The organism is Pseudomonas sp. B6001 (genome assembly GCF_013386015.1).
Classification (GTDB): Bacteria; Pseudomonadota; Gammaproteobacteria; order Pseudomonadales; family Pseudomonadaceae; genus Aquipseudomonas.
Genome location: NZ_JACAOX010000023.1, coordinates 57,672 through 100,982 on the forward strand (window position 1 = coordinate 57,672; position 43,311 = coordinate 100,982).

At 61.9% G+C, this 43,311-nt stretch carries 40 protein-coding genes (1 of these 40 cut by a window edge); 14 read left to right on the forward strand and 26 right to left on the reverse strand.

Going from position 1 to position 43,311, the window contains the following annotated elements:
• A protein-coding gene (locus HX821_RS24775; protein WP_177036649.1) for a UvrD-helicase domain-containing protein crosses the window boundary here: on the reverse strand, positions 1-45 show its beginning. Its footprint begins 2,424 nt before the window's first position; only the first 45 of its 2,469 coding nucleotides appear in the window; its start codon is at positions 43-45; its stop codon lies beyond the left edge, outside the window.
• Between the two features lie 218 nt (positions 46-263).
• Between HX821_RS24775 and HX821_RS24780 the strand changes: the two genes are divergently transcribed.
• Positions 264-959 (forward strand): pirin family protein, encoded by a 696-nt coding sequence (locus tag HX821_RS24780; RefSeq protein WP_003217133.1) that lies wholly within the window; start codon positions 264-266, stop codon positions 957-959.
• Between the two features lie 127 nt (positions 960-1,086).
• On the opposite strand, the gene pgm is transcribed toward HX821_RS24780, so the two are convergent.
• The 4 genes from pgm to HX821_RS24800 all read right to left on the reverse strand — a co-directional run bounded on the left by pgm (position 1,087) and on the right by HX821_RS24800 (position 7,365).
• Entirely contained in the window at positions 1,087-2,733 is a 1,647-nt protein-coding gene (gene pgm / locus HX821_RS24785) for a phosphoglucomutase (alpha-D-glucose-1,6-bisphosphate-dependent) (RefSeq protein ID WP_087694418.1), read from the reverse strand.
• Positions 2,734-2,832: 99 nt separating this feature from the next.
• Positions 2,833-4,245: a PLP-dependent aminotransferase family protein gene (locus HX821_RS24790; protein WP_102369125.1), complete on the reverse strand. Its 1,413-nt coding sequence runs from the start codon at positions 4,243-4,245 to the stop codon at positions 2,833-2,835.
• Positions 4,246-4,269: 24 nt separating this feature from the next.
• Positions 4,270-5,691 carry a hypothetical protein gene (locus HX821_RS24795; protein ID WP_177036651.1) on the reverse strand — a complete coding sequence of 474 codons (1,422 nt, stop codon included), beginning with the start codon at positions 5,689-5,691 and terminating at the stop codon, positions 4,270-4,272.
• Positions 5,692-6,342: 651 nt separating this feature from the next.
• Positions 6,343-7,365, reverse strand: coding sequence for a zinc-dependent alcohol dehydrogenase family protein (locus HX821_RS24800; RefSeq protein ID WP_003217140.1), 1,023 nt, complete (start codon positions 7,363-7,365; stop codon positions 6,343-6,345).
• Between the two features lie 248 nt (positions 7,366-7,613).
• Between HX821_RS24800 and HX821_RS24805 the strand changes: the two genes are divergently transcribed.
• Complete coding sequence (locus HX821_RS24805; RefSeq protein ID WP_003217142.1) at positions 7,614-8,528, forward strand: LysR family transcriptional regulator; 915 nt, start codon at positions 7,614-7,616, stop codon at positions 8,526-8,528.
• A 75-nt stretch (positions 8,529-8,603) separates the two neighbouring features.
• Here the strand turns inward: HX821_RS24805 and HX821_RS24810 are convergent, their stop codons facing one another.
• Genes HX821_RS24810 through HX821_RS32080 form a run of 4 tightly spaced genes read right to left on the reverse strand, consistent with a single transcriptional unit; the run spans position 8,604 to position 11,785 of the window.
• Positions 8,604-8,789 (reverse strand): hypothetical protein, encoded by a 186-nt coding sequence (locus HX821_RS24810; RefSeq protein ID WP_177036653.1) that lies wholly within the window; start codon positions 8,787-8,789, stop codon positions 8,604-8,606.
• A gap of 20 nt (positions 8,790-8,809) precedes the next feature.
• Positions 8,810-10,678, reverse strand: coding sequence for an FUSC family protein (locus HX821_RS24815; RefSeq protein WP_177036655.1), 1,869 nt, complete (start codon positions 10,676-10,678; stop codon positions 8,810-8,812).
• The gene (locus tag HX821_RS24820) at positions 10,678-11,586 is read right to left on the reverse strand and encodes an HlyD family secretion protein (RefSeq protein ID WP_177009963.1); all 909 of its coding nucleotides are present in this window, start codon (positions 11,584-11,586) and stop codon (positions 10,678-10,680) included. Before HX821_RS24820 ends, HX821_RS24815 begins: the two co-directional genes overlap by 1 nt.
• 10 nt (positions 11,587-11,596) lie before the next feature.
• Positions 11,597-11,785, reverse strand: a complete 189-nt coding sequence (locus tag HX821_RS32080) for a DUF1656 domain-containing protein (protein WP_371316188.1) — start codon at positions 11,783-11,785, stop codon at positions 11,597-11,599.
• A gap of 127 nt (positions 11,786-11,912) precedes the next feature.
• Here HX821_RS32080 and HX821_RS24830 point away from each other — a divergent pair, with 127 nt between their 5' ends.
• On the forward strand, positions 11,913-12,707 hold the full coding sequence (locus HX821_RS24830) for a helix-turn-helix domain-containing protein (protein WP_003217152.1): 795 nt from the start codon (positions 11,913-11,915) through the stop codon (positions 12,705-12,707).
• Positions 12,708-12,709: 2 nt separating this feature from the next.
• On the opposite strand, the gene HX821_RS24835 is transcribed toward HX821_RS24830, so the two are convergent.
• Positions 12,710-13,627, reverse strand: a complete 918-nt coding sequence (locus HX821_RS24835; protein WP_177036658.1) for a LysR family transcriptional regulator — start codon at positions 13,625-13,627, stop codon at positions 12,710-12,712.
• A 110-nt stretch (positions 13,628-13,737) separates the two neighbouring features.
• Between HX821_RS24835 and HX821_RS24840 the strand changes: the two genes are divergently transcribed.
• Entirely contained in the window at positions 13,738-13,956 is a 219-nt protein-coding gene (locus HX821_RS24840) for a DUF2790 domain-containing protein (RefSeq protein WP_102369131.1), read from the forward strand.
• Here HX821_RS24840 and HX821_RS24845 read toward each other — a convergent pair.
• The 8 genes from HX821_RS24845 to HX821_RS24880 form a co-directional block, all read right to left on the reverse strand.
• Positions 13,953-15,200 (reverse strand): OprD family porin, encoded by a 1,248-nt coding sequence (locus tag HX821_RS24845; protein ID WP_177036660.1) that lies wholly within the window; start codon positions 15,198-15,200, stop codon positions 13,953-13,955. The genes HX821_RS24840 and HX821_RS24845 overlap by 4 nt on opposite strands.
• Positions 15,201-15,230: 30 nt before the next feature.
• A complete protein-coding gene (locus HX821_RS24850) occupies positions 15,231-16,565 on the reverse strand; it encodes an MFS transporter (RefSeq protein WP_008433830.1) in 1,335 nt (444 codons plus the stop codon).
• Positions 16,566-16,620: 55 nt separating this feature from the next.
• Positions 16,621-17,382 (reverse strand): 1,6-dihydroxycyclohexa-2,4-diene-1-carboxylate dehydrogenase, encoded by a 762-nt coding sequence (locus HX821_RS24855; RefSeq protein WP_008433831.1) that lies wholly within the window; start codon positions 17,380-17,382, stop codon positions 16,621-16,623.
• Positions 17,383-17,392: 10 nt separating this feature from the next.
• On the reverse strand, positions 17,393-18,415 hold the full coding sequence (gene benC, locus HX821_RS24860) for a benzoate 1,2-dioxygenase electron transfer component BenC (RefSeq protein WP_177036662.1): 1,023 nt from the start codon (positions 18,413-18,415) through the stop codon (positions 17,393-17,395).
• A 10-nt stretch (positions 18,416-18,425) separates the two neighbouring features.
• Positions 18,426-18,914: a benzoate 1,2-dioxygenase small subunit gene (gene benB, locus HX821_RS24865; RefSeq protein ID WP_008433833.1), complete on the reverse strand. Its 489-nt coding sequence runs from the start codon at positions 18,912-18,914 to the stop codon at positions 18,426-18,428.
• The gene (locus HX821_RS24870; protein WP_003210841.1) at positions 18,911-20,287 is read right to left on the reverse strand and encodes a Rieske 2Fe-2S domain-containing protein; all 1,377 of its coding nucleotides are present in this window, start codon (positions 20,285-20,287) and stop codon (positions 18,911-18,913) included. The genes benB and HX821_RS24870 overlap by 4 nt, the downstream gene beginning before the upstream one ends.
• Positions 20,288-20,372: 85 nt before the next feature.
• Entirely contained in the window at positions 20,373-21,332 is a 960-nt protein-coding gene (locus tag HX821_RS24875) for an AraC family transcriptional regulator (RefSeq protein ID WP_008433834.1), read from the reverse strand.
• Between the two features lie 118 nt (positions 21,333-21,450).
• Entirely contained in the window at positions 21,451-22,851 is a 1,401-nt protein-coding gene (locus HX821_RS24880) for a DHA2 family efflux MFS transporter permease subunit (protein WP_177036664.1), read from the reverse strand.
• Between the two features lie 263 nt (positions 22,852-23,114).
• Here HX821_RS24880 and HX821_RS24885 point away from each other — a divergent pair, with 263 nt between their 5' ends.
• The 4 genes from HX821_RS24885 to HX821_RS24900 are packed head-to-tail and all read left to right on the forward strand — an operon-like array spanning position 23,115 to position 27,034.
• The gene (locus tag HX821_RS24885) at positions 23,115-23,960 is read left to right on the forward strand and encodes an ABC transporter substrate-binding protein (protein WP_177036666.1); all 846 of its coding nucleotides are present in this window, start codon (positions 23,115-23,117) and stop codon (positions 23,958-23,960) included.
• Positions 23,961-23,976: 16 nt separating this feature from the next.
• Positions 23,977-25,485, forward strand: coding sequence for an amino acid ABC transporter permease/ATP-binding protein (locus HX821_RS24890; protein ID WP_177036668.1), 1,509 nt, complete (start codon positions 23,977-23,979; stop codon positions 25,483-25,485).
• A gap of 17 nt (positions 25,486-25,502) precedes the next feature.
• Positions 25,503-26,168: a GntR family transcriptional regulator gene (locus tag HX821_RS24895; protein WP_003210850.1), complete on the forward strand. Its 666-nt coding sequence runs from the start codon at positions 25,503-25,505 to the stop codon at positions 26,166-26,168.
• A 14-nt stretch (positions 26,169-26,182) separates the two neighbouring features.
• A complete protein-coding gene (locus HX821_RS24900) occupies positions 26,183-27,034 on the forward strand; it encodes a DUF1989 domain-containing protein (RefSeq protein ID WP_177036670.1) in 852 nt (283 codons plus the stop codon).
• Positions 27,035-27,064: 30 nt separating this feature from the next.
• On the opposite strand, the gene HX821_RS24905 is transcribed toward HX821_RS24900, so the two are convergent.
• The 8 genes from HX821_RS24905 to HX821_RS24940 form a co-directional block, all read right to left on the reverse strand.
• On the reverse strand, positions 27,065-28,039 hold the full coding sequence (locus HX821_RS24905; RefSeq protein WP_177036672.1) for an ABC transporter permease: 975 nt from the start codon (positions 28,037-28,039) through the stop codon (positions 27,065-27,067).
• Entirely contained in the window at positions 28,036-29,028 is a 993-nt protein-coding gene (locus HX821_RS24910) for an ABC transporter permease (RefSeq protein ID WP_177036674.1), read from the reverse strand. The genes HX821_RS24905 and HX821_RS24910 overlap by 4 nt, the downstream gene beginning before the upstream one ends.
• On the reverse strand, positions 29,015-30,550 hold the full coding sequence (locus tag HX821_RS24915; protein WP_177036676.1) for a sugar ABC transporter ATP-binding protein: 1,536 nt from the start codon (positions 30,548-30,550) through the stop codon (positions 29,015-29,017). The genes HX821_RS24910 and HX821_RS24915 overlap by 14 nt, the downstream gene beginning before the upstream one ends.
• Positions 30,550-31,536 carry a sugar ABC transporter substrate-binding protein gene (locus tag HX821_RS24920; protein WP_003210861.1) on the reverse strand — a complete coding sequence of 329 codons (987 nt, stop codon included), beginning with the start codon at positions 31,534-31,536 and terminating at the stop codon, positions 30,550-30,552. Before HX821_RS24920 ends, HX821_RS24915 begins: the two co-directional genes overlap by 1 nt.
• A 188-nt stretch (positions 31,537-31,724) precedes the next feature.
• Entirely contained in the window at positions 31,725-32,135 is a 411-nt protein-coding gene (locus HX821_RS24925) for a VOC family protein (RefSeq protein WP_177036678.1), read from the reverse strand.
• Between the two features lie 16 nt (positions 32,136-32,151).
• Positions 32,152-32,682 (reverse strand): ester cyclase, encoded by a 531-nt coding sequence (locus HX821_RS24930; protein WP_177036680.1) that lies wholly within the window; start codon positions 32,680-32,682, stop codon positions 32,152-32,154.
• 34 nt (positions 32,683-32,716) lie between these two features.
• On the reverse strand, positions 32,717-33,721 hold the full coding sequence (locus HX821_RS24935; protein ID WP_177036681.1) for a polysaccharide deacetylase family protein: 1,005 nt from the start codon (positions 33,719-33,721) through the stop codon (positions 32,717-32,719).
• A gap of 30 nt (positions 33,722-33,751) precedes the next feature.
• Positions 33,752-34,936 (reverse strand): MFS transporter, encoded by a 1,185-nt coding sequence (locus tag HX821_RS24940; protein WP_177036683.1) that lies wholly within the window; start codon positions 34,934-34,936, stop codon positions 33,752-33,754.
• A gap of 101 nt (positions 34,937-35,037) precedes the next feature.
• On the opposite strand from HX821_RS24940, the gene HX821_RS24945 reads away from it, so the two are divergent.
• The 6 genes from HX821_RS24945 to HX821_RS24970 all read left to right on the forward strand — a co-directional run bounded on the left by HX821_RS24945 (position 35,038) and on the right by HX821_RS24970 (position 42,933).
• On the forward strand, positions 35,038-35,961 hold the full coding sequence (locus HX821_RS24945) for a LysR family transcriptional regulator (protein ID WP_177036685.1): 924 nt from the start codon (positions 35,038-35,040) through the stop codon (positions 35,959-35,961).
• 32 nt (positions 35,962-35,993) lie between these two features.
• Positions 35,994-36,380 (forward strand): cupin domain-containing protein, encoded by a 387-nt coding sequence (locus tag HX821_RS24950; protein ID WP_134326679.1) that lies wholly within the window; start codon positions 35,994-35,996, stop codon positions 36,378-36,380.
• Positions 36,381-36,448: 68 nt separating this feature from the next.
• Positions 36,449-36,859, forward strand: coding sequence for a DUF3757 domain-containing protein (locus HX821_RS24955; RefSeq protein ID WP_177036687.1), 411 nt, complete (start codon positions 36,449-36,451; stop codon positions 36,857-36,859).
• Between the two features lie 225 nt (positions 36,860-37,084).
• Positions 37,085-38,326 carry a multidrug efflux RND transporter periplasmic adaptor subunit MexE gene (gene mexE / locus HX821_RS24960; protein ID WP_177036689.1) on the forward strand — a complete coding sequence of 414 codons (1,242 nt, stop codon included), beginning with the start codon at positions 37,085-37,087 and terminating at the stop codon, positions 38,324-38,326.
• Positions 38,327-38,341: 15 nt separating this feature from the next.
• On the forward strand, positions 38,342-41,521 hold the full coding sequence (locus tag HX821_RS24965) for an efflux RND transporter permease subunit (RefSeq protein ID WP_003210869.1): 3,180 nt from the start codon (positions 38,342-38,344) through the stop codon (positions 41,519-41,521).
• Positions 41,518-42,933: an efflux transporter outer membrane subunit gene (locus tag HX821_RS24970; protein ID WP_102604616.1), complete on the forward strand. Its 1,416-nt coding sequence runs from the start codon at positions 41,518-41,520 to the stop codon at positions 42,931-42,933. The genes HX821_RS24965 and HX821_RS24970 overlap by 4 nt, the downstream gene beginning before the upstream one ends.
• Positions 42,934-43,311: the final 378 nt, after the last annotated feature.

The following is a 43,311-nucleotide window of genomic DNA, read 5'->3' on the forward strand; positions in this document are numbered from 1 at the left end:
CAGTGGCCGCAGTTCGGGAGGCAGATCGGGGGTGTGTTGCGGCACGCGGACTCCTGCGATGCTTTAACTCGGACAAGAGCCCTATGGTCGCCGCAAATGCCCCACAGTTCCAGCCAATTGCTTTGCGCTCATGCAGTTAGGCGATGAAGTGAAGACAAGTCCTGAGCATCGGCATCGAAGCATTCGATAGGAATCCAGCATTTTTTACGCTTTTTATCGATCTGGCGCTGCTGGATGATGGCTCCCATCCACAGGAGACGATCATGCTTGAACTTCGACCTTTCAACACCCTGGGCGGCGCCAATCACGGTTGGCTGGACGCTCACCACCACTTCTCGTTTGCCGAATACCATGACCCCAAGCGCATGCACTGGGGCAACCTGCGGGTGTGGAACGATGACCTCATCGCACCGGGCACCGGCTTCCCGCAGCACCCCCACCGGGACATGGAAATCATCACCTATGTGCGTGAAGGCGCCATCAGCCATGCCGACAACCTGGGCAACCAGGGCCGCACCGAGGCCGGCGACGTCCAGGTAATGAGCGCCGGCACCGGGATCGCCCACAGCGAGTACAACCTGGAAGCTACGCCGACCAAGATTTTCCAGATCTGGATCATTCCCAATGAGGCCGGTTTGCCGCCGTCATGGGGCGCGAAGCCGTTTCCGAAGGGTGACCGCGAAGGGTTTGTGACCCTGGCCAGTGGCAAGGCCGGAGACAGCGAAAGCCTGCGGATTCGGGCCGATGCACGCTTGGTAGCGGCGAATCTGAAAGCCGGTGAAAGTGCCGAGTATCGGCTGGACAACGGACGCCGGGCGTACCTGGTACCGGCCACCGGGGTGATTGAAGTCAATGGCTTGCGTGCACAAGCTCGAGACGGTGTGGCGGTTGAGGATGAGCAGGTACTGCGGGTGACAGCGGTTGAGGACAGCGAGATCGTGTTGGTCGACCTCGCCTGACCGAGCTTGAATGTGGCGAGGGAGCTTGCTCCCGCTGGGGTGCGAAGCGCCCCCAAAAATGGGACTGCTGCGCAGTCCGGCGGGAGCAAGCTCCCTCGCCACAGGTTAATCAGTCATAGGTTGGGTATCAGTTAGCCGAGATCGCCCCGTCTACCAACACCTGGGCCTCTTCCACCAGTTGCTTGAGGTGATCTTCGCCGATAAAGCTCTCGGCGTAGATCTTGTAGATGTCCTCGGTGCCCGATGGCCGTGCGGCGAACCAGCCGTTTTCAGTCATGACTTTCAGCCCGCCGATCGCCTGGTCATTGCCCGGCGCGTGGCTGAGGATCTGCTGGATGCTTTCCCCGGCCAACTGCGTGGACGTCACCTGGTCTGGCGACAGCTTGCCCAGCAAGGCCTTCTGCGCCGGAGTCGCCTTGGCATCCACCCGAATGGCGAACGGCTCACCCAGTGCATCGGTCAGCCCGCGATAAATCTGGCTTGGGTCCTGGCCTTTGCGCGAGGTCATTTCCGCCGCCAGCAGCGCCGGGATCAAACCGTCCTTGTCAGTGCTCCACACGCTGCCGTCCTTGCGCAGGAACGAGGCGCCGGCACTTTCTTCGCCACCAAAACCCAGCGAACCGTCGAACAGGCCATCGGCAAACCACTTGAAGCCCACCGGCACTTCGTACAGGCGACGGCCAATGCGCTTGGCCACGCGATCAATCAAGCCACTGCTGACCACGGTCTTGCCCACCGCAGCATCAGCGCGCCACTCGGGGCGGTTCTGGAACAGGTAGTCGATGGACACGGCCAGGTAGTTGTTCGGCGCCAGCAAGCCACCGGACGGCGTCACGATGCCATGGCGGTCGTGGTCCGGGTCGCAGGCGAAGGCCACGTCATAACGGTCCTTGAGGCCGATCAACCCCTGCATGGCGTAGCTGGAGGACGGGTCCATGCGGATCTGGCCGTCCCAGTCGACGCTCATGAAGCGGAAGGTCGAATCCACTTCGGTGTTCACCACGTCAAGGTTCAGGCGGTGATGCTCGGCGATGGCCGACCAGTAGCGCACCCCTGCTCCGCCCAGCGGATCGACGCCCAGGCGCAAGCCAGCGTTGCGGATGGCATCGAAGTCGATGACGTTGACCAGGTCGGCCACGTAGGTGTTGAGGTAGTCGTGGCGATGAGTGGTGTCGGCCTTCAGCGCCTGGGCATGGGTGATGCGCTTGACCCCGGCCAGCTTATTGGCCAGCAGTTCGTTAGCCTTGGCTTCGATCCACTTGGTGATGTGGGTGTCGGCCGGGCCGCCGTTGGGCGGGTTGTACTTGTAGCCGCCGCTTTGTGGCGGGTTGTGGGACGGCGTGATCACGATGCCGTCGGCCAACCCACTGGTGCGGCCGCGGTTGTAGCAAATGATGGCGTGGGAAATCGCCGGTGTCGGGGTGTACTCATCGCCTTCGGCGAGCATCACGTGCACGCCATTGGCGGCCAGCACTTCCAGCGCACTGGCGCCGGCCGGGGTGGACAACGCGTGGGTGTCGAGGCCGACAAACAGCGGGCCGTTGATGCCCTGGGCTTCACGGTAAAGGCAAATGGCCTGGCTGATGGCAAGCACGTGCCATTCGTTGAAGCTGAGGTCGAACGAGCTGCCGCGGTGCCCGGAGGTACCAAAGGCGACGCGCTGGGTGGAGATCGCTGCATCAGGCTGGCCGGTGTAATAGGCCGTTACCAGTCGCGGGATGTCTACCAGCAATTGAGCTGGTGCCGGCTTGCCCGCAAAAGGACTGAGAGTCATGCATAAACCTCTGAAAGAGAAGGATTCGGAAAAAAGTGCAGTTTACTGGGACTTGGACTGCTCCGCGACGTTATAAATCCTACAGCAATCAGCGAAATTTCATTCAGTGCCGGTCTGTGCCTGCCTGAGCGCCAGAGCCAGCTCATCCAGGGCATTCTCCAGGTTATGGGCGCCGTCAACGGCATGGCTCAGCCGCAGATGCTGGCAGTGCAGGCCACTGAGGCTGAACAACTCCCCCGGCGCAATCACCACCTGCCGGGTGAGCAGGCGCTGGAACACCTGGCGCATATCCACCGGGGCCTCTGAGCGCAACCAGAAGGTCGCGCCAGCGACGGGCATTCGGTAGCTCACCTGGTTGCCCAGATGCGTGTCCAGCCGCAGGCCCATGAGCCGGGCCTGCTCTTTGAGTTGCGGTCGCAACTCCCGCAGATGCTGGTCGATGCGCCCGCTTTGATAGAGCCGCGCAATCGCGCGCTGGCGGATAGAGGACAACCGGAATGCGCGCAACAGGAACTGGCGCTGCAGCTCGCCGCTGAGGTGGCGCGATAGCAAATAGCCAAACGGCGCTTCCGGCCCGAGCATCTTCTCGAACGTGGAAAACACCATCAGCCGCTCGGGATTGGCCAGGTCCCGTAACGCGGTGATTGGCTGCCCGAAGCCGAGGTCACCATGGCTGTCATTTTCTAACAACCAACAGCCATGCTGGTCCAGCAATCGCACTAGCTGCAGGCGGTCATGGGTGGACAGGACTACGCCGGACGGCAGGCTGACACCGGATGACAGCAACGCCAGCTGCACCGGCTCGGTGCTGAGCAAGTGCTCGAACAACGCCAGGTCCAGGCCGTCGTCCGCCGTGAATGGCAATTCGAGAACCCTCACGCCTGCCCCCTGCAACAACCGCAGGATCAGCCAGTCACACGGGGATTCGACGATGATCGCAGCGCCCTTGAGACCCAGCACCTCGATCAGGATTTCCAGCACCCCGCGCAAGTCGGCGCCGATGTATACCTCGTCCGCCTGCCAGCAACGGGTCGGCGACGAGGTATAGCGCGCCGCGAGCGTCGCCCGCAGTTCCCACACGCCACAGGGCTGCGACCATGGCTGCAGATGATGCGGGTAATGCCGCAACAGTTCGCGCTCGAGCAGCAACAGCGCTGCGTCCAGTGACGCCGCAAGTGCCGGCTCATCGGCGCTGAGCACGCGCATTCCCGGGCGTCGCGCACTGGCATAGAGGCGCTCCAGCAGGTCGCCACCGCTGCTGCCTGGCGGTTTATTCAATACCGGCCAGGCGTAGTAGCCCGACTTGGGCACCGAGTACACCCGGCCCTCCTTCTCGAGCAACGAGTAAGCGTATTGAATGGTCGAGATCGACACATTCAGGCGCTCCGCCAATTGGCGCAATGATGGCAGTTTTACCCGGGCATCCGTGCCCACCTCGCCGATGAGGTTGATCATGTAGCGATACACCGCCTGGTAGGCGAAGTCGGTTTGCCGGTCGTCCCTGAGGTTCATCGCTGGTCACCCGCCGCCACCCGCTTAACGCCCCGCCAGTTGGTAGGCTGCCAGGGCGGGCGCACCTTGCTGTGGCGTCTCGGCCATGCCCGGCACGCCGGTGGCTGGCCGCTTGCGATAGAGATGTTGCAGCAGGTCGATCGGCAACCCGCTGGTGTCGATGGCCCATTGCACCAGCATCTCGGCCACCGGCTTGCCTTGCAGCGCCTTGTGCAGCTCGGGTAGCGCCACCAGCATGCCGGGGTGGCATTGGCGCAAAAAGCTTTCGAGACGCTCGCCGTGACGGATAAACGGCGAAAACATCAGGCAGTTCAGTTGGCTTTCATCCAATCGGAACATCGCCTGGGCGTAGTCGGCCGCCAGCGCTCGGCCATCCTGGGTCGCTGCCTGGGCAATCAGGTGTTCGGGAATCTGCTTGCGCCGCATGAACAGCGCGGCCTGCTGCATGAAGCCATGTGCGCCCTCCTCGTAATCCAGTTCCCGCAGGCACTCGGCCTGCAAGCCCCGCAGATGGGCCATCAGCAACGGGTTCGCATAGCTCGCGTGGCTGAAATGAAAGCCAAACTCGTCCGGTTCATAGCCCATGAACTGACGCAACAGCGGCCCGGAGGAGTATTCGGCCGCGTCCTTAAGGTCGGCAGCGCCGATATAGGCCAAGTGGCGATGGTTGTCCGTGTCGGACTTATCGGCGACGGCGTAACGCTCGCCGTAAAGGTCGCAGTAATAGGCGTTGCTCCACTCATCCATGCGCGCGAACAGTCCGCTGAGCACCAGAGGCTGGCGCGGCGGGACCTCTGCACCGCTCGCCAGCGCAGCCTTCTTCAGCCACGCCAGGTACTCCCGCTGCTTGCGCGCGGAGTCACCGCTGACCAGCGCGTGCACGCCCCCATTGCAGGTGGTGACGCGCTGGTAAAAGTCACCGAGGGCCAGGTAGGCGTCGTTGCACAGGGTTTGGCGAAGATCTCCCGAGGTCAGGTGCCCCACCATCAGCATATTGCGCCGGCTGGTATCGCGCGCCGCACTGGAGGCCGGCCGCAGGTGGTTGAACGGCAAGACTTCCTGATTCTCGACCATCAGCAATTCGACACGCGCATCGTCATGCAGGAACAGCGCGCTGTAGCCGCGATGCAGCGTGTCCAGGGCATTTTGCGACATGCCGGCATGGCGCAAGGTCGCGACCCGCAGTTGAAACGTCCGCGGCGCCCGGCCTGCAAGCGTCAGCTGGGCTGCCCGCAACAACGCCAGGACATAGCTGCTGCCGGCGCCTGCGCCGTGAGCGACCAGCACCTTGTATTCACCGATCCGCTCCATGCCGCCTGCCGCTACCACGATTCGTTGAATCAATAACTGGAGCGAGGTACGTTCTGTTCGAGAGAAATGCCCTATCAAGCGTTGCAATACTTGTTGATAGACATAGTTCATGGCTTGTTCGTGAATAGCGCTCATAGTTCTACTACCTGAGTTGAAATATCAGTTTCGGGCAATCGTTGACGGCATTTGCCTGACCTGTTGTTTCTGTAGGGGCGTTACAACATGTGACATTCAATGGAGATTAGCACCGGGCCCTACCTGCCAAGCCTGCCTTTGGGGGCTTCCAGTCCCGAAAAGGCGCCAAGCCAAGGGGCACGCAGCCCAAACCGAAAGTCTTAGGAACGCTCTGACAACTTCCTACGCTGCTTTAACTTACAAACTAGAGAAGCATCCGACATAGCCCACTTCAATATTGATGTTCCGGCAAAACAGCCATGGGAAACATTATTGGGCTTGACGGATGTACGGGGTGATTTCATATATTCAATCATTGCTCAATCCTTGAGATAAAAGTGACGGGGCAATTATCGGCACTTGAATAATGATTAACAGATACAGAACGCCGGCTAAAACCGGTTCAGATGGGGGCTTGCATGGGGTATCGAGTGTGCAGACACGACAACGCCGCGCTGGGATTCAGGGCGGCGTCAGGGGCATACATCTGGTTTATCGGGCTGAAGTGCTGAAATCCCGATTCAAGCGGTGGGCAGGTTAAGTCCTGTCAAATGGCGCATTTGCCCCATGCGCCCGGGGGCAGGAATACTCGCTTGAGAATATTCCCACAGATCAAACAGTTTCTACCTGCAAGGCAACCCGTTCACGGCACGGACATTCGTCCATATAGCGGTGCGCTTCAACGAACTGGCTGAACGGAAATACCGTGGTTTTCAGCGGTACCAGCACCTTGTCGGCGGTCAGTTGGTTGATGTCACGCAGGGCTCGCTGCAAGGCCACCTGGTCCTGGATGATGCCCAGTTCCGGTTTGCCGGTGAAGTTGCCGATGCAGTGCACAAAGAACTGAATGTTCTTCTGGAACGCCGCACAGGCCGGGAATGGCGTCTGGTTGCCACCTTGCAGGCCGTACAGCACCAGGCTGCCACGCGGCGCCAGCACATCACCCAGCAACGACATCTGCGGGCCACCCAAGCCATCGAACACCACGTCTACGCCACGGTTGTCGGTGAACTTGTTGACTTGCATCAGCAGGTCCTGCTCTTCGGTGACGATCACCTTTTCCGCCCCGAGGGACAGCAGGTATTCGCGCTCATCACTGGTCTTGGTGGCGGCAATCACCCGCACACCCAGGGCTTTGCCCAGCTGCACAAACGATGGGCCGGCACAGTGGCTGGCGTCCGTTACCAGGGCGAATTGCCCGGGTTTGACCCGCGCCAGGTCCATGTACGCAAAGTAGGCAATCAGCAACGGCGTGTAGTGCACGCTGGCTTCGATCGGGCTCAGGACATCCGGGTAGCGGGTCAGCGCCGAGCGCGGCAGGACGATCTGTTCGCCGTACACCGGGTAGTCATTCGGGCTCTCGGCCGGGAAGCTGGCGACCTTGTCACCCACCGCCAGGTCGTCGACACCCTCGCCAACGGCCACAACCACGCCGGCCATTTCATGGCCAAGGCCGGAAGGCAAGCGGGCATGGGACGACGCCAGGTTCTGGCGCCACAGAATGTCGTACCAGCTGATGCCAATCGCCTCGACGCGCACCTGCACTTCGCCCGGTGCGGGCTTAGCGGCTGCATGCTCTTCGCATTTGAGCACCTCGGCCGGACCAAACTTGTGAAAACGGATCGTGCGGGACATCGCAAACCTCGTCAAAGTAACCTCTATTGCCATGAACTCTATCTGGGCTTTCGGGGCAAGACCACCGGTCGCCGTTAATAGTCGACATGCCTGTCATTGATTCCGCACATACGGAAAAGGTGCCAAGCCATGTAGGAAAACTGAATTAGCCGGTGCAGAGTACCAGCCTTTCCCCGTAAGATTCATGCCGGTCATTGTTCTTATATGACCGCTCCCGTCAAGTTTACTGACGCCGCCTGGGACACAAGATGAACCGTAACGACCTGCGTCGTGTCGACCTCAACCTGTTGATCGTATTCGAAACCTTGATGCATGAGCGCAGTGTGACCCGCGCTGCCGAGAAACTGTTCCTTGGCCAGCCGGCCATCAGCGCAGCCCTGTCACGCCTGCGCGGCCTGTTCGACGACCCGTTGTTCGTGCGTACCGGACGCAGCATGGAGCCCTCGGCCCGTGCGGTAGAAATCTTCGCCCTGCTCTCACCGGCCCTGGACTCGATTTCCACGGCCGTCAGCCGCGCCTCCGAATTCGACCCGGCCACCAGCACCGCGGTATTCCGCATCGGCCTGTCGGACGACGTCGAATTCGCCCTGCTGCCGCTGCTGCTCAAGCGCCTGCGGGCCGAAGCCCCCGGCATCGTGCTGGTAGTGCGCCGCGTCAACTACATCCTGATGCCCGGCCTGCTGGCCTCCGGCGAAATCTCCATCGGCGTGAGCTACACCACCGATTTGCCGGCCAACGCCAAGCGCAAGGTATTGCGCCGCAGCAAGCCGATGCTGCTGCGAGCCGACAGCATGCCGGGTTCCATGAGCCTGGATGACTTCTGCGCCCGGCCCCATGCTCTGGTGTCGTTTGCCGGGGATTTGAGCGGGTTTCTGGATGAAGAACTGGAAAAACTGGGCCGCAAGCGCCACGTAGTCCTGGCTGTGCCGCAGTTCAATGGGCTCGGGACGTTGCTGGCGGGCACCGATATTGTCGCGACCGTGCCGGACTATGCCGCTGAAGCGTTGACTTCAGCGGGTGGCTTGCGGGCTGAGGAGCCGCCACTGCCGGTGCGCACATTTGAATTGCACATGGCGTGGCGTGGGTCACAGGACAATGATCCGGGGGAACGGTGGTTAAGGTCGCGGATTCAGATGTTCTTCGGCGACCCGGACAGCCTATAAAGCAACAGCACCGCCGGGCATCACACCGAACTCGTCACTTCGCTCCGAATAGATTGCAATTCCCCGGGAACCGGCTCATCGCTGGCGATCGGCCTTGGGCCTTGAATCGCGGCCAGCCGCCCGGTGCTCAGCGAGCTTTTTTTGCTCTTGTTTGAATTGCTGTTGCCAGCGTGCCAGCGCCTCAGCCCCGTCCGATGCCTGTACCGCCATTGGCCCAGACACGATCATCCCGAAAAGCGTCCAGATAAGGAGTTGCTTCATTTCATCTCACCTTCGTTGTTTTAGCTGAAACTGGTTCGGATATCGGCACGCTGGTATTGGTCGAGCAACCCCGCCAAATCCCGGTAACAAGCAGCCAGGTCGCGGGCACCAAGGCGGATCAGTGATCTCGACGTACGCCGGGCCTGGGCCGCGCTGATCGCTGAATCGAAGGCATATCTGGCAATACGCCGATCGCCCGCTTGCACACACCTGGCGATTGACGAATGAGGCTCCAGGTCGCGTGTCTTGCGGTGCAGCAACCTTAACTGTCGACCCAGTTGAAGCGAGACGGCACCGGCCTCATCGGCGCCCGACAGCGCTTGCAGGGCAACCATCCGGTGCTGTTGCGTGGCCTGCCACTTCAGAAGATCCATGCGGTGCCCGTGACGCAGTAACCGGCGTGTGTCCTTGTGCAGCGCGGTCCTCAGGACGTCGGCGTGGCTGGCGGGTTTCCCCGGCAGCAACTGGAAGGCCAGCAGGCAGATAGCAAGCGTCACCATCCAGGCCAGGGCTTGATTCGCGAAGTCAGCGAAGTCGTATTGGGCGGTCCCGGCGGTGCCGACCAGGGTATTGAACGTAATCAGGTAGGCGACGCCTTGCAGGGCATGGCGCGGCCGGGTCGTGGCATGAATCCCGACCGCCCAGAACGCAACCAGCACCACCGTGAGCAACCCGAACCCGCTGATGTGCGGCAACAGCAGGAACTTGCACCCCGCCGCTGCCAGGATTGCGTAGAAGGTTCCCCTGGCAAGGCTCGCAATGCCTTGCTCGGGCGCCGCGCTGGTGGCCAGCAAGGTGCAGAACGGACCCAGTACGGCCAGCAAGGTTGGCCCCTGGTCCCAGCCGGTGAGGTACCAGACAGCACCGGTCGCCAGCGTGGCCAGCAACGCTCGCACACCGTTACGCAGTGCAGCGCCGTAGTGTCGGTGAAACCCCACGGCGCGGGCCGGCGGCAGGGGCGCGCGCTCAAGGCAGGCAAAACTCGACAAGGCGCTGGCCAGTTCGGCCAATGGTTCATTCAGACGCCGCTGGCTCGCGCCTGGTTCAAGGCTGGCTTGCAGCTCCCGGACACGATCGGCCGCCACGCAAAACCCGGGCATGGCTTCAGCCAGCTGGCGCAACTGTGCGCCGATTCCAGCGTGCGAAGGTATCGCACATTCGTCGAGCACCACGGCATGCAGATACGCAAGTCCTGCCTGCAGGGTCGCCAGCCTGGCGCGGATCAGCACCGACTCGCCCCGACCAATCCCGAGAAGGTCGTCCACTTTGCTGATATCGACGGCCAGCGGGTCCTGCGCACGCGCCGGCCCGCCGTCAAACCGCACGGCCAATAACCGCAGGGTGCGCGACGAGACGTCGCGAAGTGCCATGGTCAGTGTGCGCTCGACGGTCTTGCGGCTGAATAACGTGGCCACCAGGCTCAGGCTCAACACCCCCAGAACAACGGCCGTGCCCCGTCCGACGATATGTTCGAAACCTTGCTGCGGCGCGACGATGGCGGGCCCCAGGGCCAGGCAAACGGTGTAGCCGGCGACCACCGCCGCCGTGGCCTGGTAGTGCCGAAGCACGGTCATGGCGCCGACACAAAGGCCCAGCCATACCCCGATCCCGAGGATAAACAGCAGCATTTGCTGGGCGAACAGGCTGGTCAGGACCAATGCCACAGCCAACCCCACGAGGGTGCCCAGTGCCCGGTGGAAGCCCTTGCCAACCACTGCCCCCTGCAGCGGATGGATCAGCAACAACACGGTTGAGGCGGCCGAGAACGGCGAATCCAGGTGTAATTGGAACCCCAGCCACAGGGCCAATGAGGCCGCCAAAAGACTACGCAGCACATAGCCCGAGGTAGCAGCTTCCCATGCCCCCAGCATGCGCAGTGCACGGAGCATCACATGAACGCCTGAAGCCATTGCACCAGCCTCCAGCGCGGCGCCGTGCCCTCCTCGGCAACCTCGATGCTGGCGGTCATCCCCGCCGCCAGCTCCACACCGGGCGGCACCTTGTCCAGTTCAATCCGCACGGGCACGCGCTGGGCCAGGCGTATCCAGCTGAACGTAGGCGCCACCTGGGGCAAACCACTGTTACTGCGCAGCTCGTTGCCGTCGGCAATGCCCCGACCAATGCTCGCCACATGCCCTTCGAGCAGCGGTGAAAAACCCATCAGCTTGATGGACGTCGCAGCCCCCACCCGAACACCAGCCAGCTTGGTCTCCTCGAAGTAACCGGTGACCCAGAAGCTATGGCTATCGACTACAAAGATATTGGTCTCGCCCGCTGCCGCGTAGTCACCCGGCTGCAGCCGCAACTGGGTCACATAGCCGTCGACCGGCGAACGAATCGTCGTGCGGTCCAGATCCAGCCGCGCATGGGCCAGTTGGCTGCGGGCCGCATCCAGGCGCGCCCTGGCCACCGCCAGGTCCCGGGCTGCGTTGTCGGCTTCCTCCCGCGCAATCGCATCGCCGAGCTGGTTGCGGCGTTTGAGCTGTGCACTGCGCTGCTCGAAGACACTGCGCGCCTCGGCAAGCTCGGCCGTGCGCTGTTGCTGGGCAAGCAAGTAGCTGCTGCGATCGATCTGGTAGAGCAACGCGCCCTTGGCGACCCATTGGTTGTCGCCCACCAGCAGGTGTTCGACCTGGCCGGACACCTCGGGGGCAATACGGATGACTTGCGCGCTGACACGCCCGTCCCGCGTCCAGGGGGCCAACTCATAGGCGCGCCACAGTTGCGTGCAGAACAGCAATGCGGCCAGCCCGAGCACCAGGGTGACGAGGGTCTTGAGGATGTGTTTGATGATCATCGCGCTGCCCTCAAAAGCTCAGAACCAAGGTCGAGAGCACGATCAGCGACACAAAGAAACGCGCCAGGCTGGGGTGCCAGGCCCAATCCAGCCAGCGCCGCAGGGCCCGCTCCATTAGCCCGTACACCAGGGCTGCAACGCCGACGTAGAGCAAGAACGGAGGAATGTAGAGGTGGGCAATCGTGATTTCGCTGAGCATCGGTTGAATCTCGCAGTCGGCAATCACCTTGATCGCCTTGATGAAGATGGTAGGGACTGCAAGGTCGTGCCGATATTGAGTATGCTGCCAGGATATAATCAATTTCAGACAATCGAGGCGGTGCAACATGGGCGAGATGAAGCTCCAGGGCGTTGATCAATTCGAACTGGACAGTTTTGATCAGCCCGCCGTCGCGTTGATGCTCGGCAGTCAGCGCAACGACACCGAATTCCCCGTGCACAGCCACCGCAAAGGCCAACTGGTGGTGGCGTATCACGGCGGTATCGTGTGTACCGTAGAGGATGGCGTGTGGATGGTGCCGTCGGGCTTCGGCGTGTGGATTCCGGGCGGTATCGCCCACAGCAACCGGGTGACCGCCAACGGCAGGATCGGCTATCTGTTTGTCGAGCCCGGCGCCGCCGCGCTACCGGAGAAATGCTGCACGCTGGTGCTTTCGCCGCTGGTCCTGGCGTTGATCCTGCACCTGAGCGCCCAGCCCCAGGATTATCCGCCTGCCTCTGCCAATTCGCGCGTGGCGAGCGTGCTCCTTGAACAACTGGAACTGGCTCCTTCGGAGCAGTTGTACCTGCCGCTCCCCGCTGCTACGCAGTTGCGCTTCATCGCCCGCGGCCTGGCCCAGGACCCGTCAAACCGTTGCACCATGGCCCAGTGGGCACGCCAGGTCGCCATGAGCGAGCGGTCCCTGGCGCGGCTGGTCAAGAGTGAGACCGGCCTGACATTTGGCCAATGGCGCAAGCAATGGCAAATCATCGTGGCCTTGCAGAGCCTGGCCGAGGGCGAATCGGTGCAACGGACCGCCGAGGCGCTGGGGTATGAGTCGGTCAGTTCGTTCATCAGCATGTTTCGCAAGACACTGGGCTCGTCGCCGGCGCGCTACATTCGCCGTACGGCAACGCGCTAGCCTCAAGGTGCCTCAATCACTGCCAACTGCTCCGCCAGCAACACCGGCAATTGCACCTGCAAAAACGCGACCCACGTGCGCACCTTGGCATCCAAAAAACGCCTCGACGGATACACCGCGAAAATGCTGCGCTCCCTTAGCCGATAGTCGGGCAACAGCCGTACCAGCGAACCTTCCCGCAGTGCCGCGCTTGCACTGAAAAACGGCAACAGACTGATGCCCATGCCTTCCTGCGTCGCCTTGACCATCGCATCCGCGACATTGGTCCTGAAGGTGTCACCCGGCGAAATCGCAATCTCGCCCTCTTGCCCCTTGAACAACCACGCATCCTCCTGGAAATCCTGCAGATGCAACCGTCGATGCTGCATCAACTGCTGCGGATGCTCGGGCACGCCGTACCGGGCCAGATACCCCGGTGCCGCACAGGGCACACTGAACAACTGCCCGATCGTCTGGCTGACCAGCGCCGAATCCGGCAACGAATGGGCGATGGAGATCACCACGTCGTGACCCTCTTCAAGCGGGTCCGGGTTGTGCTGGGACAGGGTCAACTCGATGGACACGTCCGGGTATTGCTCGCTGTAGCGGGCAATCAGCGGCGTGATCAGCACCCCCAACCCGCTCATGCAATGCACCCGCAATCGCCCGCGCGGGTTGAGGTGCGCGCCGCTGGCTTCTGCCGTGGCTTCCCTGACGTCTTCAAGAATGTCGCGACAGCGCAACAGAAAGCGCTCGCCCGAATCGGTAAGGCCCAGGCGTCGGGTGGTGCGTTGCAACAGGCGGGTCTGCAGGTGTTTTTCCAGCTCGCAGATCAACCGTGATACGTGTGCCCCGGACAGGTCCAGCGCCTCGGCCGCTGCGGCAAAGCTGCCAGTGTCGACAACCCGGGCAAACACCTGCATGCCATTGAGCAAATCCATCAACATTGCCCCTCGATTGCTACGTGATACGTACGAGTCATTCACCTGTTCCTGTCTTTATCCCGCTGCGGCAATCACTAAAATGAACCCTACTCACAGAGGAACTCATCATGAATATCAAATGGCTCAGCCTGCTCCTGTTTTTCACCGCCGCCGGCGCCATGGCGGCCGGCAGCAATGAAGCGCTGGATATCCAACACGTTGTTTCAATCACGCCCGTGCCGGGCAGTTGCCAGGTAGAACCGGCGACCATGGTGTATCTCGACAGCCAGGGCGCCAGCCACACTGTCAACTACCAGGTCATGGGCACGTGCCAGGGCGGGGTTTAAAGCAGCTTCCAGGTGTAACTGAGGATCAGCCGGTTCTCGTCGATGTCGCTGCGGTAGTTTGAACGGGCCATGACATTGCGCACCCGAATGCCCAGGCCGCTCAATGTGCCGCTTTGCACCACATAGCCGATATCCAGGTCGCGCTCGCGATCCTTGCCTTCATAACCCGCGCCGGTGGTCACGTTGTTACCGGTGATATAACGCACGGTGGTGGTCAGCCCCGGAATGCCCAGCGCCACGAAGTCATAGTCGTACCGCACTTGCCAGGAGCGCTCGTCGGTGTAGGCAAACTCGTAGGTGGGTACTTCGTTGCCCAGCGGCGTGATGTTGGCGAAGACCCGCGGGAAGGCACTGTCGCCATACATGGCTTGATAACCGACGTAGAAGATATGGCCGCCATGCTTGGCCGACAGCAGCGAGAAAAACGCCTGGTTGTCGATCTTGCCAAGCAGTTTGTCGCCGTCTTCCCGGGCATCGTAGTAGCCGAGGTTGGCGCCGAGCGTCCACTCGCCCATTGGCTGGCTGTGCTTGAGGCCGACAAAGTCCTGGCGGTAGATGTCCTTGAGTTGGCCATGCCAGTAGCTGACGCTGGTGCGGTTGGTGTTGAAGGCGTAGTCGCCGCCGACGTAGTTGAACCCATCACCTTCAGCGCCGCGTTGCGGCACATGGCCGAGCATGGCGATCATTTTCTCGTCGCCGGCTTCGTTGCGCAGGCTGGTGGTGGTCAAGTGCCCGGCCTGCAGCGCAAGGCCGGCGATTTCGCCGGAGCTGACACTCACGCCCTGATAGCTCGGCGGCAGCAAGCGGATATCGCTGAAGGCCAGCACCGGCAGGTTCGGTTGCAGTTCGCCGACCTTCAATTCGGTCCTGGAAAACCTGGCCTTGAAGGTCAGGCCCAAACGGCTGTAATCATTCGGGGCGCTGCCGTCGCCCTTGACCGGGAGCAGGCCGGTATTGGTGCGGTCCGGGCTGCTGTCGAGCTTGAGGCCGAGGGTGCCCAGGGCATCCAGGCCAAAGCCCACGGGCCCCGGGGTGTAGCCGGATTTATAGGTCAGGATAAAACCCTGGCCCCACTCCTCTGCCTTTGATTGCTTGTTGGCGCCGACGATGTCCGAGAAATCGCGGCTGAAGTAATAGTTGCGCGCCTGCAAGGTGGCGGTGGAGTCCTCGAAAAACCCGCCCTCGGCCGCCGTCGCCGCAAGGGGCACGCCCAACAGGGATAGCCAGATACGTTGTGTGTTCATGTCGTTGCTCTTAGTTATTGTTATCGACAGTTACTGCGCCGGGGCGGCGATCACCTCCTGCCGGCCCCGACGTTCATTCAGCGCATACGCCGTCATTGCCAGCACGGCGATGGCCCCGGGGATGGCAAAGGCCATGAAGTTCAGGTGCAGCGGCAGTTCAATCCCCATCAGCGCGCCGCCCAGCAGCGGGCCGACGATGGCGCCGGTACGACCGATACCGGAAGCCCAGCCCAGGCCGGTGGCTCGAATGTTCAAGCCATAGAGTTGTGCGGCGCCGGCGTACAGCAGGATTTGCGTGCCGATGGTGGTGGCGCCGGCAAAAAAGATCAGCAGGTACAGGACCGGCATCGGGCTCTTGATACCCAGCAGGCTGATGGAGAGCAGCGCGGCGATAAAGAAACCGATCACCACCTTCACCAGGTTAAGCCGGTCACACAGCCAGCCACCGACAAGCGCCCCGGCGATGCCGCCAAAATTCAGCGCCAGCAGGAACGACAGGCTCGATCCCAGGCTGTAACCGGCACCCGCCATCAGTTTGGGCAGCCAGGAACTCAGGGCGTAGACCATCAACAGGCAGCAGAAAAACGCGACCCAGATCGCCGCCGTCCTCAAGGCCAGGCCGTGTCGGAACAACTCCAGCACCGAAGCGCCCTTGCCTTTACCGGCGCTGACGAGCAGTTGGTCTTGCGGGTCGATCCGGGTCTGCGGCGACAGGCGCTTGAGCAGCTCACGCGCCTGTTCCTTGCGGCCCTGGCGAATCAGGAACCCGATGGACTCAGGCAGCCAGTACACAATCAACGGCATCAGCAGCAGCGGGATCGCCGCGGCGAAGAACATGGACGACCAGCCAAAACGCGGCAGCATGAAAATCCCCACGCCGGCCGACAGCATGCCGCCCAGCGAGTACCCGCCAAACATCACCGCCATCAGGATGCTGCGCATTTTCTTCGGTGCGTATTCGGTAATCAGTGCGGCCGCATTGGGCATCAGGCCGCCACAGCCGAGCCCGGCAATAAACCGGCAGATTCCGAACTCAGTCGGGTTGCTGGCAAAACCGTTAATCACCGTGGCGACGCTGAACAAGGCAAAGCAGATGGCGATGCCTTTGCGGCGACCGAACTTGTCGGCCAGGCTGCCGAAGACCAGCGCGCCGAACATCATCCCGAACAGCGCATAACTGCCCAGAGCGCCGGCCTGCAGGGGCGATAGTCCCCATTCCTTCATGATCGACGGCAAGACCACGCCGTAGATGAACAAGTCATAACCGTCAAAGATCAACAGCACAGCACACAGGCTGACCACCAGCCAGTGGAAACGATTGAAATGGGCATTATCGATAATCGAATTGACGTCATGGGTACGCATGGCAGTGCTCTCATTATTGTTGTTGTGAGTCAGTGTCTGCAGGTACGGCGCTGGGTCAGCCGAGGTCGCCGCCTCCTACCGGCAAGGTGACGCCCGTGATGTAGGAGGCCTCATCAGAGGCCAGAAACAGAATCGCGCCGGCTTGTTCGTCGATGCTGCCGTAGCGCTTCATCGGGCTGCTGTCGAGGGTCTGGTCGACGATCTGCTGGTACCAGACGCGCTCCTGGTCGCTCTGGGGCTGGCTGTTGCGCGGGATCCGCCGCGGTGGCGCCTCGGTGCCACCGGGTGCGGTGGCGTTGACCCGAATGCCGCTGCCGGCGGTCTCCAGGGCCAGGCACGCGGTCAAGGCGTTGACGCCGCCCTTGGCCGCGCCATACGGCACACGGTTCACTCCGCGCGTGGCCACGGACGAGACATTGACGATGGCACCGCTGCCCTGCTCCAGCATGTAGGGCAACACGCAATGGCAGCACCACAGGGTCGGGAACAGCGAGCGGCGCACCTCGGCTTCGATTTCGTTCTCGGCGTAGTGCTCGAAGGGCTTGGCCCAGATGGTCCCGCCGACGTTGTTGACCAGGATGTCGATACGCCCGAACCGTGCCTTGGCAGCGGCCATCACACGGGCACATTCGGCATGCTGCTCCAGGTCGGCGGTGAGGATCAGCGCCCGCTCATGCTGCAATTCATGCACGAGTTCCGAGCGATCGACGGCCACCAGCCAGGCGCCCTCTTCCAGCAAACGCTCGGCAACCCGCCGACCGATGCCCTGGGCGGCGCCGGTCACCAGCGCAACCTGGGTGTTGAAACGTGGAGTCATGGGGGATTCCTCAGGCGGCGTCGCCGGTGACGATGGCGTTGGGGGTGAACTTCTCGTAGTGGAAGCTGGCGGGGGTGACGCCCTGGTTCTTGAAGTGCTGGCGTACCGCGTCGACCATCGGTGGCGGCCCGCACAGGTACACATCCACGTCGCCATCGTTCAGCACGTCAGCGGCCATGTGCTGGGTGACATACCCCTGCCGGGGGTGAGCGGTCTGGGGGTCGGCCACGCAGGTGACAAAACCGAAGTTGGGCAGGCGTTGGGCGAACGCCTCCAGCGCCTCGACCATCACCAGGTCCTGGTCCCGCGTCACGCCGTAGATCAGCGTGACCGGCCGGGTTTCCTCGCGCTCGGCCAACACTTCAAGCATCGACAGGAACGGCGCCAGCCCCGTACCACCTGCCAGCAACAGCAGTGGCCGCGCCACTTCGCGCAGGTAGAAACTGCCCAGCGGCCCGGTCATCGGCACCGCGTCGCCCGGCTGGGCACGCTCCAGCCAGCCACTCATCAACCCGCCGGGCACATGCTTGATCAAAAAGCTCGCGCGTTTGTCGCCAGGGCGACTGCTGAAGGAATACGCGCGGGTCTGCCCACTGTCGGGCACGCCGATATTCACGTATTGCCCCGGCAGGAACACCGGCGCCTGATCCAGTTCGAAGCTGACTTCCAACGCTGCATCGGCATGCCGGGTAATACTCGCCACCGTCGCGGCAAATTGCGCGGTGCCGGTCTTGCAGGCACCGGAAGGCACCGGCACGGCAATCACGCAGTCCGACTGCGGCACCATCTGGCAGGTGAGCACCTGGCGTTCGCCGGCTTCATCCTCGCTCAGGGCGTCTTCGATGTAGTCGTCGCCCAAGTCATAAACGCCGGTTTCACAGCGACATTTGCAGGTGCCGCACACACCGTCGGAGCAGTCCATGGGCAGGTTGATACGTTGGCGAAAGGCCGCGTCGAGGACCTTTTCACCCACCTTGCAGTCGATGAAACGGGTTACCCCGTCCTCGAAGTTCAGGGCAATGGAGTACGTCATGGGCGTATCCTCAGATGTGGTAGATATCGATGACCTGATGGATGTAGTCGTTTTTCAGCACCACCTTCTTGCGCGTGATCAGCGGCTGTTCGGCGCGGATATCGAGGCGATAGAACGAGGTACCGAAGTACGTATCCGTGGTCTTGTAGCGATGGCTGAGGGTTTGCCAGTTGAAACGCAACTCCACGTGCTGCCCGTCGTCGGCCAGCACTTCGAGGTTGGTGATCAGGTGCGCGGTGCGCGGCTCCGGGGTGCTGGCGCTGGAGCGCTCGGTCTTGATCCGGAACACCCGGTCTTCCAGGCCGTCGCGGCTGGGGTAATAGATCAGCGAGATTTCGCTCTGGGGGTCTTCGGTCAGCGTGTCGTGGTCGTCCCAGGCCGGCATCCAGTACTCGACCTTGGGTGAATAGCATTCGAGCCACTCATCCCACTGGCGGTCATCCAGCAGGCGGGCTTCGCGGTACAGAAAGTCCAACAGGCGGTCACGGGAAGCACTCATGCCAGCACCTCCTTGTCCGTCGCGATCAAGCCTTGCTGCTCCCGTTCGATAGCGCGTTGCAGGCTCTGGGCCCAGTGGGCGTGCTGGCGCACGAACAGGCCTTCGTCCTCGGTCTTGACGCCACTGAGCTGCGGATTCATGCCCATGGCCCGGGCGTTTTCGTCAGGGCCTTCGACCCACTGTTTGGCGCCGCGGCTGAGGTCATTCCACAAGGTGGTCGCACCCTGGTAGCCGGTCTGGCAGGCGCGGAACTCTTCCAGATCGTCCGGTGTACCCATGCCGCTGACGTTGAAGAAATCTTCGTACTGGCGGATGCGCGTGGTGCGTTCCTCGGCACTTTCGCCCTTGGGCGCCATGCAATAGATCGTGACTTCGGTCTTGTCGACCGCGATTGGCCGTACCACGCGGATCTGCGTGGAGAACTGGTCCATCAGGTACACATTCGGGTAGAGGCACAGGTTGCGGGTTTGGTCGACGATAAAATCGGCGCGTTCCTGGCCCAGGCGCTCGGCCAGCGCCTCGCGATGGGCATGCACCGGACGCACTTCGGGGTTGAGCAGGCGCGTCCACAGCAGGATATGGCCATGCTCGTAGGCGTACACGCCGCCCAGGCTTTTCGACCAGCCATTGGCATCCACGGTGCGCGTGCCTTCGGCTTCGTAATTGCGCCGGCCCATGGTCGCCGAGTAGTTCCAGTGCACGGAGCTGACGTGATAACCGTCGGCGCCGTTTTCGATCTGCAGCTTCCAGTTGCCGTCATACACATATGACGAACTGCCCCGCAGCACCTCCAGCCCCAGCGGGGCCTGGTCGACCATCTGGTCGATGATCACCCGGGTCTCACCCAGGTAGTCGCTCAGCTCCGGCACCGTCTCGCTGAGGCTGCCGAACAGGAAGCCGCGATAGTTTTCGAAGCGACCAAGGCGTTTCAAGTCGTGGGAGCCGTCACAGTCGAAGCTGTCGGGGTAGGCGCCGGTCTTGGCGTCCTTCACTTTGAGCAGCTTGCCGGCGTTGCTGAAGGTCCAGCCGTGGAACGGGCAGGTAAACGAGCCTTTGTTGCCTTGTTTACGGCGGCAGAGCATCGCGCCACGGTGGGCGCAGGCGTTGACCAGGCCGTGCAGCGTGCCGTGTTTGTCACGGGTGATGACCACGGGCTGGCGGCCGATCCAGGTGGTGAAGTAGTCGTTGATCTCCGGCACCTGGCTTTCGTGTGCCAGGTAGACCCAACCGCCTTCGAAAATGTGCTTCATTTCCAGGGCAAACAGGTCGGGGTCGGTAAAGATGTCGCGGCGGCAGCGGAACACCCCAGTGGCGGGATCTTCCTGGACGGAGTCGCGCAATTGTCGGGCGAGTCGGTCGAATGTGCTGATCATGGGGTAGGCCCTCGGTTGTTCTTGTATCAGGCCCCCCCACCTTATGTGCTTGCCCTACCCCTCAATATCCGCTGACTGCAATTCGTTATCCGCCTGGCGCGAGCCGGCGCTTCCACGTTTGCGAAGGCAGCTCGCCAAAGCGTTTGCGATAGGCCTCGGAGAACCGCCCCAAATGCACAAACCCATGATCCAGCGCCACCTCCGTCACGCTGCGCGCCGTGGCCAGTTGCAGCATGGCGTGCACCCGCTCCAGCTTGCGCTGGCGCATGTAGTCACGGGGTGACAGGCCGACCTGGCGTTCAAACAAGGTATACAACGAACGCTCGCTGACCCTGGCGATGGCCATCAGTTGTTCGACGCTGATGTCGTCGGCCAGGTGCTCCTCGATGAACTGACGCACGGCTTCAAAGCCCCCACCCTGATCCGGTCGCGGAATCACCCGCAGGACGTTGCTGGCCAGCAGCGCCAACAGCTTGTTCGCCACAATGCGCTCGTACAGGCCCTGCACTTCGGGTTCGGCGGCGTTTTCGGCCTCATGGCAGATCAGCCCCAGCAATTGCAGGAACCCACCCATTTCGGCAAGTGCGTGGCGCGGCGCCGCAAAACGGATGCCCGGCTGCGGCAACGTCCAGTGCTGCTCAAGGCAGGCGTTTTCCAGCAGGCGCACGGGCACCTTGACGATGAATTTTTCGCAGTCGGCGGAATAGGTCAGGTCTACCGGGTCATCCGGGTTGATCAGCAGCACTTCGCCGGGGCCCAACACCTGTTCTTCGCCACGGGAGCTCGAGCGGCAGTGGCCGTGCAGCAGGATCTGCAGGTGGTAGATGGTTTCCAGCGCCACCGAGGTCACCCGCACCGGCGCGCCGTAGCTGATGCGGCACAGGTCCAGGCTGGAAAAGGTCCGGTGGCTGATGCTTGCCTGCGGGCGGCCCTTGGGCGGCAGGCGGATGCAGTGGCTGCCGACATGCTGGTTGACGTAGTCGGACACGGCATAGGCATCTGCACGGTCGAAAATCTGGCTGCGCTCACTCAATAGCACGGTCATGGTTGCGCCTTTTATTGTTATGGGCCCTGCATATGTACTTCACCGCAGAGTGATGCGGGGGACGCAAGCCGTCCAATATTCAATAGGTGTTGCGTCATACCCCGAAGGTATCGTGGGTTCACTTTCGCTGCAAAACCGACTCACCGGCCTGGGGCGGCAGCCGCAGGTTATCCAGCAGCGCCACGCCGGCGATCACCGCCACTAGAAGAAACGTCAGCTGGAAATCGGCGGTGGCGGCCTGCCCGGTATTGCCGTGAAAATTCATGGCAAAACGTAACAACAGCGCGCCAATCGCCACGCCCATGGCCATGCTCAACTGGAAGAACATGCTGAACAAGGTTGAGGCGTCGCTCATCTGCGCCTTGGGTATATCAGCGAACCCCAGGGTGTTGAACAAGGTGAACTGCATGGAGCGTGACAGGCCACCCGCGAACAGAATGAACAGGATCAGCGCCCAGCTCATGCGCTCGTCCAGCAGCGCACAGGCCGCAATCGCGAGCACGCCAAGGATGCCGTTGATCATCAGCACCGAGCGAAAGCCCCAGCGCTGCATCACCGCCGTGGTGAACGGCTTCATCGCCAGGTTGCCGGCAAATACCGCGAGCACCAGCAACCCCGCATCGAATGCAGAAAGGCCGAACGCCAGTTGAAACATCAGCGGCAGCAGGAACGGCAAGGTGCTGATGGCCACCCGGAAAATCGACCCGCCGCACAGGCACACACTGAACGTGCGCACACTCACCACACCCAGCGCCAGCAATGGTTGGGCATGCCGGCGCATATGGCGCCAGGCAAAGGCGCCGAGCATTACGCCTGCAGCGCTGAGTAACAGGCCCTGCAACAAGCTGCCACGGCTTTGCCCGAGCAGTTCCACGCCGTACAACAGCGCCGCGCTGGCGACACCCACCAGCAGGAAGCCGCTGAAATCGAATGAGCGGGACGTGACCTCGTCGTGTTTGGGGATCAGTACCAGCGTGGCAATCAGCGCCAGCAGGCCCAGCGGCAGGTTGAGGTAGAAAATCCACGGCCAGGACGCGTGGGTAACGATAAACCCGCCCACAGGCGGCCCGAGTATCGGCGCCACCAGGCCGGGCCAGGTGATGAATGAAATCGCCCGCACCAGGTCTTTTTTCTCGGTAGCCCGCAGCACCGCCAGGCGCCCCACCGGCACCATCATCGCGCCGCTGATGCCCTGCAACACGCGCGCGGCGACGAAGGTCTGCAGGCTGTCGCTCCACCCGCACAGCAGTGACGACAGGCTGAACAGCACGATTGCCCAACCGAATACCCGCCGCGAGCCAAAGCGGTCGGCCAGCCAGCCGCTGATGGGAATGAACACCGCGACGGCGAGCATGTAGGCGCTCATACCGATGTTCACGTCCACCGCGCCCACGCCGAAGGTTTTGGCGATGTCCGGCAACGCGGTCGCGATCACGGTGGCATCGAGGTTCTCCATGAAGAAGGTGACGGCGACCAACAAGGCAATCAGGGTTGAGCGGCGTTGGGAGGTCGACGTCATTGCTGTTCACTCATGGTTTCGAACCGGCACTTTATCAATAAGTGCGTCCTTTATGGTCCGCGAAATGCCTGCCTCACAACGTGGCGCCCGGTAACGAATTGCCCCGAATTGGGGTGCGCGCTTGCAAAAAACGGCTGTCTCACGCGTCAAAATCCATCAAAAACCTGGAAAAGTCATTAGTTGGCACGATAACCGCTTATTAGCTAATACAGGATTGTTGAACAATCTAAATCTCCCTGCATCCAGCAACCGAGGCGACGAACATGCAAAAAGGTCTGACGGGCAAGAACACCCTGCGCACATTGGCGCTAGCGATCACCCTGGCGTGCGTGACGCCGCTGCTGTCGGCTGCCGAAATCAAGGGCACCCTGAAACCGGGAGAGCTGTCCATCGGCTCCGACCTCACCTACCCGCCTTACACCTACCTTGAGCAAAAGACCCCGGCCGGTTTCGACCCGGAGTTCATGCAACTGATGGGCAAGCAACTGGGGCTCAAACCACTTTTTCTCGACACCCGCTTCGCCAACCTGATCCTCGGCGTCAACGCCCGGCGTTTCGACGTGGTGGCCTCGGCACTGTATGTCACGCCAGAACGCGCCAAGCAGGTGGATTTCCTCAGCTACCTGAAGACCGGTTCTTCGCTGATGGTGCTCAGCGCCGGCGACTTCAAGCCCCAGCGCCCGGAAGACCTGTGCGGCAAGCGTGTCGGGTCGATCAAGGGCGCGTCGTGGGTGCCAAAGCTGAACAAGGTTTCGGCGGACTACTGCCTCCCAGCGGGCAAGCCAGCGATCGAGTCGCGTGAGTTCCCGACGTCGCCGGAAGCCGCCCAGGCCCTGCTCGCCCAGGCGGTGGACGTGCAGATGGAAGACGCGGCGGTCGCCAAGATCACCGTGGAAAAACTGCAGGGCAAAACCGTGATCAGCTCCAGCGAGTTGATCTACCCGGTGGTGGTCGGCCTGGCCGTGCGCAAGGAAAACCCGGCACTGCTCCAGGCGCTGACCGGCGCCCTGAGCCAGATCAAGCAGGACGGCAGCTACGGCAAGCTGCTGGCGCGCTACAACCTGGCCGAGCCGAACGCCGCCGAGATCAGTGCGGCACTGGGTAACTGAAACGCGGAGCACCTTTATGCAATTCGATTGGCACTACACCCTGGGCTTGTTATGGAACGGCGACTTCTGGCGAGCCGTCGGCACCGTGGTCGAACTGAGCCTGGAAACCTGGCTGCTGGGCATTGTGCTGGGGTTTTTCCTGGCCCTGGCGCGGCAGTCGGAGCGCCGCTGGCTGCGGGACTCCGCTGGCGTCTACATCTGGTTCTTCCGCAGCCTGCCGTTGCTGGTACTGTTGATCTTCGTCTACAACCTGCCGCAGGTGTTTCCGTCCACCAGCGCGGTGTTGTCCAACCCCTACTCCGCGGGCCTGATCGCCCTGGTGCTGAGTGAGGCGGCCTACATCGCCGAGATCCATCGGGGCGGCCTGCTGGCGGTGGTCAAGGGGCAGCGCGAAGCCGGCAAGGCGCTGGGCGTTGGTTATCGCGGCGTGCAGCGGTTGATTGTGGTGCCGCAGGCGCTGCGGGTTGCGTTGCCGACACTGGCCAACGAATACATCACCATCGTCAAACTCACCTCGCTGGTGTCGGTGATTTCGCTTTCGGAAATCCTGCTGGTGGGCCAACAACTCTACACCCAGAACTTCCTGGTGATGGAGACCATGCTGGCCGTGGCGTTCTATTACGTGTTCATCGTGACGGTGTTCAGTTGGCTGTTGCGGGTGCTGGAGAACCACCTGGACGTGACCCGGCGCAAACCCAAGGCCATCGCCCCCGCCGTGCTCGACCAAGTGGCGACGCGTCGTGCCCCCGGCCAGGCCGAGCCCGGTGAGTTTGCCTTGCAGGCTCGCGGGGTGCGCAAGGCCTATGGCGAGCTGGAAGTGCTCAAGGGCGTCGAACTGAATGTGCGCTGGGGCGAGGTGGTGTCGATCATCGGCCCGTCAGGCTCTGGCAAGACCACGCTGATTCGTACCATGAACGGCCTCGAAAGCCTCGACCGTGGCGAAATCACCCTGCAAGGCCAGCCGTTCCTGCGTGGCAGCCAGGAGCCGCAAGGCGCGCTGGGGCACAAGGTGCATATGCGCGGCATCGTGCATGTCGGCATGGTGTTCCAGGGGTTCAACCTGTTCCCGCATAAAACCGCCCTTGAGAACGTGATGCTCGCGCCGGTCTACCATGCCCATGGTAGCGGCGAAGAATTGCGCCTGTTGAGCCTGGCCCTGTTGCGCAAGGTCGGCATGCTGGAGCACGCCGGCAAATACCCGCACCAGCTATCCGGCGGCCAACAGCAACGGGTGGCGATTGCCCGCGCCCTGGCGATGCGGCCCTCGGTGATGCTGTTCGATGAACCCACCTCGGCCCTCGACCCGGAACTGGTGGGCGACGTACTGGCGGTAATCGAGGAATTGGCTCGCGAGGGCATGACCATGGTCATCGTCACCCATGAAATGAACTTCGCGTTCAAGCTTTCCGATCGTGTGGTGTTCATGGAAGGCGGAGAGATTATCCAGGACGCCGCACCGCGTGACATGCTCGAGCAACGCAGCGAACGCATGACCAAGTTCCTCAAAGACGTCCAACTGGCGTGAGCCCAAGGAGCCCCGACGTGAGCCAAGCCAAGGAACCCAGCCTGTCGCTGGCCGACCAGGTTGCCATCGAACTGCGCGAAGACATCATCGGCGGCCGCCTGCTGCCCGGCATGCCGCTGGTGGAAAGCGAACTGGTGAACGCCTACAACGCCTCGCGCAACACGGTGCGTGAAGCCTTGCACCACCTGGGCCGCGAAGGCCTGACCAGCTACGTGCGCAACAAAGGCGTGATCGTGCGCCGCCTGGGGGTGGAGGAAGTGCGTGACATCTTCAAGGTGCGACGCACCCTGGAGCTGCAGGCCATCGCCGCCAGCAAGCCGCTGCGCGAATACCAGTCCGACCTGATGCTGGAGTCCATCGAGGCTGCGCAACTGGCCCAGGACCGCGAGAACTGGCAAGCCTTCGGCACCCACAGCCTGCGCTTTCATCAACACATTGTCGGGCTGATGCGCAGCCCGTTGCTGGACGAGTTTTTTACCCATATTGCAGCCCAGATGCGCCTGGTGTTTTCCAACGCGCCCAGCGAGGAAACCTTCCAGAAGCCCTGGCTGGAGCGCGACCGGCAGATTCACGACTTGCTGGTTGACGGCCACAAGCAAGCCGCCGGCGAAGCCCTGGCCAGCTACCTCAATGACTCCGAATCGCTGCTGCTGGACATCCTGAGCAGCATTCCAAAACCCTGAAGCGAGGACCCACCATGTACAAGGACTACCCAGCGGCCTACCAAGTCAGCAAAGGCGCTGCCTTGCAGGTCGACAAAGCTTTTTATGACCGCGTACGCGAGTCCCGGGATGGCCGCACCCTGATCGAACAATTCGAAGTGCCGATCCGCACCGGCCGCGCCTGGAAAGTACCGGCCGGCCATGTGTTCCGTGTGACCACGCCGGTGGGCCCGCAGGTCGGCGACTTCAACGTGTGGAATGCCAATGACCCCCGCGAACGCATGTGGGCATCGCGTACTCGCCAGTTGCAAGGCGCTCACGTCACTACATACGACCGCCTGTGGTCGAACCTGCCGTTTTTGCGGCCGATGGTCACCATCACCGACGACAGCCTGGCCGACTATGGCATCGACGAACACGGCGGGCGCCTGCACGATTTGCTCGGCACGCGCTGCGATCCCTACGTGAACAAGATGCTCACCGGCGAAGACTTCCACCACCACTGCCACTCCAACCTGACCCGCGCCGTGCTGCCCCATGGCCTGACCGAGTTCGACGTGCATGACGTGCTGAACATTTTCCAGTGCACCGGCCTCAATCACGACGACATGTACTTCATGAAAGCCTGCCCGGCCAAGGAGGGCGACTATCTGGAGTTCTTCGCCGAAATCGACCTGCTGTGTGCCCTCTCCACCTGCCCCGGTGGCGACCTGTCGCTGCCGATGTGGGGCCCGGATGCGGAAGACCCGTTGAAGGTCTGCCGTCCGCTGGGGGTGGAAATCTACCGCCTCGACGACGCGCTGCTGGAGGGCTGGAAACAACCCGAACGCGCCGCCTATAACGGCAACCATGGCCTGTTGATTCCCAAGGCTGACTGGGAAAAGTAGCGGCCGGATTGAACCCTGGGGCGCCGTGCCTCAGGTGTTCTGCGCAATCCTGCGGCTGATAAAACTGAAAGCCAGCACGACAAAAATCAGCACGCCGGTGGCCACCTGCTGCCAGTAGAAGTTCCAGCCGATCAACAGCAAGCCATTGGCGATGACGTTGATGAACAGCACCCCCAGCAACGTGCCCGGAATATTCGCCCGGCCCTGGCGGTTCAATGTGGTGCCGATAAACACCGCACCAATCGCATTCAGCAGGAACGCATTGCCCGACAGGGGCACATAGGCACTCACCGTCGAACTGAGCAGGATCCCCGCCACCGCGCACGCCAGCGCCGCCGCCAGCACCGTGGTGGTGACGATGCGCCGCACCGACAACCCCGAGTAATACGCCAGCAGCGGCTGGGTACCCTGGGCCAGCAGTTCGCGCCCCAGGCGTCCACGGGCCAGCAACAGGCCGTAGACCACGGCCAATACCAGCACGACCAAAAGCGGCAAGGGCACGCCCAACGGGCTGAAGCTCGCCAGTTCCGGCTTGAAACCCTGGGCGATATAAATTGGCTGGCCGCCGTCCGAGAGCAGTTGCTGGGCACTGGTGCCGATAAACAAGGTGCCGAGGGTGGCCAGGAACGGGCTGATCCGCAGCCCCGCGATCAAGCCGGCATTGAACAGCCCTACCAGCAGCCCGGCGGCCAACGCACCGGCAATCGCCACACCCAGCCCGTGCCCGGCGTTAAGCAACACCACGAAGCTGAAGCTGGCGAAATCCAGCGCGGTGCCTACCGACAGATCGATGCCACCGGCCGCCACCGCATAGGTCATGCCGATCGCAACAATCGCCAGCAGCACGAAGTTATTCAGCACCAGGCTTTTCAGGTTGCCGCCACTGAGAAACCCCGGGGCCTGCCAGGCAAACACCACCACGATGGCCACGAACACCAGCGGCAACGTCAGGGGCAACAGCGAACGCCAGCCGCCATGGGCTTGCAGAATGGATACCTGACTCATGAATGTTCTCCCCGGTTCAATGCGCTGGAAGCGGCGACCACCAGCAGAATCAGCACGCCCTGGACACCGTTGACCCAGAAGCTCGATACGTTGAGCAACTGAAACCCGTTGATCAAAAAGCCGATCAACAGCGTCGCGAGCAAGGTGCCGGGGATGCTTGCCACCAGTCGCCGGGAAAACACCACGCCAAGAAAGGCTATGGCGACCACCGACAACAGCATGTCACCGGAGCCGGTGGTGCTGCCGCTGAAAAATGCCGCTGAACACAACGCCGCCACCGCGGCACACAGCCCAGACAGCAAATAACTGGAGAGTACGTAAGCCGGCACTCGAATCCCGGCGGCCTCGGCGGCGTGCGGGTACTCGCCGACGGCATGCAGGCGCAGCCCATAGGCGGTGTGCTGGATCAGCAGCGTCAACACAAAGGCCGTCACCAGCAACACCCAGGCGAGTGCCGGCACGCCCAGCCATGCGCCGCCGCTGAGCAGGTCAAGCAACGGTGAGTCCGTCGACACCACAGTATTTTCAGTCAAAACGAGCTCCAACCCGGCCAGTACATTCATGCTTGCCAGCGTTGCGAGCAACGGTGGCAAGCGCAGCACCACCACGGCCAGGCCATTGAGCAGGCCCACCGCCAGGCCGCAACCCAAGGTCAGCAGCAGGCTTGCCCACAGGTCGAGGCCTGCGTTGTTGAGTCGACTGAACACGGCCGCACACAAGCCCAAATTGGCTGCCAGCGACAGATCAAGCCCGCCGGCCACCACGTTGGAGCCGCCGCCGATAATCACGCAGGTCAGGCCGAAGGCAAGTACGCCGAGGATCGCCGACTGGCTGAACACATTCGCGATATTGCCGACTGAAAAGAAGTTCGGCGCGGCGACGGCAAAGCCCAGCAAAATCGCGAGGAATACGCCCACCGAGCCGCGCCGCAACAGCAGTACCCATAACCGTTGGGACAAGCCAGGAGTAGCAGCTTCAAGCAGGGACATGCACCACCTCCTGTTTCACCTGCACAGCCACTGTGGACTGCACCGCACCCGTGGCACACGCCAACAGTTGATCACTGTCCGCCTCACCGGCATGGAACTCCCCGGCTATTTCGCCTCGATGCAACACCAGGATGCGGTCGCAGACCCCCAGCAGCTCGGGCAAATCCGAAGACAGCACCAGCACCGCTGCGCCCTCTTCCACCAGCCGCCCGATCACGCGATAAATCTCGACCTTGGCGCCGACGTCCACACCTACGCACGGTTCGTCCAACAGGTACACCGCCGAGCGCCGGCTCAGCCATTTGCCCAGGGCGACTTTCTGCTGGTTGCCGCCGCTGAGCTGGCTGACGGCAGCCTGCGGGCCCGGCGTCTTGATCGCCAACTCGTCGATCAGCCGCAGGCTTTCGGCCTGCTCCTTACGCTGGCTCAGTAACCCCCAGCGACTGAAACGCCCAAGCCCGGCGAGCGTGAGGTTTTCCAGCACCGACAGCAGCGGTGAAATCCCCTGGCTGCGGCGTTCTTCCGGCACCAGTGCAATCCCTTGGGCAATGGCTTCTCCGGGTGAACGCAGGCGCAACAAACGCCCCTCCAGATGAATGCTGCCGCTGTCGGCGCGCACCACACCGAACAGGGTCTTGAGCAGGTCCTTGGCGCCCGACCCGACCAGCCCGGTGAGGCCGACGATCTCGCCCCGACGCAATTCCAGGTCGATCTGCCGGTAGCGCCGGGCCAGGTTCAGGCCGCGCACCTGCAGCAATGGTTCGCCGAGCTCGACCTGCGCCTTGGGGTACATCTCCTGGACCTCGCGGTTGACCATCAACCGCGCAATCTGCGCGCTGGAGGTGTGCCGTGGCTCAACCACGGCCACATCTCGACCATTGCGCAACACCGTCACTTCATCGCACAGGCTGTCGATTTCCTGCAGGTAATGGGAGATGTAGAGAATCGACAAACCCTGGTCCCGCAGGCGCTTGACGATCCGCAGCAGCTGGTCGACTTCGCGCTTGACCAGCGCCACGCTGGGCTCGTCGAACACCAGGATCTTCGGCTGGCGAATCAACGCCCGGGTGATTTGCAGCACCTGGCGCTCGGCGCTGTTCAGCTCGCCCACCAGTGCCCCGGCCGGCAGTTGCAGCTCAAAATATTCCGCCAGCAAGCGCTCGGCCTCGCGCTGCTGCCGGCGCCGGTCGACAAACGGACCACGGCGTAATTCATGGCCGAAAAACAACGCCTCGCCCACGGTAAAACTCGCCGGCAACAGCCGCTCCTGATGGATGAACTGCACGCCCAGCGCGTCCACCTGGCGCGGCGACAGTGCGGCATACGGCTGGCCGTCAATGCTCACCTGCCCCGAGTCCGCCTTGTGGATCCCCGCCAGGACCTTGATCAAGGTCGACTTGCCGGCACCGTTCTCGCCCACCAGGCCGTGAATGGTGCCGCGCTCGACCTTCAGGCTCGCATCATCCAGCGCCAGGGTGGCGCCGAAGCGTTTGCGCAGGTGCTGCAAGTGCAACGCGGCCATCAATCACCCCGCAGTTGCTGGACCTGCGCCAGGTTGGCGGCGGTGGTCAGCAGCGTCGGCACATGGGTTTCCTTGGGCAGGTCACGCTGCCCGGCCAGGTAGCGGGCCACGTTCTGCACAGCAGTCTTGCCGATCAGCGCCGGTTGCTGGGCGACTACCGCGCCCACCGGCGAATTGGCCTGGCCGAGCAGCTCCAGTACCTCCGGCGTACCGTCCACGCCGTAGGTCTTGATCTCGGTGCGCTTGGCGTCGATCAACGCCTTGCTTGCCCCCAGTTGCGGAATGTCCCACGCCGCCCAGATCGCCGAGACACTGCCGGCCGGGTACTTGTTGAGCAATGCGGACACCTGGGAATAGGCATCCTGCACGGTGTTGGGGATCACATCCCGCAGCTCCGGCTCGATGATTTCCAGTTGCGGGTGATCCTTGAGCGCCAGCTTCAACTGGTCGTAGCGAATCGCGCACACCGGCACGCCGTAGAAGCCGTTGAACACCAGGATCTTGCCCTTGCCGCCGGCATCCTTGATCAACTGATCGGCCAGGGCCTTGCCGGTGGCGACGTTATCCGAGGTGGTGTTGTTGAGGCTGTACTGCGACGGCGCGTCAATGGTGAACAGCGGGATGCCGGCCTTGCTGATGCGCTTGAGCCACGGGTCGATCACGCTCAGGGTGCCGAGGGTCTGGATCACCGCATCGGGTTTCTGGGTGACCACGGTTTGCAGTTGGGTCACCAGGTTCTTGTCGTTGCGCCCTGCATCCAGGGTGATCGGCGTGCCGCCGAGGCGCTTGATCTCATCGACCTGGGCCTGGAAGGCCTTGATATCGAAGTAGTGACTGGTGCCGGTCATGCTCACGGCAATGCGCTTGCCGGCCAGGGACGGCACCGCGTCATCGCCCTCGGCGGCCTGGGACACGGCGGCGTGGCCCAGCAACAACGCTGCGCCGAGCAAGATGTAACGTGAACGCGAGAAAAAGGTGCAAGGCATACAGGGCTCCGCTGAGCAACGGGTGAAAGGGTTCACCTGTGTGCATTGCAGAGCCCATGCCATAAATTATTTCGAATAAAATCAACTAGATGTAAACATTGGATGACGTTGCGCTGTCCCGCCCAAACCACAACTGTCCGACTGCTGTTGCCCAGCCAACAGTTGGCCGGGAAATCCGGCCAGCCACCTCAGGCCGCCGGGTAAGCAAAGATCAGCTCGACCCTGATCCCGTTGGGGTCTTCGACAAACAATTGGTGCTCGAACAGCTCCGGCACCACCCGCTCGGTAAAAGGCAGCCCTAGCGTGTGCAGGCGTTGCCGGTGAGTTTCAAGGTCATTGCAGCGCAATGCAATGTGATCGAGCGCACCTGAGCCGTCGCCGGCAGCACGCACCCCAAGATACGTTTCAAGCTGCGCGGCGCTGCCCTGCAGGCTGGCGATATGCAGCAGCGGGCGACCTGCTGAATAAAGCCAACTGCCCGGAAAAGGAAACGCCGGGCGCCAGCCCTCCTCCAGGCCGAGGGCGTCACGATAGAAACTTACCGTCGCGTCGACATGCTCCGTACGGAGCGTGAAGTGATCAAGGTAGTGAACGGTCATGTGCAGAGCCCTCCCGTCAGCGCGCACCCAACTGCTTCATCAGCGTCAGGTTGTCTTCGATGTGCCAGTTGGCGACGATCTTGCCCTTGCCGATCTGGTAAATGTCGGTGGCAATAAAGTCTACGACCTGCCCAGTGCCCTTGATCTGACCAAAGGAACCGGTGAAGTGCCCGCGAAAATGCAAATGTGCCACCACGCGGTCGCCGGCAATGATCATTTGCTCTACTTCACAGCTCAGGTCCGGCACCGCGCCGCGAAACGCACGGGAGGCCAGCAGCGGTCCCTCCGGCCCTTGTTTGCGCCCGGCGGGCGGTGTTTTATCAATGAAGTTGAGCGCCAGCGCTTCACGGGCCAGGCTCTCGTCACCGGTATTCCAGAAAGTGTCGTAACGCCGGGCGACAGTTTCCATGATCTTCAGTTGCGCGGCGGTCAGGCTCTTGTCCACCACCAGGACACCGGGCGTCACCAGTTCGGTGGTGGCAAACGCCACGCCGGAGAGGGTCAGGGCCAGGAATCCGGCGGCGATAAGGGGAATGGAACGTTGCATACGGGCACATCCTTTAAAGGCGAAGAGAACGAACTCAGATGGTTTCGCTTTCCCTGAGGCTGAGGGGGCTTTTCAAGGTGTATTGAGCGATGGCGTCCTTGCGCATGAACGCCACGCCGGGATGGCTGTTGGCGTACCGCAGAAACTCGTCCCAGACCCTGACCATTTGCGGCGTACCGCTGATGCGATCGTGGGCACTGATCGCCATCATGCGGCGTCGGCTTCCGGCTTCCAGGTAGAGCTGGTCGAACTCCAGCTTGACCTGTTGAAGGAATTTCGAGGGCGAGTAATTGCGCCCCTCAATCAACACGATGTCGTTGTTGCGCAGGGTATACGGGACCACGACAAAGTCCTTGCCATTGACCTGCTCGATAAACGGCTCATCGCGACTCACATCATCAATGTGATAGACGTAGCCCAGCTCCTGCAACAACGACAAGGTATTGGGCCCGCGCCGCAGCCAGTTGCAGTTGTAGCCGGTGACCGGCTGACCGGTGACGTCCTGCAACATGCTCGCGGCCTGGCGCAGGAAAGTGCGCTCTTCATCGCGGCTCATGGCAAATTGCGAGCTCCAGTGCGGGCCATGCCCCGAGGCTTCGTGCCCACGGGCGACGATCTCCCGGGCCAGCGCTGGGTTGCGCTTTACCGCGTCGCCGATCATGTGGCAGGTGACTTTCACCCCATGCCGGTCCCAGAGATCAAGCATCCGCGGAATACCTTCACGGTAGCCATAGGCAAACCAGGTATTGGTGGCCACATCCTCTGGAACACTGTCGGGAAAATCCACGTGGGGAAACGGACTGTCAGTGCCCTTGAGCGGTTGGCCGCCTGCCTCGAATTGCATGGAAATGGACACTACCAGCCGGGTGTCCCCTGGCCAGAAACGCCCGATTGCCTTGCCGGCATTCGCTGCGGGGGCAGCGTTGCCCGCGGCTTTGGCAGCAGCCGGGCCGAGCAGCGATCCTGCGGCCAGAACAGCAGCACCTGCGCCGGCCTGGGCGAGGAAAGTACGACGATGCGGGTTATCGGTTTTGTCCATGTTGGTTCACCTCATACTGAATTCAGGGGGTCAGGCAATCGCGGCAGGCCGGGGGGCTTTACCCGCGCCTTCCTGGGAAACAATGAACAGCACACCGAGCAATGGAATCGCCGCAGCCGCAAACGGAATCGCCGCCGCGCCCCAATGGCTGTCCACCACGATGCCGCCGATGATGCCGCCCAGAGCGTTGGCCAGGTTGAAGGCGGAGATATTCGCCGTGGCAGCCAGCTCCGGGGCCTTGCCGCCGTGCTTCATCACGCGCATTTGCATGGATGGCACGTTGGCGAACGAGGCGATACCGAAGAGGAACGCGGTCACCAGGAACGGCCACTTGTAGGGCGCCACAAGGCCTGCGGCGATCAGTGTCACGATCATCGCCGCCGGCCAGAACATCAGCGAAAAGCGCAAATTGGCGTCTGCGGTACGCGCCCCGAGACTGTTGCCGACTACCAGGCCAATGCCGACCACGACCAGCACAGCGGTCAGCATCGTCGAATCAACCCCGGCTACCTGTTCGGCGATCGGCGCGATATAGCCATAAAAGGCCATGAACCCGGCCCAGCCGAGCACCGTGAACATCAGACTGGCCAGCAGGTTGCGGTTACGAAACACCGCCAACTGGTTGATCAACGACACTGACTGCTCGGTGCCCTGGCGCCTGATCGACACAATGATTGCCAGCAACGCGAGCACGCCCAACGCGGCGACTATCAGGAATGCGGTGCTCCAGCCATATTGACTGCCAATCCACGATCCGGCGGGTACGCCCAGCACGTTGGCCAACGTCAGCCCGGCAAACATCTGGCCGACGGCGCGGCCTTCCATGCCGCTGGCCACCAGGCGCGTCGCGACCACCGCGCCGATCCCGTAGAACGGCCCCTGGGTCAGCCCGGCAATCGCCCGGCTGACCAGCAATACGCTGTAGTCGCTGCTGAGGGCAGTCATTACGTTGGCGCCGACGAACACCGCCATCAACAACCACAGCACCGTGCGTTTTTCGTAGCGCGAGAGCCAGATGGTCAGCACCGGGCCTCCGACCACAATGGCCAACGCGTAGGCGGTAATCAGGCTGCCAGCCTGCCCTTCGCTGATGTTCAAGCTGTGGGAGACCTGGGTCAGTAATCCGGCAATCACGAACTCGGCGGTGCCGATGGCGAAAGCCGCCAGGGTCAGCACCCAGACCTGGATGGGCATTTTTGAAGAATTGGATGACATGTCAGTCACTCCGATGGTTAACGATGGATGCAAAACTAGTTCTTTTGGCTTAACTTGATAATTGAGTCGAAATCAAAAACCACTTTCGGAAATCCCGAACAATGCTGCTGAAGAACCTTGAGTTGTTTTTGCTGATTGTGGAAAAAGGCGGGCTGTCGGCAGCGGGTAGAGAGCTGGGACTGTCACCCGCCTCTGTCTCGGAAAGGCTCGCGCAGTTGGAGGGTTTCTATGGCGCCAGCCTGCTCAACCGCACCACCCGGGCGATCAACCTGACGGACGAAGGCCGCTTGCTGGTGGATGGCGCCCGCCGCTTGCTGGCAGAGGCCAACGAGCTGCACAGCAGCATTCGCCATGGCACCCACACCCTGTCCGGGCCGATTCGCCTCAGCGCCCCGGAAGACCTCGGGCGCCAATACATCGAACCGATCCTTGCCGCATTCATGCTGGAGTATCCCGAGATCAGCATTGACCTGAACCTGAGCGACGGCTACGCCGATCCGGTGAGCCAGGGCATCGATTTCGCGGTGCGCTACGGCGAACTGGCGGACAGCACCCTGCATGCCAGGCCGATTGGCGAAAACCGTCGCGTGCTGTGTGCGTCACCCCACTATCTGGCGCTCAATGGTACGCCCCGACACCCCGAGGAGCTGGCGCGCCACGAGTGCCTGGTGATGCGCTTCGGCATCAATATTTCGCGGGAATGGACCTTCAAGCGGCACGGGCACGCCCATCGGGTGCTGGTCCAGGGCCGGCGGGTGGCGAACGACGGTGCGCTGGTACGCCAGTGGTGCCTGGCGGGCCATGGCATTTGCCTGAAGTCGGTGTGGGACGTGCGCGCCGACCTTGAGGCCGGGCGATTGGTCGAGCTGCTGGCTGACTATGATTTGGGCAGTACCGCGCTGAACATCGTCTATCCGCCGACACGGGTTCAACCGCGCCGGGTCAGGGTGTTGATCGAGCGGATAGTGGATGAGCTGTCACTGCACGATCATTCAATATCCGGCGGGCCGTTGGGCCTACCTTAAGGCTCCAATGTCCTGCAACCCTGGAACCTACAATGCCCGCCTCCCACGCTTCGACGAATTACGCCTCGATCAACTTCGCCCAGAAATACGCCCTGTTCAGCGAGCAATGGGCGCCCAAGGTCGTCGCGCAGATGAACGACTACCAGTTCAAGGTGGTGAAGATCGAAGGTGACTTCATCTGGCACGACCATGCCGATACCGATGAAACCTTTATCGTCCTCGAAGGCACCCTGCGCATCGACTTCCGCGACGGCGCGGTGATCATCAGCCAAGGCGAAATGTACGTGGTGCCCAAGGGCGTCGAGCACAAGCCACACGCATTGGGTGAGGTGAAGTTGCTGTTGATCGAACCCTGCGGCGTGCTGAACACCGGCAGTGAAGGTGGCGAGCGTACGGCAATCAACGACGTGTGGATTTAGCACCTTCCGGCGGTGCCTGTTTGGGCTAGTCTTTACCTCACAGTTACTCCAGACCAGGAGCACGCGTGATGAACAGGCAGCTCAGGAAAACCTCAGCCCTCGTGATTACCCTGATGGCGTTGATGGGCAACGTCTACGCTGGCACTGGTGCCTGCCCGCCCACCCATGCCCTTAAAGACGCGTTCAAAAAGACGCCGACCGGGGAAGTGGTCGCCTACACCGCGTCCGGCCCGGACGGTCGGCAATGGACCGGGCAAAACCCGATGACAGAGCAGAAGGACCTGCACCAGGTCCACTTTGAAAAGGCGGTGATCCAAAGCAGCCAGGGCCAGTCGTCTGTGGCATGCCACTACCTGGATCAGAACCATGAACCGGTAAGCATGACCCTGAAAAACCAGGTCAATGCCAGGCCTCTGGGCAGCGCATGGTCAGGCAACGAATGCACGGCAACCAACCCGGCGCTCTGTACATTTGAATAGCAGACACGCCCGACAATTTATGCGGCACGCTGTTCCTTGCATCTTGCGCAACAGTCCTTTGTCATCAACAGCATTGATAGCTCCCTAACGAAAGCCCCATGCTAGAGGGCTCGCTTTACGCTTATATCATTCCGAATGATAGTTACCTTTGTTTCATTCGATTCGTGAGATAGCACCCTGCCGAGCATGATCCGCCCATCTTAAATACATTGGCGGATGCACCTCATGGAACAGTCATTCAAACATTTGCGCTATCCCTTGGCCATTTTGGCCGTGATGGTGATGAGCGCCTGCGGCAAAGCGCCCGAACAGGCAGCCGCCATGCCACCAAGCCACGTCAGCGTGGCCAAGGTGCTGGAACAACCGGTCAATGAGTGGGACGAATTCACCGGCCGGCTCGAAGCGCCGGAAACCGTGCAGATCCGTCCGCGCGTATCGGGCCAGATAGATCAGGTCGCCTTCACCGAAGGTGCCTTGGTCAAGAAAGGCGACCTGTTGTTCCAGATCGACCCACGCCCATTCCAGGCCGAAGTGCGCCGCCTCGAAGCACAACTCGCACAAACCAAGGCCGCCGCCACCCGCAGCGATAACGAAGCCCAGCGCGGCGAACGCCTGCGCCAGAGCAATGCGATCTCCGCCGAACTGGCCGACTCGCGCACCACCGCCGCCCAGGAAGCCCATGCGACTGTCGCCGGCATCCAGGCGCAGTTGGACCTGGCCAAGCTGAACCTGAGCTTCACCCGTGTCAGCTCGCCCATCAGCGGCCGCGTCAGCCGTGCCGAGATCACCGCCGGCAACCTGGTGACCGCCGATGTCACCGCGCTGACCAGCGTGGTGTCCACCGACAAGGTCTACGCCTACTTCGACGCCGATGAACGTGTGTACCTCAAGTACACCGAACTCGCGCGCCAGGGTCGCCGTGGCGCGACTACCCCGGTGTACCTGGGCCTGTCCAATGAAGACGGCAACCCGCACCTGGGCCAGATGAACTTCGTCGACAACCAGGTCAACCCGGCTACCGGCACCATTCGTGGTCGCGCCGTGTTTGATAACAGCAAGGGCGAATACACCCCAGGCCTGTATGCGCGCCTGAAACTGGTAGGCAGTGGCACCTACTCCGCCGTGCTGATCAGCGACGAAGCCGTGGGCACCGACCTGGGCAAGAAGTTCGTACTGGTGATGGACGGCGACAAGCCTGCCTACCGCGCGGTGGAACTGGGTCCGAAGATCGAAGGTTTGCGCATCGTGCGCAGCGGCCTGACCAAGGACGACACGATCATCGTCAAGGGTTTGCAGCGCGTTCGCCCGGGGTCGCCGGTTGCACCGGAAACCATCCCGATGGCCAGCAAGGAAACCCTCGCCGCCTTGGCACAACAACGACAAGCGCTTGAAGCCAGCAACCTGGAGCAAGTGGCGCCGGATAAAGCCGCGCCCAAGCTCGCAAGTACAGCGACTCCACGCGGTTAAGGGATACGACTCAAGATGAATTTTTCCAAGTTCTTCATTTCGCGGCCGATCTTCGCAGCGGTGCTGTCGCTGTTGATCCTGATCGCCGGCGCGATTTCACTGTTCCAGCTGCCGATCAGTGAATACCCGGAAGTGGTGCCGCCGACCGTCGTGGTCCGTGCCAACTTCCCGGGCGCCAACCCCAAGGTCATCGGTGAAACCGTGGCCGCGCCCCTGGAGCAAGCCATCACCGGCGTCGAGAACATGCTGTACATGTCCTCGCAATCGACCGCCGACGGCAAGCTGACCCTGACCATCACCTTCGCCCTGGGCACCGACCTGGACAACGCGCAGGTGCAGGTGCAGAACCGGGTAACCCGGACTCAGCCAAAACTGCCCGAGGAAGTGACGCGCATCGGTATTACCGTGGACAAGGCCTCTCCCGACCTGACCATGGTGGTGCACATCACCTCCCCCGACCAGCGCTACAACATGCTCTACCTGTCCAACTACGCGATCCTCAATATCAAGGATGAGCTGGCACGGCTGGGCGGCGTGGGTGATGTGCAGCTGTTCGGCATGGGCGATTACTCCCTGCGTGTGTGGCTGGACCCGAACAAGACCGCCTCACGCAACCTGACCGCCACCGATGTGGTCACGGCCATTCGCGAACAGAACCGCCAGGTGGCGGCCGGTGCCTTGGGCGCGCAACCTGCGCCGAATGACACCAGCTTCCAGCTGTCGGTCAACACCCAGGGCCGACTGGTCACTGAGGAAGAGTTCGAGAATATCGTCATCCGTGCCGGCGCCAACGGCGAAATCACGCGCTTGAAGGACATTGCACGGGTTGAGCTGGGTTCCAGCCAGTACGCCCTGCGCTCGTTGATCGACAACCAGCCGGCCGTGGCGATCCCGATCTTCCAGCGCCCGGGCTCCAACGCAATCGACATCTCCAATGAAGTGCGCGCCAAGATGGCGGAGCTGAAACAGAGCTTCCCGGAGGGCATGGATTACCGCATCGCCTATGACCCTACCGTCTTCGTACGTGGCTCCATCGAGGCCGTGGTTCACACCCTGTTCGAAGCACTGATCCTGGTGGTGCTGGTGGTGATCCTGTTCCTGCAGACCTGGCGTGCGTCGATCATTCCATTGGTGGCGGTGCCGGTATCGTTGATCGGTACCTTTGCGGTGATGCACCTGTTTGGCTTCTCGCTCAACGCGCTATCGCTGTTCGGGCTGGTGTTGGCGATCGGTATCGTGGTGGACGACGCCATCGTGGTGGTGGAGAACGTCGAACGGAACATCGAACTGGGCCTGGAACCCTTCCCGGCCACTGAAAAGGCCATGAGCGAAGTAACCGGCCCGATCATCGCGACCGCGTTGGTACTGTGTGCGGTGTTCATTCCAGCGGCATTTATCAGCGGCTTGACCGGCCAGTTCTACAAGCAGTTCGCCTTGACCATTGCGATCTCGACCGTGATCTCGGCGTTCAACTCGCTGACCCTGTCGCCCGCACTGGCAGCGGTATTGCTCAAAGGCCACAACGCTCCGAAAGACGGGTTCTCCAGGTTCCTCGACAGGATGCTGGGCGGCTGGTTGTTCAAACCGTTCAACCGCTTCTTCGACAAGGCCAGCCATGGTTACGTCGGCACGGTACGCCGGGTGATCCGCGGCAGTGGTATCGCGCTGTTCCTGTACGCCGGCCTGATGGTCCTGACCTGGATGGGCTTTGCCCACACGCCGACCGGTTTCGTACCGGCCCAGGACAAGCAATACCTGGTGGCCTTCGCGCAATTGCCGGACGCCGCGAGCCTGGACCGTACCGAAGACGTGATCAAGCGCATGTCCGACATCGCCATGAAACAGCCCGGCGTGGAAAGCGCGATCGCCTTCCCCGGCTTGTCGATCAACGGTTTTACCAACAGCCCGAACAACGGCATCGTGTTCGTGACCTTGAAGCCGTTCGATGAGCGTAAAGACCCGAGCCTGTCTGCCGGTGCGATTGCCGGTGCACTGAATGGCAAGTACAGCAGCATCCAGGAAGCCTACATGGCGATCTTCCCACCGCCGCCGGTACAGGGCCTGGGTACGATCGGCGGGTTCCGCCTGCAGGTCGAAGACCGTGGCAACCTGGGTTACGACGAGCTGTACAAAGAAGTGCAGAACATCATTACCAAGAGCCGTGGCGTGCCTGAGTTGTTCGGCCTGTTCACCAGCTACACGGTCAACGTGCCCCAGGTCGATGCTGCCATCGACCGCGAAAAGGCCAAGACCCATGGCGTGGCGATCAGCGACATCTTCGACACCCTGCAGATCTACCTGGGCTCGTTGTATGCCAACGACTTCAACCGCTTCGGGCGCACCTATCAGGTCAACGTGCAGGCTGAGCAACAGTTCCGCCAGGATGAAGACCAGATCGGCCAGCTGAAAGTGCGCAACAACAAAGGCGAGATGATTCCCCTGGCGACCTTCATCAAGGTCAGCGACACCTCGGGCCCGGACCGCGTGATGCACTACAACGGCTTCATCACCGCCGAGATCAACGGCAACGCCGCACCGGGCTACAGCTCCGGCCAGGCCCAGGCGGCGATCGAGAAACTGTTGAAAGACGAACTGCCCAACGGCATGACCTACGAGTGGACCGACCTGACCTATCAGCAAATCCTCTCGGGCAACACTGCGCTGTTCGTGTTCCCGCTCTGCGTACTGCTGGCGTTCCTGGTACTGGCCGCCCAATACGAAAGCTGGAGCCTGCCACTGGCGGTGATCCTGATCGTACCGATGACCCTGTTGTCGGCCATCACCGGGGTGATTATCTCTGGCGGCGACAACAACATCTTTACCCAGATCGGCCTGATCGTCCTGGTGGGCCTGGCCTGTAAGAACGCGATTCTGATCGTCGAGTTCGCCAAGGATAAACAGCAGGAAGGCCTCGATCCGCTCGCTGCGGTACTGGAAGCCTGCCGTCTGCGTCTGCGGCCGATCCTGATGACCTCGTTCGCCTTCATCATGGGTGTAGTGCCTCTGGTGATGTCCAGCGGTGCCGGTGCCGAGATGCGCCATGCCATGGGTGTGGCGGTGTTCTCCGGGATGATCGGCGTGACCTTCTTCGGTCTGCTGCTGACGCCAGTGTTCTATGTACTGATCCGCCGGTTTGTTGAACGCGGTGAAGCGCGCAAAGCGGCCAAGGCCTTGAAGCTGGAGACACAGCAATGAGCGTGAAAGTATTTTTGCCGAGCTTGCTGGTACTGGCGCTGAGCGCCTGTGCCGTGGGCCCGGACTATAAAACCCAGCCACTGGAGGCGGCCAACGTAACGGCCGCCGCCGACGCCAAGCAGTACGACCACGCGAAGTTCGAAGGCATCTGGTGGCAACAGTTCGAGGACCCGACCCTTAACCAGTTGGTGACTCAGTCCCTGAACGGTAACCGTGACCTGCGGGTGGCATTTGCCCGCCTGCGGGCAGCCCGGGCGATTCGTGACGACGCTGCCAATGACGTGATGCCGGTGATCACCAGCCGCGCCAGCAGCGACGTGGGCAAAGGCCAGATTCCGGGCCAGACCACCAAACGCGTCAACAGTGAGCGTTATGACCTGGGCCTGGACATGGCCTGGGAAGTGGACTTGTTCGGCCGCATCCGCCGCAACCTGGAGGCCAGCGACGCTGACCAACAGGTTGCCGAGGCAGACCTGTATCAACTGCAAGTCACGATGATTGCCGAGCTGGTGGACGCTTACGGTCAACTGCGAGGCGCACAACTGCGCGAGAAAATCGCGGTGGCCAACCTGAAGAACCAGGAGGATTCGCGCGGTATCACCGTCAGCCTGCGGGACGCCGGTGTGGGCGATCAACTCGATGTGGTACGGGCCGATGCGCGTCTGGCGGCTGTAGAAGCCAGTGTGCCGCAGCTGCAGGCCGAGGAAGTTCGCGAGCGTAATCGTATCGCTACCCTGCTCGGTGAGCGGCCGGACAAGTTGAGCGTGGATTTGAGCCCGAAAGATTTGCCGGCGATTGCCAAGGCGTTGCCGATTGGTGATCCGGGGCAACTGCTGCAACGTCGTCCGGACATTCTCAGTGCCGAGCGTAAGTTGGCAGCCGCCACGGCGCGGATTGGGGTGGCCAAGGCTGATCTGTTTCCGCGGGTGAGCCTCAGTGGGTTCCTCGGGTTTACCGCTGGGCGGGGTTCGCAGATTGGGTCGGCGGCGGCGAATGCCTGGTCGCTGGGTCCGAGCATTACCTGGGCGGCGTTTGACCTGGGCAGTGTGCGGGCAAGGTTGCGTGGTGCGGATGCCGAAGCGGATGGCGCCCTGGCGACTTATGAGCAGCAGGTGTTGCTGGCGCTGGAAGAATCGGAGAATGCCTTCAGTGATTACGGCAAACGCCAGCAGCGGTTGGTCTCGCTGATTCGTCAGAGTGAGTCGAGCCGGGCTGCTGCGGATCTGGCGGAGATTCGTTACCGCGAAGGGACGGTGGACTTCCTGGTGTTGCTGGACGCGCAGCGTGAGCGTTTGGCCGCCGAGGACTCCCAGGCTCAGGCCGAGGTGGATCTGTATCGTGGGATCGTCGCGATCTACAAGGCGTTGGGCGGTGGGTGGCAGCCGAGTACCACGATTGCCAGTGCCAAGTGATTTGACTTAAAGAGCTCCTTTGGTTGGTCGCATCCAGCCAATTTTTAGCCCCGTGCCGTCATTCGGTCGCGGGGCTTTTTTTTGCTCGCTTGTGGTGTGTGCATATCCGTTATTTCGGTCAGGGCTGCTATTGGTTCCGCTCTTACAGCGGCTCACTTTTGAACAGCGCAAAAGTAAGCAAAACGCTCTTGCCCCACCACTCGGCACCTCGCCTAGGCTCGGTGTGCCCTCACTCCGGCTTTGGACCGTGGGCCGCCGTCATGGGCCATCCTTGGCCCAGGACGGCTAACCCGGCGTCCTGCCGGGTTACCCACGCTCCAAAGCCTGCGTTCGGCCAGCGTGGTTTAACGGGGCGCCTAAGATCAAGATCAAGATCAA

Excerpts from the sequence above, each read along its gene's own strand:
- HX821_RS24855 (WP_008433831.1), bottom strand. The coding sequence starts at position 17,382 with ATGACTCCACGTTTCAACACCCAGGTTGCGCTGGTGACCGGCGCCGCC.
- HX821_RS24870 (WP_003210841.1), bottom strand. The coding sequence starts at position 20,287 with ATGATCAGCACATTCGACCGACTCGCCCGACAATTGCGCGACTCCGTC.
- HX821_RS24965 (WP_003210869.1), top strand. The coding sequence starts at position 38,342 with ATGAATTTTTCCAAGTTCTTCATTTCGCGGCCGATCTTCGCAGCGGTG.
- HX821_RS24910 (WP_177036674.1), bottom strand. The coding sequence starts at position 29,028 with ATGTCCCTGCTTGAAGCTGCTACTCCTGGCTTGTCCCAACGGTTATGG.
- HX821_RS24930 (WP_177036680.1), bottom strand. The coding sequence starts at position 32,682 with ATGCAACGTTCCATTCCCCTTATCGCCGCCGGATTCCTGGCCCTGACC.
- HX821_RS24955 (WP_177036687.1), top strand. The coding sequence starts at position 36,449 with ATGAACAGGCAGCTCAGGAAAACCTCAGCCCTCGTGATTACCCTGATG.
- HX821_RS32080 (WP_371316188.1), bottom strand. The coding sequence starts at position 11,785 with ATGCTCAGCGAAATCACGATTGCCCACCTCTACATTCCTCCGTTCTTG.
- pgm (WP_087694418.1), bottom strand. The coding sequence starts at position 2,733 with ATGACTCTCAGTCCTTTTGCGGGCAAGCCGGCACCAGCTCAATTGCTG.
- HX821_RS24875 (WP_008433834.1), bottom strand. The coding sequence starts at position 21,332 with ATGACCGTGCTATTGAGTGAGCGCAGCCAGATTTTCGACCGTGCAGAT.
- HX821_RS24905 (WP_177036672.1), bottom strand. The coding sequence starts at position 28,039 with ATGAGTCAGGTATCCATTCTGCAAGCCCATGGCGGCTGGCGTTCGCTG.
- benB (WP_008433833.1), bottom strand. The coding sequence starts at position 18,914 with ATGAGTGCTTCCCGTGACCGCCTGTTGGACTTTCTGTACCGCGAAGCC.
- HX821_RS24845 (WP_177036660.1), bottom strand. The coding sequence starts at position 15,200 with ATGAACACACAACGTATCTGGCTATCCCTGTTGGGCGTGCCCCTTGCG.
- HX821_RS24970 (WP_102604616.1), top strand. The coding sequence starts at position 41,518 with ATGAGCGTGAAAGTATTTTTGCCGAGCTTGCTGGTACTGGCGCTGAGC.
- HX821_RS24950 (WP_134326679.1), top strand. The coding sequence starts at position 35,994 with ATGCCCGCCTCCCACGCTTCGACGAATTACGCCTCGATCAACTTCGCC.
- HX821_RS24915 (WP_177036676.1), bottom strand. The coding sequence starts at position 30,550 with ATGGCCGCGTTGCACTTGCAGCACCTGCGCAAACGCTTCGGCGCCACC.
- mexE (WP_177036689.1), top strand. The coding sequence starts at position 37,085 with ATGGAACAGTCATTCAAACATTTGCGCTATCCCTTGGCCATTTTGGCC.
- HX821_RS24830 (WP_003217152.1), top strand. The coding sequence starts at position 11,913 with ATGGGCGAGATGAAGCTCCAGGGCGTTGATCAATTCGAACTGGACAGT.
- HX821_RS24815 (WP_177036655.1), bottom strand. The coding sequence starts at position 10,678 with ATGCTCCGTGCACTGCGCATGCTGGGGGCATGGGAAGCTGCTACCTCG.
- HX821_RS24940 (WP_177036683.1), bottom strand. The coding sequence starts at position 34,936 with ATGTCATCCAATTCTTCAAAAATGCCCATCCAGGTCTGGGTGCTGACC.
- HX821_RS24780 (WP_003217133.1), top strand. The coding sequence starts at position 264 with ATGCTTGAACTTCGACCTTTCAACACCCTGGGCGGCGCCAATCACGGT.
- HX821_RS24800 (WP_003217140.1), bottom strand. The coding sequence starts at position 7,365 with ATGTCCCGCACGATCCGTTTTCACAAGTTTGGTCCGGCCGAGGTGCTC.
- HX821_RS24805 (WP_003217142.1), top strand. The coding sequence starts at position 7,614 with ATGAACCGTAACGACCTGCGTCGTGTCGACCTCAACCTGTTGATCGTA.
- HX821_RS24925 (WP_177036678.1), bottom strand. The coding sequence starts at position 32,135 with ATGACCGTTCACTACCTTGATCACTTCACGCTCCGTACGGAGCATGTC.
- HX821_RS24920 (WP_003210861.1), bottom strand. The coding sequence starts at position 31,536 with ATGCCTTGCACCTTTTTCTCGCGTTCACGTTACATCTTGCTCGGCGCA.
- HX821_RS24880 (WP_177036664.1), bottom strand. The coding sequence starts at position 22,851 with ATGACGTCGACCTCCCAACGCCGCTCAACCCTGATTGCCTTGTTGGTC.
- HX821_RS24890 (WP_177036668.1), top strand. The coding sequence starts at position 23,977 with ATGCAATTCGATTGGCACTACACCCTGGGCTTGTTATGGAACGGCGAC.
- HX821_RS24850 (WP_008433830.1), bottom strand. The coding sequence starts at position 16,565 with ATGCGTACCCATGACGTCAATTCGATTATCGATAATGCCCATTTCAAT.
- HX821_RS24885 (WP_177036666.1), top strand. The coding sequence starts at position 23,115 with ATGCAAAAAGGTCTGACGGGCAAGAACACCCTGCGCACATTGGCGCTA.
- benC (WP_177036662.1), bottom strand. The coding sequence starts at position 18,415 with ATGACGTACTCCATTGCCCTGAACTTCGAGGACGGGGTAACCCGTTTC.
- HX821_RS24900 (WP_177036670.1), top strand. The coding sequence starts at position 26,183 with ATGTACAAGGACTACCCAGCGGCCTACCAAGTCAGCAAAGGCGCTGCC.
- HX821_RS24935 (WP_177036681.1), bottom strand. The coding sequence starts at position 33,721 with ATGGACAAAACCGATAACCCGCATCGTCGTACTTTCCTCGCCCAGGCC.
- HX821_RS24810 (WP_177036653.1), bottom strand. The coding sequence starts at position 8,789 with ATGAAGCAACTCCTTATCTGGACGCTTTTCGGGATGATCGTGTCTGGG.
- HX821_RS24820 (WP_177009963.1), bottom strand. The coding sequence starts at position 11,586 with ATGATCATCAAACACATCCTCAAGACCCTCGTCACCCTGGTGCTCGGG.
- HX821_RS24840 (WP_102369131.1), top strand. The coding sequence starts at position 13,738 with ATGAATATCAAATGGCTCAGCCTGCTCCTGTTTTTCACCGCCGCCGGC.
- HX821_RS24945 (WP_177036685.1), top strand. The coding sequence starts at position 35,038 with ATGCTGCTGAAGAACCTTGAGTTGTTTTTGCTGATTGTGGAAAAAGGC.
- HX821_RS24790 (WP_102369125.1), bottom strand. The coding sequence starts at position 4,245 with ATGAACCTCAGGGACGACCGGCAAACCGACTTCGCCTACCAGGCGGTG.
- HX821_RS24795 (WP_177036651.1), bottom strand. The coding sequence starts at position 5,691 with ATGAGCGCTATTCACGAACAAGCCATGAACTATGTCTATCAACAAGTA.
- HX821_RS24835 (WP_177036658.1), bottom strand. The coding sequence starts at position 13,627 with ATGGATTTGCTCAATGGCATGCAGGTGTTTGCCCGGGTTGTCGACACT.